The following is a 57671-nucleotide window of genomic DNA, read 5'->3' on the forward strand; positions in this document are numbered from 1 at the left end:
CGCCGCGGCGAAGTAGCGGAAGTGATCGGCGGCCAGCGGGATGTCGGCGGCCAGGGTCTCCCGCACCGGCTTGCCGTTGTCCCACACCTCGGCGACCGCCAGCTCCTCGCGGTGTTGGTCGATCCGGTCGGCGATCTTGGTCAGAACGTCCGCCCGTTCGGCCGGGGACGCCTTGCCCCACGCCGGCGCGGCGGCGTGCGCGGCGTCGAGCGCCAGGTCGATGTCGGCCGCCGTGGAGCGGGGGATCTCGCAGAACGGCTGACCGGTGACCGGTGTGGTGTTCTCGAAGTAGCCACCGCCGACCGGCGCCACCCACTGCCCCCCGATGAAGTTCCCGTAGCGGGATTCGTAGTTCATCAGCGCGCCTGCAGAACCCGGACGTGCGAAAACGGTCATCGATGCTGCTCCTTAGCCGTGGGTGTTGCTCACCTCACATTACCGTCGTGGTCACAATGGCTGCTATGTCTACCCGGCCTGCTGAGGACTTTGACGACCCGTACCTGTGGCTGGAGGACGTCACCGGCGAGCAGTCACTGGACTGGGTGCGCGCCCACAGTGATCCGACCGTCGAGGAGTTCGCCGGCGACGCCTTCGAAGCGATGCGCGCCGCCGCGCGCGAGGTGCTCGACACCGACGCGCGTATCCCCTACGTGCGACGTCGTGGCGAGTACCTCTACAACTTCTGGCGCGATGCCGCCAACCCGCGCGGGTTGTGGCGACGCACCACCTTGGACAGCTACCGCACCGACAGCCCGGAATGGGATGTGGTCATCGATCTCGACGAGCTGGCCCGCGCCGACGACGAGAACTGGGTTTGGGGCGGCGCGAACGTGATCGAACCCCACCACACCCGGGCCCTGATATCGCTGTCCCGGGGCGGATCGGACGCCGTGGTGGTGCGTGAATTCGACATGGCGACAAGGGAATTCGTAGGAACGGACGGCCAGGGCTTCGAGCTTCCCGAGGCTAAGACGCGAATCGGATGGGAGGACGACGACACCGTCCTGGTGGGCACCGATTTCGGCGCCGACTCGCTGACCGACTCCGGCTACCCGCGGATGGTGAAGCGATGGCGCCGTGGCCAGGAGCTGGCGCAGGCCGAGACGGTGTTCACCGGGTCGGCCACCGATGTGGTGGTCGCCGCGGGCCGCGACCGCACACCGGGATTCGAACGAACCCTGGTGTCGCGGGCGATCGACTTCTTCAACGACGAGGTCTATGAACTGCGCGAGGGCGAGCTGATCCGCATCGACGCGCCTACCGACGCCTCGGTGTCGGTACATCGGCAGTGGCTGCTGATCGATCTGCGCACCGACTGGGATACCGGCACGGCGTCGTATCGGGCCGGTTCGTTGCTGGCCGCGGACTACGACGAATTCCTCGCCGGCACAGCGCAGTGCAGCGTCGTCTTCGAACCCGATGCCCACACCGCGCTGCATCACTACGCGTGGACCCGCGATCGCCTGATCCTGGTCACCTTGCACGACGTGGCCAGCCGAGTGGAAGTGGTCACGCCTCCCAACTGTGACGACCCGCTGCGCCCGGCTTCGCCGCGCTTGCGATCGTCACGCGGAGACTGGCAGCGGCGACCGGTTGCCGAGGTCCCGGCCAACACCAACACCGTGATCGCGGCCGCCGACGATACCGGCGACGAGATCTTCTTGGACTCAAGCGGGTTCGACCGCCCGTCGCGACTGTTGCACGGCCCCGTGGACGGAACGCTGACCGAGATCAAGTCTGCTCCGGCGTTTTTCGATGCCGACGGGCTCGACGTCAGCCAGTACTTCGCCACCTCGAAAGACGGCACCGCGATTCCGTACTTCGTGGTGCGCCCGGCGAATGCGACCGGCGCGACGCTGCTGGGCGGCTATGGCGGTTTCGAGGTGGCACGCACTCCGGGTTATGACGGCGTGCTGGGCCGGCTGTGGCTGGAGCGCGGCGGTACCTACGTGCTGGCCAACATCCGGGGCGGCGGTGAGTACGGGCCGGGCTGGCACACCCAGGCGATGCGTGCCGGACGGCACCTGGTGGCCGAGGATTTCGCCGCGGTGGCAACGGATCTGGTGGACCGCGGTATCACCCGTGTCGAGCAGCTCGGCGCCGTGGGCGGCAGCAATGGTGGGCTGCTGATGGGCATCATGCTCACCGCCTACCCGCACCTGTTCGGCGCGCTGGTATGTCAGGTCCCGCTGCTGGACATGCGCCGCTACCACCTGCTGCTCGCCGGTGCGTCCTGGGTTGCCGAGTACGGCGACCCTGACGACCCCGCCGAGTGGGAGTTCATCGGTGAATACTCGCCCTACCAGAACATTTCAGCCGATGCCGACTACCCGCCGGTGTTGATCACCACCTCCACCCGCGACGACCGGGTGCATCCCGGGCATGCCCGCAAGATGGCAGCGGCATTGCGGGACGCCGGGCATCGGGTCTGGTACTACGAGAACATCGAGGGCGGGCACGGCGGTGCGGCCGACAACGCCCAGGCGGCGTTCAAGTCGGCGCTGAGCTTTTCGTTCCTGTGGCGGATGCTGGGCGAGCAGAGCTGACCTACCCGTTGGCCAGCCCTTCCCGGCCCATGTTGCGGACCCAGTCAGTGCGCAACTCCTGCGCGTAGCCGTCCTGGCGCATGCGCAGGTCGGCGTAGGCCAACATCTGCGCACAACGGACCACTCCGCACACGACCGGGGAGGCGATGACGGCCACCGCCCAGCTGACCTTGCATAGCATCACCACCGGTATCAGTCCGGTGATCCACACCAGATTGATGGCGAGAATCCTGCCGACGGCGTGTTTGCCCAGCTCGATCGAACGCCGGAACGAGTCGATCACCGCTCGCTGTTCGAGAACCAGGATGACCGGCGCCAAACTCAACAGGATCGAGATGATCGCCCATGCGATGGCGCACACCACCACGATGGGTAGCAATGCGGCGTAAAAACCCGTGAAAAACGCGCTGACCTGAACCAGCAGCCCCGCCGCCCCGATCAGGCAGTAGGCGATGATCAGCCGGCCTACCGCATACTTGCGTTCCGTCGCCCCCCAGAACACTTCATCGAATCGGATCCTCTCGCCGCGCACTGCTTTGTCGGCGGCCTGTGCACCCACGCTGATCAGCAGCCCATCGCCGGGAAAGAGCACCGCGCCAAACGCCGTGAGCACCACCAGGATCAGCGCGATCGCGCCGGGCCGAAGATAACCGTCACCGGCCAGCAGCAGGTCCACGATCTGCGGCGACCCCATGACCTTTCCGACCGCATACAGGATTGCAGCGAGCGCCACCACGAACCCGGTGTGTATGACTGCCGGAACTCCGACCAGGGTCGGCCAGTTCCGCAGCACGATCTTGACCGCCCCGCGGTACAGCTCGGCAATGGTCATGGGACGAAACGGGATCGGCGGGTGGCGGTCGATGACACCGGGCCGGTTGCGCGGTAGCGCCCACCCTCGCCTCGCCAGGAATTCCTCGACGTCGGCGGGCCAGCAGGCCCGGCGCGTCCGGGTGTACCAACCCGCCCACCCGTAGCAGGCAGCCACACCCCAGCAGGGGACCCCCGGCCAGGTCAAGATCGCCAGCACGATCCACAGCCCGGCCAGCGCATGCATCGCGTGGTGGGGCCGCAGGTCGAATCGAACCCACCCAGGTTCGTTCGCCGAACCGCCACCCGTCGTTCGCACGTTGTTCACCAAAGCATGGCAACCGGCCAGACTCAAGTCGACCGACCGCTCGCGCGACCTTCAGGCCTTGCGCAGCCCGCCGGCCAACGCGATACCCACCCCCACCAGCACCAATACCGCACCAGTGGCCAGGGTCAGGTTGAGCCAGAGGTGCAGGCTCCCTTCGGCCACATCGGCAAGGGCATCGGTGATCCGGCGAATGTCGCCGGTCGCCTGGCTGAGCACCTGGTTGAGGAGGCGTCGCGCCACTTCGACACCCGACCAGCCGACTGCGCCCACCAGCAGCGCCGAAACACCCAGGCTCGCCAAGGCCCGACCGCGGTGGCGTGCCGCGACCACCGTCAGAACCGCACACAACCCGGCCATGGCACCCAGTACAACGGTGAGCAACGGGCCCCACACCGCGAGCCGGTGCAGCCCGGCCGGGCGCATCACCTCGGTAGAGGTCGATGTCAACGGCACCGTCAACGAGGCCGGCAGCGTGACGGGGTAGTCGGCCAGCAGTTGGGCGAACGCGTCGCTGCGCAGCATCGGCATCACGTCGATCTCCCACGGGCCGGGGTCGCCGACGTTGAGCAACCAGGCATGCCCGTCCCGGTTGACCTGAACGAACTGAGCCGGAAACGCCGGCCCCGCAGTGTATTCGCGAGCCGCCGCGCGGGCCTCTGCGGGATCGATGGGCAAGCCGCTCCCCCGGATCAGCTGCACTGTCTGGGCGCTGAGTTCAGCCGCAACCGCATCTTGGAGGGCGGGTACGGCCGCGGCCCGGGCCGCCAGTCGAGCGTAACCGTCGGCATCGATGAGGTTGTACTGCGCCCACGCGGTCGGTAGCGCCACCGCAAGGGTTGCGGTGGCCAGCAACCAGAACAGCGCCGCCGAGAAGAGCCGCACTATTTCGCGGTACGGCGCGGACGGGCCAACACGATCCGGGTGAGCAACCGGTTGGTACGAGCCAGCGTGGCCAGCGAGTTGTGGTAGTAGTTACCACCCGCGCCGACGTTGGTGCGCGGCACAACGACGGTCTCCTGCCGGCAGAACTTGCGGATGCCGTCTTCGCCGCCGAAGCGCGCCCCGATACCCGAGGTCTTCCACCCGCCCATCGGTGCCGTTGTGCACATCAGGTTGGAGATCACGTCGTTGACGTTGACCGCGCCGCAGTCCAGCTGCAGCGCAATGTCCTTCGCCCGTGCGACGTCTTTGGAGAACACCGACGCGCTCAGCCCGTACGGGCTGTCGTTGGCGAGCCGGATCGCCTCCTGCACGCTTTTGACCTTCATGATCGGCAGGGTCGGTCCGAAGGTCTCTTCGGTCATGCAGGCCATCGAGTGGTCGACGTCGACCAGCACGGTGGGCGGGTAGAAGCTGCCGGGTCCGGTAGCGCGTTCCCCGCCGGTCAGCGCGCGCGCCCCGGCGGCCACGGCTTCCTTGACGTGCCGCTCGGTGACGGACAGTTGCTGGTCGCTGATCAGCGCCCCGAAGTGCTTGCCCTCGCCGGTGCCCACCTGCAGCGCCTCGACGTCGCGGACCACCGCGGCGACGAACTTGTCGTAGACGGGTTCGAGCACGTACACCCGCTCGACCGATACGCAGGTCTGGCCGGCGTTGAACATCGCGCCCCAGACCGCGGCGTGCGCAGCCAGGTCGATGTCGGCGTCCTCGCAAACGATCATCGGGTCTTTTCCGCCCAGCTCGAGGCTGACCGGCACCAGCCGGCCGCCGGCCCGCTCGGCGACCTTGCGCCCGGTGGCGGTGGAGCCGGTGAACTGCACGTAGTCGGAGTTGTCGATCACCGCTTCGGCGACCTCGCGCGCACCCTGCACCACCGCGAACACATCCGGCGCCCCGGAGGCCAGCCAGCCTTTGCGAAGCAGTTCGGCGGTCAGCGGGGTCTGCTCGGACGGCTTGAGCAGCACCGCGCACCCGGCCGCCAGCGCGCCGATCGCGTCCATCAAGGCGTTGGCCACCGGGTAGTTCCACGGCGCGATGACGCCGACTACCGGCCGGGGCCGGTAGTGGATGGTGATCTTTTTGACCTTGAGCACCGGGGTCGACGCCGGCCGGGTCTCGGGGGCCACCGCCTTCTCCATCACCTTGATCACGTAGGACAGGATCATGATCAGCAGGGGGACTTCCTGGGCGGCGTCGGTGCCAGACTTGCCGGTCTCGGCGATCAGCAGCTTCTCGATCTCGTCCCGGTTGTCGCCGAGCCACAACGCGAAGCGGGCCAGCGCCTTGGCCCGGCCCTTGGCGCCGCGGCGCTCCCACTCGCGCTGTGCGGTGCGCAGCCCGGCGGCGATCGCTTCGACGTCAGCAGGGTTGGTCCACTGCACCTCGCCGGCAGCCTGCCCGGTAGCGGGGTTGGACACGGTTCCGGTGCCGGTGAAGGCGGCGACTGAGTTGGTGGCGGTCATGGCGCCATGCTAGTCCGGGTTGTGACCCGGATCGCACCGGGCCTCGACACGTGTCAAGTCTGACGAGCTTGTTCTTTTAAGCCCCGCAGGTACGCGGCCTGCCCCAGATGCTGAGCACAGTCATCGATGATGCTGACCAGCCGGACCCCCGCCGTCACCGGCGGATCCCAATGGGTGTCGACGACCCGAGCCAGCTCGTCTGCGGTGACGGTGTCGAGGTACCCCAGGGTCAACTGGTGCACCTCGCGGTAATAGCCGGCCAGCAGGTCTGCCGGGGCGTGGACCTTGGCGACCTCGGCGGGGCTGTGCCCGTAGCCACTGTCATCACGCGGCAGGTCCAGGCCGAACCGGTCCACCCAGCCGTCGCGGGTCCACACCTGCTCGACGCCGGCGACCTGGGCGATCTGAATGTCCTGCACCCGCGCGCTGTGCCAGAGCAGCCACGCGATGCTGTTGGCCTGCGCCGTGGGCCGATAGTCGGCCACCTCATCGGTGAGGCCGTCAGTGAGTTCGTCGGCGTGCTCGATCAGCCGGGTGAATGCGTCGCGGAGCAGCACTTGCAGAGCGGCGGTTGTATCGTTCTCCGTCATACCGCCCGACGCTACGCCTGGTGGCAGACCGCCTCGACGTTGTTACCGTCCGGATCGCGGACGAAGGCGCCGAAATAGCCGGGGTGGTACTCGGGCCAGAGCCGCGGCGCATGCAGGGGTTCGGCACCCAATCGCACGGCGGTGTCGTAGAACGCCTGGACTTGGTCGCGGTCGGCGGCGCTGAATGCGAGGTGGACCTCGCGGTTGGGGCCGGAAGCGTCGCCCGCGTTGGCGTCGGCAATCCAGAAGTCGGGGGCGCAGTCGCCACTGCCGTAGCCGATGGCCACGCCGACATCCATCTTCCGGCTGTAGCCGAGCACGTCGAGCACCGCGTCGTAAAACTCCTGCGATCTGGCGTAGTCGCTGCAGTTGATGCCCACATGGTCGATCACGGAATACATCCTGGCATGTGGAACCGCCGGGTCGTAGATTAACTAGATGAGCCTCGACGTCGTGGTCCGCAACGGCACGATTGTCGATGGACTGGGCGGCCACCCCTACGTCGGCGACGTTGGGATTCGTGACGGCGTCATCACCGAGATCGGCGAGGTATCCGGGGACGCGCATCGCGTGATCGATGCGACCGGACTGCTGGTCACACCGGGTTTCGTCGACCTACATACGCACTACGACGGGCAGTCCATCTGGTCGGACCGACTCAATCCTTCCTCGGCACATGGCGTGACCACCGCGCTGATGGGCAACTGCGGGGTGGGCTTCGCACCGTGCCGGACCGAAGACCACGACGTGCTGGTGGATCTGATGGCCGGCGTCGAAGACATTCCCGGTGTGGTGATGACCGATGGGCTGCCGTGGACCTGGGAGACCTTCCCGCAGTTCATGGATGCCGTCGACAGGCGCCGTCGCGATATCGATGTCGCCGCTTTTCTGCCGCATTCACCGCTGCGGGTCTACGTGATGGGCCAGCGCGGCGTCGACCGCGAACCGGCTACGCCCGAAGATCTGGCGCAGATGCGCCGGCTGGCCCAAGAGGCCGCCGAGGCTGGCGCACTGGGTTTCTCGTCCTCACGGCTGATGACCCACCGCACTACGACCGGCACCCAGATACCCAGTTACGACGCCTCCCACGCCGAGATCCTCGCGATCAGCCGCGGCCTGGCCGACGGCGGAGGCGGTTTGATCCAGTTCGTCCCGGATCTCCCCGAAGGCACCTACCAACCTGTGCTGCAACAGGTTTTCGATGCGGCTACCGAAGCGGGCCTGCCCGTCACGTTCAGTTTGCTGATCGGCAACGCCGGCGCACCGCTCTGGCGCGATGCCATGGCCATGGTGGAGAAGGCCAATAGATCCGGCGCCGCAATCACCGCGCAGATATTCCCCCGCCCGATCGGGCTGATGGTCGGACTGGACCTGAGCATCCACCCCTTCGTGCTCTACCCCAGTTACCAGAAAATCGCTGATCTACCGCTGCCGGAGCGGGTTGCTGAGATGCGCAAACCCGAAGTACGGCAACAGATTCTGTCCGACCACCCCACGATCGTCCCGACCAATCCGCTGGCCTACTTGGCCCAATCCTGGGATTGGACGTTCCCGCTCGACGATGACCCGGACTACGAGCCAGATCCGTCGAAGAGCATTGCGGCACGAGCCAGAGCGCGCGGCGTCTCCCCGGCCGAGGAGGCATATGACCGGCTGCTCGACGACGACGGGCAGGCGATCCTGCTCGACGCGCTGGCCAATTTCGAAAATAACTCGCTGGACACCGTCAACGCCCTGATGCGCCGCGACGACGTCGTGCTGGGCCTGGGAGACGGCGGCGCGCACTACGGAATGATCTGCGACTCCAGTTTTCCCACCTATGTGCTGACCCATTGGGCCCGGGACCGCGCGACGGGCCGACTGAGCGTCGAAGCGGCGATCCGCGAACTGACGTCCACACCGGCAAGGATCGCCGGACTCGAGGACCGGGGCCGCATCGCGTTGGGCTACAAGGCCGATCTCAATGTCATCGACCACCAGAACCTGCGACTGCACAAGCCGGTGGTCACCTATGACCTCCCCGCCGGGGGACGTCGATTGGATCAGACCGCCGTCGGCTACGTCGCGACGATCGTCTCCGGCGAGATCATCGCCGAGAACGGCAAGCCCACCGCGGCCCGGCCCGGCAGGCTGGTGCGCGGTCGCCAGCCCGCGCCGTCCCAACCATCCGCGGAGCTCACTGGGCGTACCGTTTGACGGTGTGACCGAGCCTCCCGAGCCCAAATACACCCACGGCCACCACGAATCGGTATTGCGTGCCCACCGCTCCCGTACCGCACAGAACTCCGCGGCTTATCTGGTGGGATCGCTGGCGCCGGGCTTGCAGTTACTCGACGTCGGCTGCGGGCCGGGAACCATCACCGTGGACCTGGCCGCCCTCGTCGCACCGGGCCGAGTGACCGCCATTGAGCCGGTCCCCGAGGCACTGGATCTGGCCCGCGACTGCGCACGCGAGCGAGATCGGCACAATATCGACTTTGTGGTGGCCGACGTGCATGCATTGCAGTTCGGCGACAACAGTTTTGACGTGGTGCACGCCCATCAGGTGCTCCAGCACGTTGCCGACCCGGTGACCGCGTTGACCGAGATGCGCCGGGTGTGTAAGCCCGGCGGGGTGGTGGCCGTGCGCGACAGTGACTACGCGGCGTTCACCTGGTATCCGGCGTCGGCAGAGTTGGACGACTGGCTGCGTCTGTACCGTGACGCCGCGCGAGCCAACGGCGGCGAGCCCGACGCGGGCCGGCATCTGCTGGCCTGGGCGCACGCGGCCGGGTTCACCGACATCACCCCGACAACCAGCGCGACGTGTTACGGCACACCCGCCGAGCGGGAGCACTGGGGCGGCATGTGGGCCGACCGGATCCTGCAGTCGGCTATCGCCGAACAGCTACTCGACAGCGGTGCCGCCAATCAGGCCAAGCTGCAGGCGATTTCGCAGGCGTGGCGGGCCTGGGCCGCTCACCCCGACGGCTGGCTGGCCCTGCTGCACAGCCAGCTCCTGTGCCGGGTATGACGGCTTAGAGCAAGCGTTTCGGCGGGGTGGATTTAGCGACCAGTTCGGCGTCACCGGTGACCGCGTCGCCCAGCACCTCATCGATGCGGGCCAACAGCTCATCGGGGATCCGCACGCCGGACGCCTTGACGTTCTCGGTGACCTGTTCCGGGCGAGACGCCCCGACCAGCGCGGCGGCGACGTTGTCGTTCTGCAGCACCCAGGCGATCGCCAACTGCGCTGTCGTCAGCTCCAGCTCCGCGGCGATCGGCGTCAACTGCTGGACCCGGGTCAACACGTCGTCGGTCATGAACCGTTTGATGAAGTTCGCGCCGCCCTTCTCGTCGGTGGCGCGCGAGCCGGCCGGCGGGGGCTGACCCGGCAGGTACTTGCCGGACAGCACGCCCTGGGCCATCGGCGACCAGACGATCTGGCTCAAGCCCAGTTCCCGGCAGGCCGGGACCACCTCGGGCTCGATGATCCGCCACAGCATCGAATACTGCGGCTGGCTGGAGATCAGCGAGATGCCCAGCTGGCGGGCGAGCCCGTGGGCCTGGCGGATCTGGTCGGCGGTCCACTCGCTGACGCCGATGTAGAGCGCCTTGCCCGCCCGCACGATGTCGGCGAAGGCCTGCATGGTCTCCTCCAGCGGGGTGAACGAGTCATACCGGTGCGCTTGGTACAGGTCGACGTAGTCGGTGCCCAGCCGGCGCAGCGACCCGTCGATGGCCTCCATCATGTGCTTGCGGGACAGGCCGGTGTCGTTTTTGCCCAGTGGAGCTTGGCCGACCGGCCAGTACACCTTGGTGAAGATCTCCAGCGATTCCCGCCGCCGCCCCTTCAGCGCCGCGCCCAGCACCTCCTCGGCGCGCCCGTTCGCGTAGACATCGGCGGTGTCGAAGGTGGTGATTCCCGCATCGAGCGCGGCGTGCACGCACGCGGTGGCGACGTCGTTCTCGACCTGCGAACCGTGGGTGAGCCAGTTGCCGTAGGTGATCTCGGAGATCTGCAGGCCGGAGTTGCCCAGGTAGCGAAATTCCATAAGGCCATCATGGCTCACGACACTGGGACGTGTCTCGTGCGGCGATCACTATCCTGGACGCCATGGCCCGCTCCGTCGACCTCGCACGCCTGGGAGAGCTGTTGGGCGGCTATCGCTTCGCCTTCTTGGTCACCGCCGGCGACGACTACCGCGTCCGCACCACGGCGATCACCCCGACCTTCGACGGCGCCCGGCTGAACATCGGACCGGTGGGATCGCACGGCCGGGCGAACCTGTCGAGCCGCACCGCAGTCAGCCTGGTCTGGCCCGCGCGCGACGTCGGCGAATACTCGTTGCTCGTCGACGGCCAGGCCGAGCTTCCCGAGGATCCGGCCGCCCCGGTGCTGGTGACGCCGACCAAAGCCCTGCTGCATCGGCCGGTGTTCGAACCCGGAACCCAGCGGGCTGTCGGCACCGCCCATGACTGCGTGCAACTCAAGGCAGATTGACAGCCTGGGGGTTTAGGCTCGAATCCATGAGCGCTACCGTGGATTTCGATCGACTCGCCGAGAAGCTCGCGGGCTACGACTACGCCTATCTGATCACCGTCGACGCCGAGAACCGTCCGCACCCGGTGCCGGTGATGCCGGTACTGCGGGGCGACACGGTGCACATCGGCGCGCTGGGCGGTCGGCGCAGCCGGGCGAACCTGGCGCGCACCGCGGATGTGACCGTGATGTGGCCACCGCCGGTTCCGGGCGGCTACACCGTCATCGTCGACGGCACCGCCCAGGTGTCCGATGCCGGTGAGCTGGCCAGCGTGACGATCTCGCCCAGCCGTGCCGTCCTGATTCGAGTCGCCACGCCCGGATCACCGGGCGAGACACCCTGTTACAGCGATTGCGTCGACCTTAAAGTCAGTCCGCGGGGAGCCTGAGCGGTCGTCCGGCCACCATCAGCACGACCTCGTCGGAGGCCGCGGCGATCCGCGCGTTGAGCACTCCGAGCAGGTCGCGGAACAGCCGACCCGACGCGGTGGCCGGCACTACCCCGCTGCCCACCTCGTTGCTGACCGCCACCACCGGCGCCGGGCAGGCCTGCCAGGCCGCCACCAACTCGTTCATATCGGCGTGCACACCGTCCAGCGCGCCGCCGTCCCACCCCTGGTGCAGGTCCATCCGCGCGGTGAGCCAGGTGCCCAGGCAGTCCAGCAGCACCGCGTTGGGGGCCGACCGCAGTTCCTCGGCGACGTCGGTGGTCTCGACGGTGCGCCAGCAGCCGGGCCGCCGCGACCGGTGTAGCCGCACCCGCTCGGCCCATTCCGGGTCACCTTCGCGCACACCGCCGGTGGCCAGGTAGGTCACCGCCGGCTCGTCGGCCAGCAGCGCCTCGGCGTGCGCCGACTTGCCGGAGCGTGCTCCGCCCAGCACCAGCGTGCGGGTGCTGCGACCGCCTGCTGCGCCCACTCGCACCACCTCACCGTCACGCCCCGGCCGGGCGCCTGAATCTGACAGTACGGCAGTCAATTCCGGCTCGGAAGGATTGTGGTGGCTCAGGTGTACCGCGACGACATCGGTGCTGTCGGTGACGGCCCCCGACCGTCGCAGCCGCGAGATGGTCGCAGCGAACGCCGGCAGGTCGTGGTGCTCGGTGCCGTGTCCGGTGTAGGTCCCGAACGTCTCCTCCAAAAACACCGCGTCGTAGCCGGCCTCGGCCACCGCAGCGTGTGTCTCCTCGGGCAGTGGCCCGGTATCGGTGGCCCAGAAGATCCGGCCGCCAACCGATTCCAGGTCATAGAGCACTGCGTCGCTGCCGATGTCGGTGCCGTGGGCGGCGGCCAGAACTCGCACGTCGTAGTCGCCGAGCCGGATCCGGTCACCGGGCTGCACGGTGATGAATCGCACCGGATCGTCGGGCCCCACCCAGTGCTCGCATTGTTGCAGGGCGCTGGGTGGGCCGACCACGTCCAGTGGTTCGACGGCCCCGGTCCAGTGCCTCATCAGCAGCGCAGCCGGGCCGACGTGGTCCGGGTGGCCGTGGGTGAAAAGGATGTGGCGGACCTTCGCCAGTGAGCGCCGCAAGCGCAGCGCGGCACGCGGCGCTTCCGGGCCGCAGTCCAGCAGCAGCACGTCATCGATCAGCGCGGCGGTCTGGCCGCGCACGTGTGCCGCCGTCGCGCAGGAGGCGCAGCGGCAGAACGGGTTGGGCCAGCCGTCGGCGCTGCCGGTGCCCAGCAGCAGGACTTCCATGGCACCTCCCGCCGTTGACTTCGCGCCCAGGGCGCCCCACTGGCGCTTTCCCGCCGTAGCAGCAGAGTCAACGTAAACGACGAAGGCCCGGCCCCCCAAAGGGAGGCCGGGCCTCTCGTGCAACCAGACTTAGAAGTCCATGCCGCCCATGCCACCGGTCGGGTCGCCCGCGGGTGCGGCCGCCTTCTCCGGCTTGTCGGCGACAACGGCCTCGGTGGTCAGGAACAGGGCCGCGATGGACGCCGCGTTCTGCAGCGCCGAGCGGGTCACCTTCACCGGGTCGGCAACGCCGGCCTTGAGCAGGTCCTCGTACTCGCCAGAGGCGGCGTTGAGGCCGGTGCCCGACGGCGAGTTGGTGACCTTCTCGGCGACAACGCCGGGCTCCAGGCCCGCGTTGAAGGCGATCTGCTTCAGCGGAGCCGACAGCGCGACACGCACGATGTTGGCACCGGTCGCCTCGTCACCGTCGAGCTTGAGCTCGTCGAGCGACGGAGCGGCCTGCAGCAGGGCCACGCCGCCACCGGCGACGATGCCCTCCTCCACGGCGGCCTTGGCGTTACGCACAGCGTCCTCGATGCGGTGCTTGCGCTCCTTGAGCTCCACCTCGGTGGCGGCCCCGGCCTTGATCACCGCAACACCGCCGGCCAACTTGGCCAGGCGCTCCTGCAGCTTCTCGCGGTCGTAGTCGGAGTCGCTGTTCTCGATCTCGGCGCGGATCTGGGCCACCCGGCCGGCGATGGCGTCGGAGTCACCCGAGCCCTCGACGATGGTGGTCTCGTCCTTGGTGATGACGACCTTGCGGGCGGTGCCCAGCAGGGCGACGTCGGCGGTCTCCAGCGACAGGCCGACCTCTTCGCTGATGACCTGGCCACCGGTGAGGATCGCCATGTCCTGCAGCATCGCCTTGCGGCGGTCACCGAAGCCCGGGGCCTTGACGGCAACGGACTTGAAGGTGCCGCGGATCTTGTTGACCACCAGGGTGGACAGGGCCTCGCCCTCGACGTCCTCGGCGATGATCAGCAACGGCTTGCCGGACTGGATGACCTTCTCCAGCAAGGGCAGCAGGTCCTTGACGGTCGAGATCTTCGAGCTGACCAGCAGGATGTAGGGGTCCTCCAGGACGGCTTCCTGACGCTCGGCGTCGGTGACGAAGTAGCCCGAGATGTAGCCCTTGTCGAAGCGCATACCCTCGGTGAGCTCCAGCTGCAGGCCGAAGGTGTTGGACTCCTCGACGGTGATGACACCCTCGTTGCCGACCTTGTCCATGGCCTCGGCGATCAGGTCACCGATGGTCTGGTCGCCCGCGGAGATGCCGGCCGTGGCCGCGATCTGCTCCTTGGTCTCGACCTCTTTGGCCGTTGCGAGCAGACCTTCGGTGATCTTCTCGACGGCCTTCTCGATGCCGCGCTTCAGACCCAGCGGGTTGGCGCCGGCGGCCACGTTGCGCAGGCCTTCCTTAACCAGGGCCTGGGCCAGCACGGTGGCGGTGGTGGTGCCGTCACCCGCGACGTCGTCGGTCTTCTTGGCGACCTCTTTGACCAGCTCGGCGCCGATCTTCTCGTAGGGGTCCTCCAGCTCGATCTCCTTGGCGATGGACACACCATCGTTGGTGATCGTGGGGGCGCCCCACTTCTTCTCCAGGACGACGTTGCGGCCCTTGGGGCCCAGCGTCACCTTGACCGCGTCGGCGAGGGCGTTCAGGCCCCGCTCGAGGCCCCGACGGGCCTCTTCGTCATACGCAATTTGCTTAGCCATTGCGAAGTGATTCCTCCGGTTAGGGGGTGCACGTCTTGTCGGTCGGGTGCAGTGCCCGCGACGGACGGCTGTGGGTGTGCTCCGCAGGTGCGGCCCCGTGCCTCACCGTCCCGACCTAGCACTCACCGGTCGCGAGTGCCAACGTCATTTTTAGCACTCGCCTATGGAGAGTGCAAGGTTGCTAGAGATCGAGCAGCTGCTCATAGAAGCCGCCGAAGCCGCGGGCCCGGTTCACCAGGTGCACCTCCAGGATCCAGTGGCAGACCCGGCCGGTGGGGTCGGTCCGGCGCATCGGCTCGTCGGATCCGGGCGCGACGTAGAACCGCGCGTCGTCACCGGAGATCTTCTTGTGCGGAAACTCCCCGAGCAGGTGCCCGGCGATGGGGGCGCCGAACTCGAAGCCCTCGTCCTGGGCCAGGCCGACGACGTGTTCGAACAGCTGCGCGCCCGTGATGTCGGCGTGCGCGTCGAAGAAGGCGCGACCCGCGCTCCACACCCGTGGCAGCGCGTCACGCAGCGCGAGCTTGTCCGGATCCTCACCGAGCACGAAGGTGCGACCGAAGTCGGCCTCCCACTCTTCGAAGATCGGCCCCAGATCCAGGTAGGCGATGTCGTCGTCGGCCATGACGCGGTCGGGCGGGTCGGCGTGAAACGGCAGCAGGCTGTTCTCCCCGGCCCGCACCACCCGCCGATGCCAGTGCCGCGTCACCCCGAACATGTCCGCGGCCAGGTCGCGGATCTCATCGGAGAGCTGCCGCTCGCCGACTCCGGGGCGGACCATGCCGCGGCGCTCGATCACGTCGAACAGTTCGACGGCCTTGTCCTGCGCGTCGCGGAGCCGCTCGACACGGACGGATTCCGGCTCGCGCGGGGTGGACACGCCAGCGATCCTATCGGCTTGCCCTAGACTGCATCTCGATCAGATAGGAGACCGGGTGCGGGCTGAAGCAGCGCCCAGCACCCGGGCTTTGCGGGGCTGGCAACGCCGGGCTCTGGTGCGCTATCTGACCGCCAAGCCGCGAGATTTCCTGATGGTGGCCACCCCCGGCGCCGGTAAGACGACGTTCGCGCTGCGGATCGTCGCCGAGCTGCTCGCCGACCGCACCGTCGAGCGGATCACCATCGTGGTGCCCACCGAACATCTCAAGGTGCAGTGGGCATCGGCCGCCGCTTCCCACGGCATCGCACTGGATCCACGGTTCTCCAACTCCGACTCGCAGACCAGCTCCGAGTACCACGGCGTGGTCGTCACCTACGCACAGGTCGCCAGCCACCCCACCCGGCACCGGGTGCGTACCGAGGCCGCGAAAACCCTGGTGATCTTCGACGAGATCCACCACGGCGGCGACGCCAAAAGCTGGGGCGACGGCATCCGCGAGGCGTTCGACGATGCCACCCGCCGGCTGGCGCTGACCGGAACGCCCTTCCGCAGCGACGACAGCCCCATTCCCTTCGTCAGCTACGAGCCCGACGGCGCCGGCCACCTGCGCTCGGTGGCCGACGACAGCTACGGCTACACCGACGCGCTGGCCGACGGCGTGGTGCGCCCGGTGGTGTTCATGGCCTATTCGGGTGAGGCCCGCTGGCGCGACAGCGCCGGTGAGGAGCACGCGGCCCGACTCGGCGAGCCGCTGACCGCCGAGCACACCGCCCGAGCGTGGCGAACCGCGCTGGACCCGGCCGGGGAATGGATGCCGGCGGTGATCACCGCCGCGCACACCCGGCTGCGCCAGCTGCGCGAGGGCGGCATGGCCGATGCCGGCGGCATGATCATCGCCACCGATCAGAAGGCCGCGCGCGCCTATGCGGTGCTGCTGAAACGGCACACCGGCGAGGAACCCACCGTGGTGCTCTCCGACGATCCCAGCGCGTCGGACAAGATCGCACAGTTCTCCGCGGCCACCAGCTCGTGGCTGGTGGCGGTGCGGATGGTCTCCGAGGGCGTCGACGTGCCGCGGCTGGCCGTCGGGGTCTACGCCACCAGTGCCGCCACCCCGTTGTTCTTCGCGCAGGCGATCGGCCGGTTCGTGCGGTCACGGCGGCCCGGCGAGACCGCCAGCATCTTCTTGCCGTCGGTGCCGACGCTGCTGGGCCTGGCCAGCGAGATGGAGCAGCAGCGCAACCACGTGTTGGGCAAGCCGCATCGGGAATCCGAACGCGACGAGTTCGAGGACGCGCAGCGCCGGCGCGACGAACCCTCCGAGATGGACAACAAGTTCGAGTCGTTGGGTGCCGACGCCGAGCTGGACCAGGTGATCTTCGACGGCGCCTCGTTCGGCACCGCGACCCCGGCCGGCAGCGAGGAGGAGGCCGACTACCTTGGCATCCCCGGGCTGCTGGACGCCAACCAGATGCGCGACCTGCTGCGGCAGCGCCAGGAAGAGCAGTTGGACCGCCGGTCGAAAGTGGCCGCCGCTGGTGGGGCTCCGGCGCCGACGACCACGCACGGCCAACTGCGGGCACTGCGTCACGAGCTCAACGCGCTGGTGTCGGCGGCCCACCATCGGCTCGGCAAGCCGCACGGCTGGATCCACAACGAGCTGCGCCGGCGCTGCGGCGGTCCCCCGGTGGCGGCCGCGACGTCGGATCAGCTGCGGGCGCGGATCGTGGCGATTCGGCAGCTCCATCGCGAGTCATAGCCCGCGACGGGTGGGGTAGCCGGCGCCGGGGATTCAGCGAGTCCAGGCGCTGTGCGCAACCCAGGGCGATGCCTGCGCGGCCACCGACCACGCCCACTCCTGCGGCACGTCGATCACCCGATAGGCCTTGACGCCCGCGGCGGTGGCCGCGATCAGGGTGGCTACTCCGGCGCGGCGCTGAAACCAGCTCTGATGCACCGTCCAGCCGACAATGCCCGCGGTTTCGATGCAGTAGCGGCGCTGCTCCCAACTGCCGGTGCGCGCCGAGAGCCAGTGCGCGTCGACGCGATGCCCCAAGGCGCGCACTCGGTCGACGGCCAGCAATGCGGCGCCCAGCGTCATCGCCCCCCAGGCCGGCCAGCACCACTGCGGCAGCGCAATGAACGCCGTCGCAATCCCCAGCCCGGCCCCGGCGGCCACCGGCAACAGCAGCGCCCGCGTCCAGCGCCGGCGAGTCGCCGCCGCGCCGTGCTTGCGCAACGGGCCGGTGACCACGAGTGGGTCGGCGACCAACCCGGTCAGGACCTCTTCGGCGGTAACCCGCGGGCAGGGCGGCAGCAGGATCGACGACTCGCCTTCCCCATTGACCCCGGTCATCGCCGCATCCAGCCGCGCGCCGCCGAACAGACGCACCAGCAGGGGGAGCCGCAGCGTTCCACCGCGCAACCGGCGCATGTCGTAGCTGTGTTCGCGCACCCGCAGCAGGCCATAGCTCAGCGCCAAGATGTCCCCGCCGGCGCCGGAACTACGGGACAACACCAGACCTCCGTAGGTCACCAGCGAGCGCAGCACCGCCAACAGCATGGAGACCACCACCAGCAGGGCGGCGATCAGCGTCAGGCTCTGCTGAACGCCGAACTGTTCAGCGGCCTGAAGCCAGGACCGGCTCACCGGCGAATCCTCCAGCGCCGCCCAGACTCCGCTCTGATAGAGCGCACCCACCGCGGCCCCGACCATCACCAGCCCAGACAGACTCAGCGGGCTGTAGCGCAACCACGACGGCCGCCACCGCGCCAGCACCGTCGCCGGGGCCCGCACCGGTGCGGTCGCCGTTTCGCCGGTTTGCCCGGTGTGGGACAGCAACGTCGCGCGCAGCCGGGGGACCTCGCTGCTCTCGACCGCGTTCAGTTCGAAGGCGCCGTCCGCGGCGGCATGCTGACCCGTACTGACCCGCAACACCGTCAGGCCCAGCATGCGGTGCAACAGCCGGGCGTCGGTCGCCACCGAGCGAATCCGGTTGCGGGGCACCGAAAGCACCTTGCGGCGCAACAGACCGGAGCGCAGCTCGACCCGGCCGGCGTCGGGGTCGGGTTCGATGCGGTAGGTGGTGGTGAACCACCGCGTCACGCCCACCACGGCGATCACCGACACCACCGCCAGCACCCAGGGGCGGTTGTCGGTCGCTGAGCCGAACACCACCACCGCGATCAGCAGGGGCAGTTCGCGCAGCACTTCGTGCAGCGGATGCACCAGCAGCATCCGCGGGCTCAGCCGTTGCCATTGTCCAGCGCGCTGTGTGCTGTTCATCTGCCTTCTCCGTGCCTGGGCAAAATGCGCCTGCGCGACGGCATCTCGCCGCGCCTTGCATGGAACCGTATCCGCACGCGTTGCCCAGTGACCGCCAGGCGGGAATACCGGGGCGGCGAATCGCTAGGAGAGCTCGCCGTCGTCGGCGGTGTCGCCTTCTGCCAAGTGGTGCAGGACTCGTTCGTTGAGGGCGGCGAGCATGTCGAGTTCCGCCGCGGTGAACAGGTCGACGAAGTTGCGGCGCACATCCTCCACGTGTCCGGGCGCCGCTTTCTCGATGGCGTCGCGGCCGGCCGGCAACAGGCAGACCATGGTGCTGCGAGCGTCGTCCGGGTTGGGTTCCCGGCTGATCAGCCCGTCTTTCTGCATGCGACGCACCTGATGGGAGAGGCGACTCTTCTCCCAGCTCAATGCTTTACACAGTGCGTGGGCAGGCATGCGGTCGTCGAGAGCCGAAAGCACCGCCAGAACTTCGTAGTCGGCCCCGGACAGGCCTGACTTCTGCAGACGCCGGTTGAGGTGGGCCTCGATCTGTTGGTGCGCGTGCACGAAGGCCCGCCAGGCGCGGTCTTCGCGCGGGTTCAGCCAGTTCGGTTCCATCGGCCTCCACACCTCCTCAATTTGTTGACGTGTCATCCAAACCAGCCTAAGGTTGAATAGTCAACCTTTTGAGCCTCAGTATAGACGGGACACCTCATGAGCAGCATCAGCATCATCGGCACCGGAAACATGGCCCGTGCCATCGGCACGCTGGCGGTAGCCGGCGGCAACACCGTCGAGATCATCGGCCGTGACCAGACCAAAGCCGCCGACCTGGCCCGGACTCTCGGCGGCGGCACTACGACGGGAGACTTCGGCGCCGTACCGGCCGGGGACATCGTCATCGTGGCCCTGTTGTACGCCCACGTCGTCCCGGTAGTCGCCCAGTACGGCGATGCCCTCGCAGGCAAGGTCATCGTCGACATCAGCAACCCCTTCAACCCCGCGGCGGACGGGTTGGCCATCCCCGAGAGCACCTCGGTCGCAGACGATGTGGCCAAAGCCGCCCCGGCCAGTGCCAGCGTGGTGAAGGCGTTCAACACCATCTTCGGTGTGGTGCTGGCCCAGGGCCGGCCGCTCGACGTCTTCCTCGCGGGCGACGACACGCGCGCCAAGGCGGCCGTGGCGGAGTTCATCGCCAGCCTCAAGCTGCGCCCGCTGGACGTCGGCGGGTTGAACATGGCGCACTGGCTGGAAGGAACGGGCCTGGTCATGATGGGCCTCGCCCGTCACGGAGTGGGCAACTTCGACTTCGCCCTCGGCGCCACCGCTGCCGCCTGAGCCCAGCGCCACTCGTCCACGCGAGGATTGCGCCGGGTGATCCGCGCCCCCGCAATGGTTGATGGATCACCGAAAGGAATCGCGATGAAACTTGGTTTTGCACTTCCCATCGTCGGGCCCGCTATCAGCAGCGCCGCTGGTCTGAGTGCGTTCTGCCGCGGACTCGAGGACCTTGGCTACGACACGCTGTGGGTCGGCGATCGCCTGGTCACCCCGGTCGCTATGCAGAGCACCTATCCCGGTAAAGAGCAGCCGTACCCACCGCAGATGACCCGCTACCTCGATCCGGTGCTGCTGTGGACCGTCGCCGCTACGGCGACCAGTCGGATCCGGCTGAACGCCAGCACGCTCAGCACGTTCTACTACGAGCCGCCACACCTGGCCCGGCTGCTGACCACGCTGGACGTGCTCAGCGAAGGCCGCCTTGACGTGGGCGTGGGCATCGGGTGGATGAAGGACGAACACGACATCGCCCGCAGTGCGAACTGGCGCCGCCGCGGGCAGATGCTCGATGACCTGCTGGCGTTCCTGCACCGGTGGTGGACCACCACCCCGGTGTCGTGGGACAGCGAGTTCTTCTCGCTGCCGCCGGTCCATGCCGACCTGCGCCCGGTGCAAGTCGGCGGTCCGCCCATCTGGATCGGAGGGGCCAGCGAGGCCGCGATGCGACGCGTCGGCCGCAGCGGGACCGGCTGGCTCGGGGTCGAAGGACTACAGGACGAGGTCACCGACCACCTGTGGTCGATTGCGCGCCGTGCGGCCAAGGAAGCCGGCCGCGATCCGGACGCGCTGAAGACGGCCATGCGGATCAACCTCGAACCGGGCACGTCGGTTGAGACTGTTGCCGGCAAGCTCGAGCGCCTCGCCGGGTCCGGCGCTGACGAGGCGATCGTGGATGCCTTCGCCATGTTCCCCACCCTTGACCAGATGCTTGAGTTCGCCGGCCAGGTGATCGCCCGATGGCGTGCTGGTCTGACCGCTTGATCGTCGTAGCTACCCCGGATGCGTAGCCGACTATTTAGGTGGCGTCCTCGGCACCCAGCGCAGCGATGTCGGTCAGTTGCGCCACGATCCGGTCGGCCACGGCGGCATCCAGCGCCACGATGTGCACCGCGCCCGCCGACGACGCGGTGGTCACCCGCACATTGGCCAGCCCCAGCAGACGGTCCAGCGGACCCCGGTAGGTGTCGACGGTCTGCACCCGCGAGATCGGCGCGATCCGGCGCTCCTGCACCAACCACCCGGTGCGGGTGTAGACCGCCTGGTCACTGACGTCCCACCGGTGCACTTGGTAGCGCCACAGCGGGGCGATCACCGCCGAGACCAGAAACCCCACGGCGGTGACCCCGATAGCGGCGCCGTGCAGCCAGGCCAGCCGCTCGTCGGCTATCGCCCAACCCACCTGCAGCAGCGCCAGAAACAGCCAGGGCACCGCGCCGACCAGCGCCCAGACCAACGGCGCTCGGGAGCTGGGCGGATTGGTGGGATCGACCAGGCTGATCTCCGGAGACCCGTCTGCGTGCTGCGCCATGTAGGAGAGGATGTCAGGACGCAGGCTGCGCCGCACCGTCGACCGTGCGACCGTGCGACCGGCGAAATTCCACCCGGCGCACGATGCGTCACCTGAGTATCGTTGTCGCATGAGTAGCCGGGACCGATGGGCTGCGGAAGATGTGCCGGATCAAAACGGCCGTGTCGCGGTAATTACCGGCTCCAACACGGGAATCGGCTATCACACCGCGGAGATACTCGCCGGGCACGGCGCGCTGGTGGTGCTGGCGGTGCGCGACCTCGAGAAGGGCAGCGCGGCGGCGAAACGGATCCGCAACGCGCACCCGCAGGCAAGCGTCGAGGTCCAAGAACTCGATCTCAGTTCGCTGGCGTCGGTCCGCGAAGCCGCCGAGGCCTTGGGCACCGCCCACCCCCGCATCGATCTGCTGATCAACAACGCCGGCGTCATGTACACGCCCAAACAGCGCACCGTCGACGGCTTCGAGCTGCAGTTCGGCGTCAACCATCTGGGGCACTTCGCCCTGACCGGCCTGTTGCTGCCGCGGATGCTGCGGGTGAAGGGGTCCCGCGTGGTGACCGTCAGCAGTATGGCGCACCGGATCATGGCCGCGATCCACTTCGACGACCTGCAGTGGGAGCACGGCTACAACCGGATCGCCGCCTACGGGCAGTCCAAGCTGGCCAATCTGATGTTCACCTACGAACTGCAGCGCCGCCTGGGCGCCAAACGCCGCTCGACCATCGCCGTCGCCGCGCACCCCGGCACCGCCAACACCGAACTGACCCGGCACCTGCCGCCGTTGCTACGTCCCGCGGACCGCTTGCTGACGCCCCTGGTCGTGCAAAGCGCCGCGATAGGCGCGCTGCCCACGCTGCGTGCCGCCACCGACCCCGGGGTGACCGGCGGACAGTACTTCGGTCCGAGCGGCATCGGTGAACAGCGCGGATATCCCAAGCTGGTGGACGCCAGCAAGCAGGCGCACGACGTCGAGTTGCAGCAGCGGTTGTGGGCGGTGTCGCAGGAGCTGACAGGAATCACCTTCCCGGTCTGAGTCAGACTGTCGGGATGCGATCCGTCGAAGAGCACCAGCGGGCCGTCACCGACCTGATCCAGGCCCGACCACCGGTCACGGTCGCACTGGCCGACGCCGAGGGACTGGTACTGGCCGCGGACGTGATCGCACCGATCCCGCTGCCGGTCTTCGACAACTCCGGGATGGACGGCTACGCCGTGCTCGCCGACGACATCGCCACGGCGACACCTGAAACGCCGGTGAGATTGCCCGTCACCGAGGACATTCCGGCCGGACGCACCGATATCCCCACGATCACCCCGGGAACCGCGCACCGCATCATGACCGGGGCACCGATCCCCTACGGCGCCGACGGGGTGATCCCGGTCGAGGCCACCGACGGCGGCACCGACGTGGTCCAGATCAACGCCGCCACCGCCAAGGGCCGCCACATCCGCCGGGCCGGCGGCGACGTCGCCGAGGGCGCCACCGTGCTCTGGGCGGGCCAACTCGTCAGTGCTCCGGCGGCCGGCCTGGCCTCGGCGCTGGGTCTGGCCGAGTTGACGGTGCGGCCCCGGCAGCGAGTGCTGGTGATCTCCACCGGTTCTGAACTGATCGAACCCGGCACGCCGCTGGAGCCCGGTCAGATCTATGAATCCAACGGGGTGATGCTGGCGGCCGCGGTACGTGACGCCGGCGCCGAGGTGGTGGCCGCCGTGACGGTCGCCGACGACACCGCAGCGTTCACCGAAGTCCTCGACCGCTACGGCGTACGTGACGGGGCGGTGGATCTGGTGATCACCAGCGGCGGGGTCAGCGCGGGAGCCTACGAGGTGGTCAAGGACGTCTTCGGGCGCGACGGCGATCAGGGCGTGCACTTCGTCAAGGTGGCGATGCAGCCCGGGATGCCGCAGGGCATCGGCCGCGTCGGCGCCGCGGCCATCATCACGCTGCCGGGCAACCCGGTCAGCGCCCAAGTGTCCTTCGAGGTCTTCGTCCGGCCCGCGCTGCGCCGGGCGATGGACCTGCCCAAGCCGGATCGCCCGCGCCGCACCGCGGTACTGAGCGAGAAGCTGGTCTCGCCAGCCGGCAAGCGGCAGTTCCGGCGCGGGCTGCTCGACTACGAAACCGGGACCGTCACCAACTACGGGCCGCCGGCCTCGCACCATCTGCGCTACCTGGCGTCGGCCAACTGCCTCCTGGACATCGCTGACGAGGTGACCGAGCTGCCGGTGGGCACCGAGGTGGAAGTCTGGGACCTGACCGGCTGATGCCCGGCAGGAGAGCCGAAGCTGGGACCGCCGCATAGATCCCGGCGGTTCAGCGAGGCTCGACGAAGGAGAGCCGAAGCTGGGACCGCCGCATAGATCCCGCAGCTTCTAAGATGTCCCAATGGCCAGACGCCCCCGCGCAGCAGATGATCCCGGCGGTCTTCGGCACCTGATCGAGCTGGTGCGCTCGACGGTGCCGCCGATGCACAGCGCCGGGCTGCCGTTCATCGGCAGTGCGCTGGGTGTGGCGCTGCTGGGACGCAACCAGCGGTGGCTGCGCGGCGCCGGGTTGCTGGCCGCAGGAGCCTGCGCCGGGTTCTTCCGGCATCCGCACCGGGTGCCACCGACTCGCCCCGGTGTGGTGGTGGCCCCGGCCGACGGCATGGTCTGCCTGGTCGACTCGGCACCCCCGCCACCGGAGCTGGATCTGCCGGACACCCCGCTGCCGCGGGTCAGCATCTTCATGTCGGTCTTCGACGCCCACGTGCAACGGGCTCCGATCGGCGGTGAGGTCATCGAGGTGGTGCACCGGGCCGGCCGGTTCGGGTCCGCGGACCGCCCAGAAGCCGCCGAGGACAACGAGCGCAACAGCGTGCGGATCCGTACCGCCGAAGGTGCCGAGGTGATCGCCGTGCAGGTCGCCGGGCTGGTCGCCCGGCGCATTCTGTGCAACGCCCGGCCCGGTGACCATCTGGCGATCGGCGATACCTACGGCCTGATCCGCTTCGGCTCGCGACTCGACGTCTACCTGCCGGTCGGAACGCGACCGCTGGTCGGCGTCGGCCAGCGCATGGTCGCCGGCGAGACCGTCCTAGCCGACCTGTCATGACGACTCCCGCCCAGCAGGCCCGCAGCCGGGGCACGGTGGGTCTGCACATCCTGCCCAGCTCCATGACGGTGCTGGCGATTTGCGCCGGCCTGACCTCGATCAAGTACGCGCTGGACGGCCAACCGCATCTCGCGATGGCGCTGATCGCCGCCGCCGCCATCCTCGACGGTCTGGACGGCCGGGTGGCACGCATCCTGGACGCCGAGTCGCGGATGGGTGCCGAGATCGACTCCCTTGCTGACGCCGTCGATTTCGGGGTGGCGCCCGCGGTGGTGATCTATGTGACGCTGCTGTCGACACAGCCGGCGGGCTGGATCGTGGTGCTGCTGTATGCGGTGTGCGTGGTGCTGCGGCTGGCCCGGTTCAACACGCTGCTCGACGACGCCACCCTGCCGGCCTACACCCGGGAGTTCTTCGTCGGGATGCCCGCACCGGCCGGTGCCATCACCCTGATGGGCCTGCTGGCCGCCAAGCTGCAGTTCGGCGACGGCTGGTGGACGTCACAGTGGTTCACCTGCATCTGGGTGGTGGGCACCTCGATGCTGCTGGTCAGCCGAATCCCGATGCGCAAGATGCACGCCGTGTCGGTGCCGCCGCACCTGGCCGCGGTCCTGCTGGCGGTGCTGGCGCTGGTGGCCGCGGCGGCTTTCCTGTTCCCCTACGTGCTGGTGCTGGTGCTGATCGGGCTGTACCTGTGCACCATCCCATTCTCGGTCCGCAGTCAGCGCTGGGTCGCCGCACACCCGGAGGCCTGGGAGGACGCGCCCCGGGAGCGCAGGGCCGCGCGGCGGGCGATTCGCCGGGCACAGCCGGGCCGTCGCCCGGGGGTGCGGCGCGGCATCCGTCGACCCAGTGGGCAGTCGATGGCCCGGTTGCGGCTACGCAAGCCTGGCCGGTAGCGCCGGCGACTAGCGGGCGCAGTAGCCCTGTGTCGCCGAGGACAACGCCCGCCGGTAGAACTCGTCGAGCTGTCGTGCGTCGCTGACGGTTCGGGTTGCCTCGTCGAGTTGGCCGGCGCAATCGGGTGAGTGCAGCAGCTCCCATCGGCGGCCGATCTGGGCCAGCATGATCTGGTTGAAGCCGTCGATGCGTGCCCGTGAGGCCGCCAGCTCGGGAGCGGTGGACGGGGCCTCCGCCGGGTCCAGCTTCCACTGGGCGAACCGGTAGTGCTCGGCGGCCTCGGTCGCGGCGATCTGGTCGGCGAAGATCCGCCGCACATAGTCGGGGTCGAGGTCTTTCCCGGCGGCCTCGGTCGCCAGCTTCACCAGTTGCTGGTCGACCCGGGCCGGGTCCTCGATGGCACCGCCGGTCTGCCATTTGATCGCCGCCACGTCGTCGGCGACCTGGAGCCGCTGGGCCGCCGCATCCACCAGGTCGGACAACGGGGTGGCACCCTCGGCCCGGGCCGGAGGGGCCAGCAGCAGGACCGCGCAGAGCACCACCGTCAGAGTCTGTGACCGCATGGGCTCTATTTAAGCGCGTGGCAAAACCACACTGCGGCTGTCGAGCGTTTGACGGCACCACCTAGTTAGGTTCCGGTGGTGCTTGGGGTTGGAAGGGTTGGTACCACCACCATTGGGCGCGTTCACCGGTGGGCCCGGGGCACGGCGCCACCGTGGGCGGGGGCCGCTTGGGTGGGCGGGCCAGCAATGCGGCACTCAGTGGTCGGTCGGTGTCATCGGTGACGGTGAGGCTGGCGGCGTCTCCGGTGATGGTGATCAGACCGCGGTGATGTAACCGGTGGTGATAAGGGCAGACCAGCACCAGGTTGTTCAGTTCGGTTTCGCCGCCGTCTTCCCAATGCCGGATGTGATGGGCGTGCAACCCTCGGGTGGCCCCACAACCGGGAACCACGCAGCAGCGGTCACGGTGCTCAAGGGCCCGGCGCAGCCGGCGGCTGATTCCGCGGGTGGTGCGGCCGGCGCCGATGACCTCACCGGCGCGCTCGAACCACACCTCAAAGCTGGCGTCGCACAGCAGGTATCGGCGTTCCTCTTCCGACAGCAGTGGCCCCAGGTGCAGTGCCGCGACCCGGTCCTTGACGTCGAGGTGCGCTACCACCGTGGTGTGGAGTCCGTGCGGCCGGCGTGCGGACTCGACGTCCCATCCGGTCTCGACCAGACGCATGAACGCATCCGCAGTAGTCGGCAACGGAGGCGCCTGATCTGTTGTGCGGCCCTCGTGGTCGTGTTTCCACTCGGCCATCAGGGCGTCCAGATGAGACTGCAGTGCCGCATCGAACTTGGCCGCGTCGAGGTGATCGAGTTTGATCCGCCAGCAGCTGCCCTGCTCGTCGGTGACTTTCGTGATCGATCGCGCCGGCTCGGGCCGGTGATCGGGTTCGGGGCGCGGCTCCAGCTTGACCGCGGTGCGTAGTTGGCTGACGGTGGCCACGGCGGCTAGCTGGGCGTAGTGCTCGTCGGAACCGTCGGCGGCCCGCCCGGCGATGACCCCGACCTGATCGAGGGAGACGCGACCGTCCCGCAGGCCCTGGACGCAGCGGGGAAACTCTTCGGCTCGATGGGCCACCGTGGCGATGGTGTGGGCATTGCCCGGTGACACCCCGGTCTTCCAGGCCAGCAGCGCAGCGACAGACCGCGCTCCGGTGGCGCCCCACAGCTGCTCGCGGTCGATCTCTGCAGTGATGTCCACGATGCGTCCATCGATCGCGTTGCGCTGACCGGTCAACTCGGCCAGCTCCTCGAAGAGCACCTCAAGACGCGCGCCCGGATGCACTTCGGCACTGGCTGACGGCGCGATCGAGGACATGCCATCAGCATCGCAGAGGGGTACGACACGGCCGGGCACGTCGATTGCCACGCACGAGGAAGTCCGCGTAATTTGACCGGGTGAGTTCCTCCGAAGAGTACGGAGAAGACCGCTGGGTCGATACCTCCCGGCACCTGACCCTGATCGCCCGGCTCAACACCTCCGCCGTCGACGCCCGCCGTGGCGTGGTACGGCTGCATCCCGAAGCCGTTGCTGCCCTGGGTATCCGGGAGTGGGACGCGGTCTCGCTGACCGGTTCTCGCACGACGTCGGCGGTGGCGGGGCTGACGGGTCCGGATGCGCCGGCCGGTGTGGCGCTGCTCGACGATGTGACGCTGTCCAACGCCGGCTTGCGCGATGGCACACAGGTGGTCGTGGCCGCGGCCACCGTCCACGGTGCCCGCTCGGTGACGCTGAGCGGGTCCACCCTGACCTCCCAGACGTTGTCGCCCACGACCCTGCGCCAAGCTCTGCTGGGCAAGGTGATGACGGTCGGCGACGCGGTCTCCCTGCTGCCGCGCGACCTCGGGCCCGGCACCTCCACGTCGGCGGCCACCGCCGCGCTGGCATCGGCAGTCGGTATCAGCTGGACCTCGGAGTTGTTGACGGTCACCGGCGTGGACCCGGCCGGGCCGGTCAGCGTTCAGCCCAACTCGCTGGTCACCTTCGGCAACGGCCCCGCCGCCGCGGTCACCACCGTCGCCAAACCGGCTGCCCCGGCCCGCATCGCCATCGACGAACTCAAGGGCTGCGAGGCGCAGGCCGCCAAACTCGCCGAATGGCTCAAGCTCGCGCTCGACGAACCGCAGCTGTTGAAAACCCTGCGGGCGGGAACGAATCTCGGTGTGCTGGTGTCCGGTCCCGCCGGGGTGGGCAAGACGACCCTGGTGCGGGCGGTGTGCGAGGGCCGCCGGCTGATCGAGCTGGACGGGCCCGAGATCGGGGCGCTGGCCGCCGACGAGCGGCTGGCCGCGGTGCGTTCCGCGGCGACGCAGGTGTGCGACGGCGGCGGAGTGCTGCTCATCGCTGACGTCGACACGCTGTTGCCCGAACCGTCGGAGCCGGTGGCAACGCTGATCCTTGCCGAACTGCGCAACGTCGTGGCCACCGAAGGGGTGGCGTTCATCGCTACCTCGGCGCTGCCGGACCATGTGGATCCCCGACTGCGGGCGCCGGAATTGTGCGATCGCGAGATCCGGCTAAGTCTTCCCGACGGCGCGACCCGGGCTGCGCTGCTGGCCACCTTGCTCATCTCGGTTCCCACCGCAGACCTGGCGTTGGGTGAGATCGCGGAACGCACACCGGGTTTCGTGGCCGCAGACCTTTCCGCACTGGTTCGGGAGGGGGCGCTGCGGGCGGCGTCGCGAGCCAGCGACAACGATGAGGAACCCAAGCTCACCCAGGAGGATCTGGTCGGAGCACTCAGCGTGATCCGGCCACTGTCGCGCTCGGCGGCCGCAGACGTGGTGGTCGGCTTACAAGTGGGAAACGTCACCCTCGACGACGTCGGCGACATGGTCGCCACCAAGCAGGCACTGACCGAAGCGGTGTTGTGGCCGCTGCAGCACCCGGATACGTTCACCCGCCTCGGCGTCGACCCGCCGCACGGGGTGCTGCTCTACGGCCCACCGGGGTGCGGCAAGACCTTCGTGGTGCGCGCCCTGGCGGGCTCTGGTCGCGTCAGCGTGCACTCCGTCAAAGGCGCGGAGCTGATGGACAAGTGGGTGGGCAGCAGTGAGCGGGCGGTGCGGGATCTGTTTCAGCGCGCCCGCGATTCGGCTCCGTCACTGGTCTTCCTCGACGAGATCGACGCCCTGGCACCGCGACGCGGCCAGAGCTTCGATTCGGGGGTCACCGACCGGGTGGTGGCCGCGCTGCTCACCGAACTCGACGGCGTCACCCCGCTGCGCGACGTGGTGGTGGTCGGTGCCACCAACCGCCCCGATCTGATCGACCCGGCCCTGACCCGGCCGGGCCGGCTGGAGAAGCTGGTGTTCGTCGAGCCGCCGGATGCCGACGCTCGCCGGCAGATCCTGCGGGTGTCCGGGAAATCCGTTCCGCTGCATGACGACGTCGACCTCGACGCGCTGGCTGCGGACCTGGAGGGCTACAGTGCCGCGGACTGCGTGGCACTGCTACGCGAAGCCGCCCTGACCGCAATGCGGCGCAGCATCGACGCTGCCGATGTCACCGTGGCCGACGTCACCGCGGCACGCGAGAACGTCCGGCCCTCACTGGATCCCGTTCAGGTCGACGCGCTGCGCTCCTTCGCTGACAACCGCTGAGTTCGGAGTATCGGCAATCAAGAGACCTCGACCAGCGCGGCGAGCCGGGACAGTGAGGCGGCGAGCTTGTCCGCGGTAGTGTCCCGGGCGCGGGCGAGACGGTTCGGGTCGGACAGCTCCGACCAGTCGTAGGTGTGGGTTACTCGCGTGCGCGCCGGCCCGAGCGGCTCGAGCTCCCATCGCCACAGGTGTCCCGGCGGCGCACACCCGGGGGCCGCCGGGCGCCAGGCGATGCGGCGCCCTTCCTCGAACTCCACCACGTGGTTCTCCCGGACCTTTCCCATGGTCAGCGTCATGGTGAAAACGTCTCCGACGGCATGAACCCGTTGGCCGGGTGCGGCTTCGGCCAGATTCGCGTTGCCATCCCAGCGCGGCTGCCGGGCCGGGTCGGCGATGAAGTCGAAGATCAGCTTCGCCGGCGCCGCGATCACCCTGCTGGCGCTGACCACCTTCGCCGGCAGTGGCGAGCCGACTCGATGCAAGGTGCCTTCGGGGTCGATATAGGCGAATTCCCTGATTTGGTAGTCGGTGTCGACCGGTTCGACAAACCGTCCCGGTACGCCTGACGCCGTCCATTGCGCATAGAGCCCGTCGGCGTCGTCGACATAGAAGTACACGCTGGCGGCGGTGCGCAGTGGATCGTGTTCGGCCCATTCGGAAAGGTGCAACGAAACCGGACCGCGGTCGGCGAATCCGTAGCGGGCCGGGCCGCCATAGTGGTTGACGGTGAACCCGAGCCGACGGTAGCGGTCCAGTGCAGCGTCGAGGTCTCGCACGGAAATGATCGGTGCGACCGAGGTGAACTCGATGTCGGCCATAGCGTGAGCGTACGTCGAGGCAAGCTCGCTGGCCCTGCGCCACGGATTCAGCCCAGCGGGCTAGCCCACCGGGTCGAACTCGATGTGCAGCTCGGTCAGCCCGCGCAGCAGGAACGTGGGCTCGTAGGAGTAGCGCCGCTGGCCGGCGGGCCCGTGGTGGGCTTCGCTGACCCGGAGGTCACGCATCCGGTCCAGCATGCGGTGGATCGTGATGCGCCCTTCGACCCGGGCCAGTGGCGCACCGGCGCAGGTGTGGATGCCGCGGCCGAAGGCGATGTGTTCGCGCACGTTCTTGCGGTCCAGCCGGAACTCGTCGGGGCTGGCGAATTTGCGCGGATCCCGGTTCGCCGCACCCAGACACAGCATCAGCACGGTGCCGGCTTTGATCGGCACCCCGCCCAGCGTGGTGGTCTTACGGGCGAGACGGAAGTCGATCTTGGTGGGGCTCTGAATTCGCAGCGCCTCCTCGATGAAGGCCGGGATCAGCGCGGGGTTGTCTCGCAGCGTCTGCTGGAGCTCGGGTCGATCGCCCAGGGTTTGCACCGCCGCCCCCAGCAACTTGGTGACAGTTTCCTGACCGGCAGCGAATAGGAAGGTGGCTGGGCGAACCACCTCCAGCAGTTCCGGTGTGGAACCGTCGGGGTAGGTCGCGGCGGCCAGCGCGCTGAGAACGTCCCCACGAGGCTCCCGCCGCCGCTCGGAGAGGTAGCCGCTGAACTTCCCGTCGAGGTACTGCAGAGGATTGAGACCCACCGGTGTCCCATCAAGGGAGCCGACATGCTGCCCCTCCTGATGCCCGGCACCCAGCGCACTGCGGAACTCCGCGCGATCCTCCTCCGGGACCCCGAGCAGATCGGTGATGGCCAGGGTTGCATACGGTTTGGCGTAGTCGAACAGGAACTCACAGCGGCCGGTACCGATGAATTCGTCGAGCTGCGTATCGGTCAGCTGCCAGATGAACTCCTCGTTCTCCTTGAGCCGCTTGGGAGTCAGCAGCCCGCTCAACAGCGAGCGGGCTCGGGTATGCGCCGGCGGATCCATCACCACGACGTGCTCGAAGATCGGGAACTCGTGCCGGTGCGCCTCGATCTGCTCGGTGATGTCGTCGCCCTCAGGCTCGAACGGCAGCGGTGGAAACGGCCCGCCGATGGCGTTCACCGCCGAGAATGAGTCGTGGTCTTTGAACGCGGCGAGCACCTCGTCGTAGCCGGTGACAGCCACGACACCGTGATGTGGCTCGGTGAACACCGGGCCCTTGGCACGCAGGTACTCGTAGTAGTCGTAGGGATCTTGGGTGACGGCCTGGTCGGAGAAGTAGTCCACCGCCGCGAGATCCACCATCTCCCGATACCCCTTTCGCGCGCGCGGCAACCTCGTCACACTGGTCGATCGATCAAATTGCTAGAATGCGTCATGCCTACCACGCGCGGCGCCGGACGGTCAAGCAACCGCAACCCCGGGCCGGCCTGAATGGCGGCTCCACGCAAGGCCAAAACGACCGACAACGCCACCCGACGCCGCCTGATCGAGGCGACGGCGCGATTGATGCGCGACGAGGGCTATGCCGCGGCGACGTCGCGGCGGGTCGCCGCCGAGGCCGGCGTGCGCCAAGCCCTGGTCTATTACTACTTCCCCACCATGGATGACCTGTTCGTCGAGGTGTTGAGGGCTGGCGCCGATGTCGCGCTGGAGCGGATGCGCGCCGCCCTGACCGACGACGACCCGCTGCGGACACTGTGGGAGATCAATAGCGATACCCGTATGACCAGCTTAAACACCGAGTTCATGGCACTGGCCAACCACCGCAAGGCGATCCGGACCGAACTCAAGGCCTATGCCGAGCGAGTACGCGACATCGAGACCGCGGCCGTCACGGTGGCACTGCGCGCCAACGGCGTCGATCTGGAGGAATATCCGCCGGTCGTGATCTCGATCCTGATCGCCCAAACCGCCCGCAACCTATGCAACGAGAGCGCGGTCGGCGTCACCCGGGGGCACGACGAAGTGCGCGCCCTGATCGAGCGCCAGTTGAGCCGGCTGGCGCCGCCGCCCGCCGCCCCCCGCTAGCAACCGATGGTTGACAGGCTGGCCCTTTGGTGCCAGCCTTGCTGATCTATCGACCAACAACGAGACGAGGTGCGGACATGAGTGGACGAGTAGCGGGAAAGGTCGCGCTCATCACCGGCGCGGCCCGCGGCCAGGGGCGCAGTCACGCGGTGCGACTCGCGCAGGAAGGTGCCGACATCATCGCCGTCGATGTCTGCGCTCGGATCAGCAGCAACGAGGACATCCCCGCGGCGACGCCCGACGACCTCGCCGAGACCGCCGACCTGGTCAAGGGATTGGACCGCCGCATCGTGACGGCGCAAGTCGATGTGCGTGACTTCGACGCGCTCAAGGCTGCGGTCGACGGCGGTGTCGAGCAGCTCGGGCGCCTCGATGTCATAGTGGCCAACGCCGGAATCGGCAACGGTGGCGAGACCCTGGACAAAACCTCCGAGGCCGACTGGCAGGACATGATCGACGTCAACCTGTCCGGCGTCTGGAAGACCGTCAAAGCCGCTGTCCCGCATCTTATCTCTGGCGGCAACGGCGGTTCTATCGTGCTGACCAGCTCGGTGGGCGGCCTCAAGGCCTACCCGCACACCGGTCACTACATCGCGGCAAAACACGGCGTGGTGGGGCTGATGCGCACCTTCGCCGTCGAACTCGGCCAGCACTTCATCCGGGTCAACTCGGTGCACCCCACCAACGTGAACACGCCGCTGTTCATGAACGAGGGCACGATGAAGCTGTTCCGCCCGGACCTGGAGAACCCCGGACCGGATGACATGGCCGTCGTGGCGCAGCTCATGCACGTGCTGCCGATCGGATGGGTGGAGCCGGTGGACATCAGCAACGCCGTGCTGTTTCTGGCCTCCGACGAGGCCCGGTATGTCACCGGACTCACGCTCACCGTCGACGCCGGCAGCTGCCTGAAGTAGGCCCGCAAAATATCCGTCGACCCTGCGTCCCGGGCGCAGCGCACTCGCACTTTCACGCCCTGGACGCAGGGTCAACGAGGGATGTCGAATTCGACTCGCGCGGAAACGGTTTCGATCGCCTCGTACAGCGCCGACAAGCGGTCCGACAGCGACGGCGCCGCCAGCACCGCGTAGCGGTCGGCCTCCCCCATCGGGACGCGGCAAGCCAGCGAGTACAGTCGCTGCACCGGGTCCAGCGAGCGCAGCCGGCGACCGCCCAGCAAACTGTTGCGACCCGGCATCACCCACCGTCGCTGGGCTTGGGCCATCCGCTTGTGCAGCGTGACGATGCGATCTTCGAGCGCACCGAACTGCTTGTCCGTCAACGGTTCTGACGGCTCGTCAGGCCATACCTCGGTGATCGCCCGCGGGTACGGATCGTCGGCGAGCCATTCACGCACCCGGATCCGCTCCCCGGTCAGGCAACGCAACGCGTACCGGCCCGCCCCGAGTTCCGTGCACTGGGTGATGTTGGCCATCGCGCCGACATCGTTGCGCTGCTCACCGCCGCCCACCTCTCGGCCCCGAGCGATCAGCACCACCCCGAACCGGGGATCACCGCTGCGCATCAAGTCGCCGACCAACACGGTGTAACGCAACTCGAAGATCCGCAGCGACAGTTCCTCGCCGGGCAGCAACACCCATTCCAGCGGGAACATCGGCAGTTCCATCACGAGATATCGAGCTCGCCCACCAGTGCATCGACCACGGCACGCAGATCACCGTCGTGTTCCTCGGCGACCCGGCGCTGACGCTGGTACGAAGCGCCAGTTCGGTAGATGTCCGCGACAGCCGCCAACTCGTCGGAGCAGTGCAGGCGCGCGGCGACCGGTGCCAGCCGGTTCAGCAGCTCGTCGAGGTCCTCGGTGACCAGCCGCTCGTTGCTGTCGGCATCAAGGATGATCTCGGCGTCCAGCCCGTAGCGGGCCGCGCGCCATTTGTTCTCCTGCACGTGCCAGGGCGGCATGGTGGGCAGGGACTCATCGGCCTCCAGCCGCCGGTCCAGATCGACGATCAGGCAGTGCGTCAACGCCACCAAGGCGCCCAGCTCGCGCAGGTTGGACACTCCGTCGCAGACCCGCACCTCAATGGTGCCCAGATGTGGTGACGGCCGGATGTCCCAACGGATCTCGTTGGTGTGGTCGATGATTCCGGTCTTCTTCTGGTCGTAGACGAAACCCTCGAACTCTGCCCAAGTCTGGAACTGGAACGGCAGACCCGCCGTGGGCAACTGCTGGAACATCATCGCGCGGTTGCTGGCGTAACCCGTGTCGTGACCGTCCCACCACGGCGATGACGCGGACAACGCCAGCAGGTGCGGATAATGCTGCAGCAGCGACGAGATGATCGGCATCACCTTGTAGGACGAGGAAATGCCGACGTGGACGTGCACGCCCCAGATCAACATCTGCCGGCCCCACCACTGGGTGCGTTTGATCAACTCGGCGTAGCGGGGCGCGTCGGTCAGCTTCTGCGCCGACCACTGTGCGAACGGGTGCGCGCCGGCGCCGAAGAGCTCCATCCCCCGGGCGTGCACGATCGGCCGGGTCGTCTTCAGCGTCTGGCGCAGATCCTCGATGGCCTCGCCCGTGTTGTCGCAGATACCCGTGACGAGCTCGACGGTGTTGCGCAGCAACTCCTTGTGCACGCGCGGGTTTTCGCCAAGCTCGGACAGGACCGCGCTGGCTTCGTTGCTCAGATCACGCGTCTGGGCATCGACGAGAGCCAGCTCCCATTCCACGCCGAGGGTGGGACGGGCGCTGCGAGCGAACTCGATTCGGGCTTCAGATCTCGGCGAAGCCCCGACCGGCGGGCTATCCGGCGCCGATGACACCACACGCAATCCGCTTTCCGGCATCTCCGGTGGTCAGCGTGGTCTGGTCCGGGCCGGGCGTGCCATTGACCTGGGTGTAGCGGTCCGCCGGGATGTTGGCGAAGTTGTCATCGTCGGCGTGGATGATGATCGAGGTTCCCTCGCCAGCCAGCAGTTCAGCTTTGGTGAACGAGTCGGTGGTGGTGACCAGCAGCCCACTGCCGTCGGAGCGCACCTGCAGCGACGTCAGGTCACCGCTCTGCGGGTGCTCGCTGTGGCCGGGCGCCTGGAAGTGGCCGCCGGCCGACAGGAAGCTGCCGGGCGCGCCGCCGGTGGGGGCCACCGACTCTGCTTCACACTTCCCGACTGCGTGGACGTGCAGGCCGTGGAAACCAGGCGACAGCACACCGCTGCTGGTGGTCCGCACGGTCACGGTGGCGAACTCCTTACCGCCGGACTTGCTGAATTCGAACGTCGCGGTGGCGACCTGGCCGCCATCGGCGGTCGTCAGATGCGCGACGAGATTGTCCGCGCCGGCCGAACCACCCGACTCGGACTCCGTGGCCGACGGCGCCGCCGACCCGGTCCAGATGGCCGGCGTGGTGCCGGGCACGTCTGAGGGCACCTCGTTGGGGGGACTGCACGCCGCCAACAGCACGGCCGGGGTGGCGAAGACGACGGCGGCAAGAGCTCTGCGGTGACCTGTGACCATGCGAGGAGCTTAACCCGCGACCACCACGATGACGCCCGGTGGTTGCTCGGCCACGTCGGGGATGCGCGGCTCGACGACCGCTCCCAGCACCTGGGCGATCGAATGGGCCGCGTCCTGCTCACCCTCGGCGTCGCTGAAATAGACGGTGGTCTGGGTGACCTCGGGCAGTTCGAGGTTGCCGATCTCGGTCACGTTCCAGCCGGCTTCGCGCAGCCGGTCGGCGGTGTTCCCCGCCAGGCCCGCCTGTTCGGAGATGTTGAAGACCCGCACGTCGGACTTACGCGCGGGGCGTTCGGGTTTGGCCGGCGCCGAGGACGTGGTGACGGGTTGCGCCGTCGTCGAACGGTCGGCGTCGTCGTCGGTGCTCGAGGAGCCGAGGGCTTGAAACCCGACCAGCAGGAAGACGGTGCCCAAGAACAGCAGCACCATCACCATTGCCCGGAGTGGGAGTCGAGAGGAGTCAGGAACGTGGTCGTTCATTGCGCCCACTGTATCGAGGAGCGGGCCATGACCTATAAACGCCCGGCGATCAACGTGTCAGGCAATCAGGTGATGTCGAACCCGAGCCGGCGCGCGGCACGCGCCTTCTGGCGGCTGGAGCGCAGCCGACGCAGCCGTTTGACCAGCATCGGGTCGGCGGCCAGCGCTTCGGGCCGGTCGACTAGCGCGTTGAGGACCTGGTAGTACCGAGTCGCCGACAGCGCAAAGCGTTCCTTGATGGCCTCTTCCTTGGCGCCGGCGTACTTCCACCAATCCCGTTCGAAAGACAGGATGTCGTGTTCGCGACGGCTCAGACCGTCGGTGGGTTCCGAATCGTCCCCTGAGCGATTCGCCTGCGCCATGGCGCCGTCCATATCGATTCCTGGACCCTTCCGGAAAGTTCTCTCGCTGCAAACGTTCGGTTGTTTTCGGCGGAGTGTTCTGAGCGAATATTCAATCACGGCATGCTGTGTTGAACCGGGAGCCCGCCCCGCGCGTCGCCGTGGCCGCTGCACTCGGCCGGAGGCGGTCCCAGCTTCGCCTCTCCTCCGTCGAGCCTCGCTGAACCGCCCACCTAAGATTTGCGGTCATGGCCGTCCTACCCATCCGCATTGTGGGCGATCCCGTCCTGCACACTCCGACCAGCCCGGTGCCCGTCGCCGATGACGGCTCGTTGCCGGCCGACCTCGGCGAGCTCATCACGACGATGTACGAGACCATGGACGCCGCCAACGGCGTCGGCTTGGCCGCCAATCAGATCGGCGTGGGACTGCGGGTCTTCGTCTACGACTGCGCCGACGACCGTCGCTCCACGACACGGCGCCGCGGCGTGGTGGTCAACCCGGTGCTGGAGACCTCCGAACGGCCCGAAACCATGCCCGACCCCGATGAGGACGACGAAGGCTGCCTGTCGGTGCCCGGCGAATCGTTTCCGACCGGCCGGGCGGAGTGGGCGCGGGTCACCGGCCTGGACGCCGACGGCAACCCGGTCACGCTGGAGGGCACGGGGCTGTTCGCCCGGATGCTGCAGCACGAGACCGGCCACCTCGACGGGTTGCTCTACCTGGACATGCTGGTGGGCCGGAACGCCCGCGCCGCGAAGCGGACGGTGAAGTCCAACGGCTGGGGCGTGCCCGGCCTGTCGTGGATGCCGGGCGACGAGCCCGATCCGTTCGGTCACTGACGAGCACTCGTGTCCCAACCGCCCGCACTCCCTGAGATCGGCGTCCGGGTGAGTCTGCGCTACCTGCGTGCCCCTGGTTCGGAGCCTCCGATGGGCGATGTGATCGGGCACCTGGTGGCAACCAGCCCGCTGGTGCAGGTCCGTTCGGCCGATGGCGTGACCCACGAATGCCGGCATGCCGATGTGCTCTACGTGCGCCGGCTGACCGACCGGCCGGTGAAGAACTCCACGATCCGTTCCGTCGAGCATGCCGCCGCGCTGGCCTGGCCGGGCAGTGACCATCGGTGGCTGGACGGCTGGTTCCTGCGGGCGGGCCGCGGCGCCGACCTCACCACCAATTCCGCTGTGCCCCTCGACATGTTTGCCCACGCGAACACCATCCCGGCGATCATCGACTGGTACACGCGGCGTGGTCTACCACCGACGCTGGCGGTCCCCGAGCGGCTGTTGCGGCTGCCCGAGGACATCCCGACGCGGCACGAGACCCGCACCCTGGTGTGCGAGCTGAGCGCCGAGACGGCCGGGGACCAGGTGGCGCTGATCAGCGAACCCGACGCAGACTGGCTGGCGGTATTCGGCCATGACGTACCGGTGGAGGTGTTGACCGCGGTGGTCGAGGGTGAGGTGATCTTCGCGTCGATTCCCGGGATGGCGGTGGGGCGTGGTGCGGTCACCGAGGGCCCGGACGGGACGCGGTGGCTGGGGCTGACGGCGGTTCGGGTGGCCACCGACCGGATCCGGCAGGGCTACGGACGGGCGATCTGGGGCGCATTGCAGGCCTGGGGGGTGGGTCGCGGCGCCACCCGCGGTTACGCGCAGGTGCCGAGCAACGACCCGCAGGTGTTCGGGTTCTTCGAAGCGATCGGATTCACAGGCCAGCACCGCAGCCGCTATATCGATGCCCGGCTGCAGGGCAGCGGGTCGGCGCTCTAGTTCTAGCGGCGATCGCAAGCGCGACGAAGTCACGCGCAGCGGGTCACCGCCATCGAACTAGGGTGGCTTCGTGACTGCTCTGCGACTGGCCACCTGGAACGTCAACTCCATCCGCTCTCGGGTGGACCGAGTGACTGACTGGCTGGCCCGTGCCGAGGTCGACGTACTGGCCATGCAGGAGACCAAGTGCACCGACGCGCAGTTTCCGGCGCTGCCGTTTCACGAGTTGGGCTACGAGGTTGCCCATGTCGGACTGAACCAGTGGAACGGGGTGGCGATCGCGTCGCGCGTCGGCCTGGACAACATCGAGGTCGGGTTTCCCGGCCAACCGGCATGGGCCAAGGCCGACGCCGATCCCGCCGTGGAGGCGCGCGCGCTGGGCGCCACCTGCGGTGGGGTGCGGGTCTGGAGTCTCTACGTGCCCAACGGACGCGCACTCAACGACCCGCACTACACCTACAAGCTGGATTGGCTTGCGGCGCTGCGCGATACTGCCGAAGGGTGGTTGCGTGACGATCCGTCGGCGCCCATCGCGCTGGTGGGCGACTGGAACATCGCTCCCCAGGACGACGACGTATGGAGCATGGAGTTCTTCGAGGGCGCGACACACGTCTCACCACCGGAGCGTCTGGCCTTCCAGGCGATGGCCGACGCGCAGTTCCTCGATCTGGTGCGGCCCTTCACGCCCGGCCCGGGCGTCTACACCTATTGGGACTACACCCAGCTGCGGTTCCCCAAGAAGCAGGGCATGCGCATCGACTTCATCCTGGGCTCCCCCGCACTGGCGACTCGCGTCGCGCACGCTGAGATCGTCCGCGAAGAACGCAAGGGCAAGTCACCGAGTGACCACGCGCCGGTGTTGGTCGAGATCCGGCGGGACTGATAAGCCGCAGTTCTATGAATTCGGTGTGGATTTCGGACCGATCGCGAAATCGCGCATAGGATAGGCGGATTATCCAATTTGCTCATTTGAAGGGCAGGGAATTCCCATGAACGCCGTCGCAGGGACGGTAAGAAAGGTGGCCGGAGCGGCGAGCCGCGCGGTCACCATGACCACTGAGGCAGCCGGGGCGATCGGCGGGGCCGCAGTCAACGGGGTAATCGGCGGTGTCACGGGGGCGGCCGGCGGCGTGCAGCGCGGGCTGCGCACCGGCAGCCACTCGACTCCCGCGGCCGCGCTGACCTTGGGCGCCCTCGGCGTGACCGGGCTGGTCGAGTGGCCGGTGTTGGTCGCGGTGGGCGGCACCGCACTGGTGCTCAAACAACTGACCAACCGGTCGGATCACAACAAGGCGTCGGCCCAGGCCTCGACTGCGTCGGTACGGCCGCTCAGGGCGGCGCCGCCGGCGAAGGCGACAAAGCCGACGAAGGCGACGAAGCCGGTGAAATCGGCGAACTCGTCGACGTCAGCGCGTCGCGCCCCACAGCCGAAGAAGACAGCGGCACGGCAGCCACGCAGCGGCGCCAGCAGCAACCGCACTCGCACCCGCCACTAGTCGGGTACCGAGTGAATTCAGACTCTTCCCTGCGTGCCGTCCGCCGCTTCTGGCCGCTGCGCGCAGCGAATTTCGGTGTCCAACTGACCTCAGCGCTGATCGAAGCCTCGGTCCAGACCGCTGCCGGAGTTGCCGCGGCTGTCCTGCCGAACGGTGACGGGGGCCCGGTGCTGTCCCGGCGCTGTTTCCGCGGCGAAGGGCGGGCCTGGGTCGAGATCCGTGGCCTCGACGGCCCCGCCGGTGACGAGCTGGCGACCGCCGTCGTGGAAGCCGCGCGCGCACTGCCCGGCGTGATCTCGGTCCGCTTGAACCACCCGTTGTCGCGTCTGGTGGTCGGGCTCGACTCAACCGCCGATGACGTCGTCTCGGTGCGTGAACTGTGCCACGTGGTGGCCGACGTCGAAAGCCGGCACAGCTTCGACTCTCCTGCGTCGAGCCTCGCTAACCGCACGGCGGAATCCCGCGGTCAAGCCCCGGTGAGTCTGCCCGGCGATGGAATGACCGAGACGCTGCGCGCCTTGACCGTCGGCGCCAACATCGCCGGCTTGGGCGCCGCGACGGTGGGCCGGTTGCTGCGCCTGCCGGGCCTGCCGCTCGGTTTGGAGGCCGGCGTCGTCCTCGTCGACTACCAGCCTCGGGTGCGCCGACTGCTGGAGGACCGCCTCGGCAAGCAGGCAACCGATGCGCTGTTGGCACTGGCCAGCGCCGGCGTGCACACCCTCAACACCGCGCCGACCACGCTGGCGGTGGACTTGTCGGTGGAGGCGATGCGCGCCGGGGAGGAACGCGCCGCGGCCCGCGCCTGGCGCCGCCACGAGCCGGAGCTCGCCCACCACGCCGATCATCCGCCGGTGACCGTTCCGCAGCGGCCGGCGCCGCGGCCGCCGGGTCCGGTCGAGCGCCACCTGACCCGCAGCGCCTGGGCACAACTCCTGGGCGCTGGGGTGATCGGCGCCGCGACCCGCAATCCCGACCTGGCCGGCACGGCCGCCGCGGTGACCGCGCCGAAGGCCACCCGCACCGCACGCGAGTCCTTCGCCGCCACCCTGGGCCGGGGCCTGGCCGATCACCACGGCACGGTGGTGCTGCGGCCGGGCAGCCTGCGTGAACTCGACCGCGTCGACACCGTGGTCATCGATCCTCGGGTGCTATGCGGCGAGACGTTGCGGGTGATGCAGGTGCGCGGCGCCGACGACGACGACTTGCGCGCCGCATGGGCGCAGGCCCAGGCACGCCTGACCGACGCCGACCTCAAACCGGGTTGGCACCGCATCGGACCACGCCCCGGGGTGCAGGCGTCATTCCAGCCCGCGCTATTGCCGCTGGCCGCCGCGGTGGTGACCGAGGCGCGCCGCGCCGACGTCGAGGTGTTCTCGGTGGAGGCCGACGCGCTCGGGGAGCTGCGGCCGGTCTTCGACGAGATCCGGCCCCTGGACGGCGCCTCGGTAGACCAGGCGCTGGCCGCCGCGGTAACCGCCTACCAGGCCGACGGCCATGACGTCGCGGTGCTGTCCGCGGTAGCCGTGGAGGCGCTGGCTGCGGCCGACGTGGCGCTGGGCGTGCTGCCGGGACAAGGTGTCCCGCCGTGGTGCGCCGATGTGTTGCTGACCGACCTGGCTGCGGCCTGGCGGGTGTTGCACGCGCTGCCCGCGGCCCGCTCCGCCAGTCACCGTGGCGTGGAGATCTCCACCGGTGCCACGGCGTTGGGCTCGCTGCTACTGCTGCCCGGGGTGCGCGGTAGCGGGCCCGGGCCGGTGACCACGGGTGCGGCGGCCGGCGCGCTCTCGGGGTACTGGCTGGCGCGCCGTGCCGTGGATGCCGCGGTGCCGCGGCCGGCGGCGGTGCACGAGTGGCACGCGATGTCGGTCGACCAGGTCCGGGCGGTGTTGCCGCCGCCGGAGCTGGATGAGCCCGGCACCACCCACCATGCGCCGGCCGCCGCCGCTGCGCTGGCGGCGGTGGATCTGGCCCGCCGCGGGGCGCAGGCAACCGCGCCGCCGCGGCTGCTGCGGCAGTTTGCCCAGGCCGTGCGCAGTGAACTGTCCGACCCGATCACGCCCGTGCTGGCGCTGGGGGCCGCGGCCAGCGCGGTGCTGGGTTCACCCGTCGACGCGGTCCTGGTCGGTTCGGTGTTGGGCGGCAACGCGATGCTCGCGGCCGCGCAGCGCCTGGTCGCGGAGCGCCGGCTCAACGTGCTGCTGAACGAGCAGGTTCCGCCGGCGCGCAGGGTCCTGCCCGACGGAAGCCACGTTGAGATTCCGGCCGAGGAACTGCGGCCCGGCGATGTGATCGAGGTGCACTCCCATGAGGTGGTGCCCGCCGACGGCCGGTTGATCGACGCGACCGACCTGGAGGTCGACGAGTCGTCGCTGACCGGTGAGTCGCTCACGGTGGTTAAGCAGGTCGAGGCCACGCCGGGTGCCGATCTGGCCGAGCGGGAATGCATGGTCTACGCCGGTACCACCGTCGTCACCGGAACCGCGGTGGCTTTGGTGACCGCGGTGGGCGGCGACACCCACGGGAGGCGGGCCGCCGAACTGGTCGCCGGCGATCAGTCCGCGATCGGGCTGCAGCATCAGCTGAGCCTGCTGACCAGCAAGGCCTGGCGGATCAGCCTGGCCGGCGGCGCGCTGGTGACCGGGCTGGGGATGGCCCGCCGGATCGGGTTGCGGCAGGCGGTGGCCAGCGGCATCGCGGTCAGCGTCGCAGCTATTCCCGAAGGGCTTCCGCTGGTGGCCACCTTGTCACAGCAGGCGTCGGCCCGACGACTGACCAAGGCCGGTGTGCTGGTGCGGGTGCCGCGTTCGGTGGAGGCGCTCGGCCGTGTCGACGTGGTCTGCTTCGACAAGACCGGCACGCTGAGCCGCAACCGGCTGCGGGTGTCGCAGGTGCACCCTGCCACGGGTTTCACCGAGCACGACGTGCTGCGCTTTGCTGCCGCCGCGGCGCCGGTCCCCAACGGCACCCGGCAGGTGCACGCCACCGACACCGCCATCGTGGAGGGCGCGGCGCTGGCCGGAGTCGCCGGCGCACCGACAGGGCCGGTCGCGCACCTGCCGTTCCGCTCCGGGCGTCAGTTCTCGGCCTCGATACGGGGAACCGAGTTGACCCTCAAGGGTGCCCCAGAAGTGGTGCTGGCGTGCGCCGGGGCGGGCCCGGCGATCAAGAAGTCGGTGGCCACCTTGGCCGCCGAGGGGCTGCGCGTGATTGCGGTTGCCCGCCGCCAATTGACCCCGGCAGAACGCGCCGCCCTGAGCATCGATCCCGAACCCGAGGAGATCGCAGAGTACTGCCGCGACGGTCTGACCTTCGTGGGCCTGCTCGGTCTGTCGGACACGCCGCGCGACGAGGCCACCGAACTGCTCGCCGACCTCAAGCGCCGGCGAATCCCGGTGCGGCTCATCACCGGCGACCACCCGCTGACCGCCACCGCGATCGCCCGGGAGCTGGGACTGGACGTCGACGACGATCAGGTGATCACAGGCGCGCAGTGGGATGCGTTGTCCCGCAAGGGCCAAGAGGTTGCGGTCGCCGAGCGCGTGGTGTTCGCCCGGATGTCTCCGGAGAACAAGGTGCAGATCGTCCAGACGCTGGAGCGCACCGGCAAGGTGTCGGCGATGGTCGGCGACGGAGCCAACGACGCCGCGGCGATCCGGGCCGCCACCGTGGGGATCGCGGTGGTCGCGCACGGCAGCGAAGCGGCCAGCACCGCCGCAGACGTAGTGCTGCTCGACGAGCGGATCGACACCCTTCTGGATGCGTTGGACGAAGGCCGCGAGCTGTGGCAGCGGGTACAGGCCGCGGTGGCGGTGCTGCTGGGCGGCAATGCCGGTGAGGTGGCCTTCGCGATCATCGGGAGCGCGCTGACCGGTCGCTCGCCGCTGAACGCACGCCAGCTGTTGCTGGTCAACATGCTGACCGACGCGCTGCCGGCCACCGCGCTGGCGGTCAGTTCGCTCAATGAGCAGGCCGCCGCCGGCGGGCACGGTCCCGACGAACGCGCGCTGTGGCGCACGGTGGGCGTGCGCGGCGTGACGACGGCGTCGGCCGCGGTGACCGCCTGGGGTCTGGCTTCGGTCACCGGGCGCCCGCAGCGGGCCTCCACGGTGGCGTTGGTGTCGCTGGTCGCCACGCAACTGGGGCAGACTCTGCTGGATTCGCGTGATCCGCTGGTGGTGGCGACCGCTGTCGGCTCGCTGGGCATGATGGGGACGCTGATCACCATCCCCGGTATCAGCCAGCTGCTGGGCTGCACTCCGATCGGGCCTCTGGGCTGGGCCCAGGCTCTGGGTACGGCGACGGTGGCCACCGTCGGCGCAGCCGTGGTGCCCAAACTGCTGTCGGGGGCGCGGGACGACATGGCCAAGCCGAAGGAGTTCATCGTGCCCGGGCCGCGTCAACCGGACCGCCCGCAGGAATCATCCGACGGTCACCCGGCGCCGCGGCTGCGGCTTGTGCACAATGGGGACACTGGCTCCCGCCGCGGAACGGTCGCGGCTCGATCATCCGGCGACCCGTCGCCACCAGGAGGTTCATGATGGCGGACAAGCCGCGGCGCAGCGCTTCCCAGCGCGAGGCAGTGGCCCACATTCGCGAGGCAGAGGGGTTCGCCGTTGAATTGCCGCTGTTCGGCAAGGTGACGGTGCCGCGGCCTGAGCAATTGGCCTACTACGGCGGGCTGGCGTTGCTGGCGGCTTTCGAGATCATCGACTGGCCGGTGGCCGTGGCGGTGGCTGCCGGCCACATTCTGGCCAGCAACCACCGCAGTGAGGTGCTCGAACAGCTCGGCGAGGCCCTAGAAGACGTCTAGCCGAGGTTCAGCCTCGGTTGACCTCAGTTGTTGACGGTCAGCACTCCGACGCGCCACAGGAGTGCGTACATCTGGTGCAGCGGGCCACTGAGCAGCCGAGTGGTCATGTCGACCACCGGGTCTGAGGTAGGCGCGGCAGGACGGCGGTCCAGCTTCTTCGGCGCGCTGGTGGCGCGCGGGGCCGGAGCCGTGATGTCGGTGTAGGCGATTGCAACCATGATGGCCTCCTAGTCGCGTAACGGTGCTACGCGCTCAGCTGAAGGCCGGAGTCGTGGCTCAGCGGGAGGCGGTATGCGACCGTTCGGATGGGGACGGAACTGATGTCAGATATCGGCTCGGACTATCACCGGAACTCATTCGTCCCTCACCTCCTCTCGGTCGCGGGCGCGCCGTGGTGCGCCGGTTTCACCGCATGCTCAGGAGGGCAGCTCCGACGACTGTCGGAAGACCGCACCCCTCTCGTCAGAGTTTTGACACTGCACGGCGTGTCCCAATCCGGGAAGCCACTTGGGCTCAACCCTTAAGCCGGGAGGAGCTGTCCTGACCCGGGGCGTCTTTCGACGTTCGGGGTCAGTGGCCTATGTCCGTGCAGACGCCTCACCTAACGAGGTGCTTGCACGGTCCATAGTGCACCACCGACGGGGTGCGGTCAACTCCACCCCATTCGGGCGTGTCGATGGCCTCTGACGTGCAGCGATGGCGTCCAACCCCGTGCGCCCAAGGTGTCACACCCGTCACTTTGGTACCAGAACGAGACCCTAACGGCCCAGTTCCGCGACCGACGTTTCGCGACGGTTTGGGGGCTTAGTCCTTCAGATTCAGCGGCTCGACGGCATAGCGCCCCGGCGTCCGCCACGACGCGAGCGCACCGAGCAGCATCATGACCGCCGCGGCGGCAAAGACCACTGCGAGACCCGTATGGAACGGCCCGGAGATCAGCTGCGGGAAGAAGCTGTGGCCGGTCAACGTCTCGGCATCAACGCCGGGTGCGGCCAGCGCGCCCGACGGCGCCAAGAGTTCGGCAATCGGGTTGTAGCCCAGAAACGCCGCGAAGAGGCTGCCCACCGGCGGGGTGTTGGCTATCTGATCGGCGACACCGGCCGAGACGCCCTCCTGCCGCAACCCAGCAGCCAGCGCCGCCGGCAACGTCTCGGCCAGCCCGATCACCATCAGCGAGAAGAAGATTCCGATCGACAACGAGGTGCCGGCGTTGAAGAACGTGGCCCGCACACCGGAGGCCGCCCCTCGCTGGTCGGCCGGGACACTGGACATGACCACGGCACTGTTGGGCGCGGTGAAGATTCCGCCACCCAGTCCGTTGAGGAAGACCAGCGCCGCGAACACCCGGTAGTCGAAGTTCACCGGCAGCAACACCAGACCCACGAACGTCGCCGCCATCAGCACCATGCCGCCGACCGTGAACGGACGGGCACCGCGGCGGTCCGACAACGATCCGGCCACCGGACCGGCCAACAGGAACCCGGCCGTCATGGGCAGCAGATAGATACCGGCCCACAACGGCGTCGATTCGTAGCTATAGCCGTGCAGCGGTAGCCAGATGCCCTGCAGCCAGATGATCAGCATGAACTGCATGCCGCCGCGCCCGATCGCCGACAGCAAGCCTGCCGCGTTGGCCATACCGAACGCCGGAATCGCGAAGAGCCGAACGTCCAGCAGCGGAGCGGCAACCCGTAGCTCGATGAAACAGAACAGCACCAACAGCGCCACTCCGAGCCCGAGCGCACCCAGCACAACCGGGTTGGCCCAGCTGGTGGGCGAAGACCCATGCGGCTGAATGCTGTAGGTGATGGCGGTCAGCACCACGGTCAGGCCCAACCCAAGCGTCGCGGTGCCCGCCCAGTCCAGCTTCGCCGGCGCCCGCTCCCCGAGTTCGTGCAGTGAACGTACCGACCAGATGGTGCCCAGCACTCCGATCGGGACCCCGACCCAGAACACCGCCCGCCAGTCCCATTCCGACAGCACGCCGCCGATCAACAGGCCAACAAAGGACCCGGCGACTGCGGCCACCTGGTTGACACCCAGCGCCATGCCACGCTGATTGGCCGGGAACGCGTCGGTGAGGATCGCTGAGGACGACGCCATCAGCATCGCCCCGCCGACGCCCTGCACCACCCGCCACGCGATCAGCCACTGGGCACCGCGGCCCATGTCGAACGGGTCGATCGACAGCGCGATCGCCGCGACGGTGAACACCACGAAGCCCAAGTTGTAGATGCGCACCCGGCCGAACATGTCGCCGAGCCGGCCGAAGAACACCACCAGCACAGCCGACACCAGCAGATAGCCCATCAACATCCACAGCAGGTAACTGACGTTCGCCGGCTCCAGCGGATTGAGGCCGATACCCCGAAAGATCGCCGGCATCGAGATCAACACGATCGAGCCGTTGATGGTGGCGAGCAGAACACCCAGTGTGGTGTTGGACAGCGCGACCCATTTGTAGCGCGGGTGGCCACGGTCGTAGCGCAGCTGGCGGCGGGCGGTGGCAGGTCCCTCCGCGGCGCCCGGGTCCGGGACACCGGTGTTCACCTGCTCAATCTGCGCCGTCATAACTCTCCCAGCTACTTCCACCCCAAAGCGCATATGTTAGCTAAGCAAATGATCGGTTGCCTAATTCTGGTCCGGAACCCTCAGCGCCTTACGCCGGCTGCTGAGCTGCGATAGCGTGGCAGTGCACGAATCGCCAGTGCAGAAATCGCAAAAACCGCGGGAGCGCAACCAGTGCGCTGAGAGGACGGCCGGGGCCGTCGACCGTACGAACCTGACCGGGTCATGCCGGCAAGGGAGAGGAAGAACTATGACTGACGTTGCAGTGGAGCCGCAGGTCACCACCGGGCCCATCCCCTACAGCGAGAAGGCCTACCGCGAGTTCGAAGCTCCCGGCGGCGTGACGATGAAGGTGCCGTTCCGGCGCATCAACCTCACCACCGGTGAGCACTTCGACGTCTATGACACCTCCGGTCCCTACACCGACGCCAATGCCGACATCGACCTGCACCGCGGATTGCCACCGCGGCCCGGGGTGGTGACCGATCGCGGCACCCAGCTGCAGCGCGCCCAGGCCGGTGAGATCACCGCCGAGATGGCCTTCATCGCCGCCCGCGAGGGAGTTCCCGCGGAGCTGGTCCGCGACGAGGTCGCCCGCGGACGAGCGGTGATCCCGGCCAACCACAACCACCCCGAGCTGGAGCCGATGATCATCGGCAAAGCGTTCAAGGTGAAGATCAACGCCAACATCGGCAACTCCGCGGTGACCAGTTCGATCGCCGAAGAGGTGGACAAGCTGGTGTGGGCCACGCGCTGGGGCGCCGACAACGTCATGGATCTGTCCACCGGCAAGGACATTCACGAGACGCGGGAGTGGATTCTGCGCAACTCGCCGGTGCCGATCGGTACCGTACCGATCTACCAGGCGCTAGAGAAGGTCAACGGCGACCCGACCAAACTGACCTGGGAGCTTTACCGCGACACCGTGATCGAGCAGTGCGAGCAGGGCGTGGATTACATGACCGTGCACGCCGGAGTGCTGTTGCGGTATGTGCCGTTGACGGCCAAGCGGGTCACCGGCATCGTGTCGCGCGGCGGTTCGATCATGGCGGCATGGTGCCTGTCACGGCACCAGGAGTCGTTCCTGTACACCAACTTTGAAGAACTGGCCGACATTCTGGCCAGCTACGACGTCACCTTCTCCCTCGGCGACGGGCTGCGGCCCGGCTCCATTGCCGACGCCAACGACGAAGCCCAGTTCGCCGAGCTGCGCACCCTGGGCGAGCTGACCAAGATCGCCAAATCCCGTGGCGCGCAGGTGATGATCGAGGGACCGGGCCACGTCCCGATGCACAAGATCGTCGAGAACGTGCGACTGGAAGAGGAATGGTGCGACGAGGCGCCGTTCTACACGCTAGGACCGCTGGCCACCGACATCGCACCGGCCTACGACCACATCACCTCGGCGATCGGCGCAGCGATCATCGCCCAGGCCGGCACCGCGATGCTGTGCTACGTCACCCCCAAAGAGCACCTGGGGCTGCCGGACCGCAAGGACGTCAAGGACGGGGTGATCGCCTACAAGATCGCCGCACACGCCGCCGACCTGGCCAAGGGGCACCCCGGAGCACAGGATCGCGACAACGCATTGTCGAAGGCACGCTTCGAGTTCCGTTGGTATGACCAGTTCGCGTTGTCCCTGGACCCGGATACCGCGCGCGAGTACCACGACGAGACGCTGCCTGCCGAGCCGGCGAAGTCCGCGCACTTCTGCTCGATGTGCGGCCCGAAGTTCTGCTCGATGCGGATCAGCCACGACGTGCGCGACTACGCCAACGAGCACGGCCTGCAGACCGAGGACGACATCGACGCCGCCATCCAGCAGGGCATGGCCGAGAAGTCAGCCGAGTTCGCCGACCACGGCAACCGGGTGTACCTGCCCATCTCCACCTAGTGGTGATCGCAAGCGCGGCGGAGCCGGGCGAAGCGGGTCGCCAGTCATCCAGCACAGTGGGTTTCCTGCCACTGGCCCCGCCGGGGGCGACGCCGGTACGGGTACTCACCGTTGCCGGTTCGGACTCCGGGGGCGGCGCGGGCATTCAGGCCGACATGCGCACGTGCGCGCTGCTGGGGGTGCACGCCTGCGTCGCGGTTACTGCTGTGACGGTGCAGAACACCGTGGGAGTCAAGAGCTTTCACGAGGTTCCCGCCGACACCGTCGCTGCCCAGATTACGGCGGTGGTGCCCGACATCGGGATTCAGGCCGCCAAGACGGGGATGCTGGCGTCGGCGCAGATCATCACCGCGGTGGCTGCGACATGGCAAGAACTCGGCCTCACGGTCCCCTTGGTGGTCGATCCGGTGTCGGCGTCCATGCACGGTGATGCACTGCTGGCGTCGTCGGCACTGGATGCCCTGCGCGACAGCTTGTTTCCGCTCGCAACGCTGGTGACCCCGAACCTGCACGAGGTGCGACTGCTGGTCGGTATCGACGTTGTCGACGCCGCGTCCCAGCGTGCGGCCGCGCGTGCGCTGCATGCGCTGGGTCCGCGGTGGGCACTGGTCAAGGGCGGACACCTGCCCTCGGCGGAGCACAGTCCGGACCTGCTCTATGACGGCAAGGATTTTCTGGAGTTCCCCGGTCCGCGGGTGGCCACCGGCGACGACCACGGCGCCGGCGACACCCTCGCCGCGGCCTCGGCGGCCGCGCTCGCGCACGGGTTCAGCGTTCCGGACGCGGTGGCCTTCGCCAAGCGTTGGGTGACCGAGTGCCTGCGTGCCGCTTACCCGCTGGGCCAGGGGCACGGACCGGTCTCGCCGTTGTTCCGGTTGGGCCTGGGTACCTCGTGAGCCCGCACGAAATAGCGGATTTGGACGGGCTAGCGCACCGACCAGATGACACCCCCGCCGGCGTGGTGTTGCTCACGCACGGCGCCGGCGGCGACCGCGATTCCCCGATGCTGCAACGACTTTGCGACGAATGGGCACGTCGCGGTTTCCTCGCGATCCGCTACAACCTCCCGTTCCGGCGGCGTCGCCCCAAGGGCCCTCCATCAGGGTCGGGCACCGGCGACCGGGAAGGCATCACCGAGGCGATCGAGTACGCCCGCGGCCTGGCCGACGGTCCGCTGATCGTCGGCGGGCACTCCTACGGCGGCCGGCAGACCTCGATGGTGGTGGCAGCCGGCGACGTTGCGGTCGACCTGCTGACCTTGTTTTCCTATCCGCTGCACCCGCCGGGGAAACCCGAGCGCACCCGCACCGAGCACCTGCCCCAGATCGGCGTGCCGACGGTGTTCACGCACGGCAGTTCGGACAGCTTCGGCACCGGTGCCGAGATTCGCGCCGCGGCCGCGCTGATTCCTGCGCCGCATGAGGTCGTCGAGATCACCGGGGCCCGCCACGATCTGGCGTCCAAGACGTTGGATGTACCGGTGCTGGCAGTCGATGCCGCGCTGCGCCTGCTGGACTGAAACCGTGGATCAGGGCAGGGCGACGACGCTGGCCGCGTAACTCAGACCTGACCCGTAGCCCAGCAGCAGGGCCAGCTGACCGGACTTGGCCGCCCCCGCCGACAACAACTGCTCCATCGCCAGCGGGATAGACGCCGCGGAGGTGTTTCCGCTGTTCTCGATGTCATTGGCGATGACGACGTCGGAGCGCAGCTCAAGGCTCTTGGCGATCAGCGCGTTGATCCGGCTGTTGGCCTGGTGCGGAATGAACACGTCGATGTCATGGGCGTCCAACCCGGCCGCCGCGATGGCGCGTTTCCCTATGCCGCTCATTTCGTAAGCCGCCCAACGGAATACCGCACTACCGTCCATGCGCAGGAAGGGACGCTGGCCGTCCGGATGTTCGGTGTAGCTGATCCAGTCGATGTCTTGGCGGATCGCGTCACTGTTCGAACCGTCACTGCCCCAGACCGTCGAGCCTATGCCGTGCGTGGGCGTCTCACCGACCACCACGGCACCGGCCCCGTCTCCGAAGATGAAGCAGTTCGAGCGGTCGGTCATGTCGATCGTCGGGGAGAGCACCTCTGAACCGATCACCAACGCGGTGTTGACTGTTCTGCCACGGAGCAGATCGGCCGCCACCGATAGGGCATAACCGAATCCCGCGCACCCGGTGGCCACATCGAACGCCGGCACCCCCGCCGCCCCGAGCCCCACCGCGACGGTGGGCGCACACGACGGCGTCTGACGGAAGTTGGTACTGGTCGCCACGATGACCGCATCGACGTCGGCCCCGTCGATCCCGGCCTGCTCCAACGCGTTGCGACCAGCCTCGACGGCCAGACCCGCCACGGTGTCGGTAGCGTCGGCGAATCGGCGGGTCTTGATCCCGGTGCGCGAATAGATCCATTCGTCCGAGGAGTCGATACGCCGGCAGATCTCGTCGTTGGTGACCACGCGCGCCGGGCGCGCGGCGCCGACGCCGAGCAGCCCCACGGGACGAGTTGTGCCGGAATGGCGGATCTCGCTCAAGTAGACGTCTCTCCCTGGTTGGTCAACGGCTGGCCGAAGCGTCTAACCCTAGCGGTGTCCCGGCGCCCCCACGCCGCCTCGGGCCGCCACTCAGCGGTCGTAGCCATCCTCGTCTGCGGGCACTCCCTGGTGCTGCTCGAGGACATCAGCGATGTTGGCGTTGTCGATAGTGGAGATTTCGGGGCCCGGGGTCTCGTTGTCGGTTTCCCCGACCGGGACCGCCTGCTCGGCCAGGTCCGCGTCGTTGGCTTCGACATCACGGCTGGTCATGACGGTCCTCCCGAGGTCGTGAACGGTCTTGACCTCTCATTGTCTCCCATCCTCAGGGCCGTGCGGGAGCTTCGCTGGTTACCGGTGGGTCAGGTACCTTAATTTTCATGAGTATGGAGCAGTTCGACGTCGTCATCGTGGGTGCGGGCTTCGGTGGCATGGGCGCAGCCATCGAGCTGAAGAAGCTCGGCTACGACGACATCGTGCTGCTCGAGCGGGAGGACGATCTAGGCGGAACGTGGCACGTCAATCACTACCCCGGTCTGGCCGTCGACATCCCGTCGACCACTTACGCGTACTGGTTCGAGCCGAATCCGTACTGGTCGCGGATGTTCGCACCCGGCGAGGAGATCAAACGCTACGCCGAGCACGTCGCCGACAAGTACGACGTGCGCCGCCACATGCGGTTCAACACCACGGTCGCCGGTGCCCACTGGGATGAGGACGCCGAGCGCTGGCTGGTGGCCCTGGCAGATGGGACGACGCTGAGCGCCCGATTCCTGATTACCGCGACCGGTTTCCTGTCCCAGCCGCGCAACCCGGACATCGCCGGGATCGACAGCTTCGCCGGCAAGGTGGTGCACACCGCCGCCTGGGACCACGACTACGACTTCACCGGTCGTCGGGTCGGGCAGATCGGCACCGGCGCAACCGCGGTGCAGCTGATTCCGGAGTTGGCCAAGACCGTCGCCGACCTGACCGTGTTTCAGCGCACCGCGATCTGGGTGGCGCCCAAGATCGACTTCCGGATCCCGGCCTTGCTGCGGAAACTGTTCGCCCGGGTTCCGTTCACCCAGCGGGTGATGCGCTTCATCAGCGACTACCTGCTGGAGTTCATGACGGTGACCGCGATATTGAATTACCCCGCATTCCGGCGGCTGTCGATCGCCGGGATGGACGCATGCAAAATGCTCCGGTTCGCCCAGATCCGCGACAAGGAACTGCGGGCCAAGCTGACCCCGACCTACGACATCGGATGTAAGCGGCCCAGCTGGTCGAATGACTACTACCGCAGCTTCACCAAGCCGCATGTGCACCTGGAGACCACCGGCATCGAGCGGATCGAACCGGATGGCATCGTCACCGTCGACGGCCGTAAGACCGTCATCGACACCCTGGTGCTGGCTACCGGGTATGACCTGTGGGAGGCCAACTTCCCGGCGATCGAGATCGTCGGGCGGGACGGGCGCAACCTGGGTAAGTGGTGGCGGGAGACCCGGTTCCAGGCCTACCAGGGCCTGTCGATCCCGCATTTCCCGAATTTCCTGAGCCTGGCCAGCCCGTACGGGTTCTCCGGCCTGTCGTTCTTCAACACCATGGAATACCAGATGCGGCACATGGGCCGGCTGTTCGGCGAGATGCGGCGGCGCAACGCGACGACGTTCGAGGTCACCGAGGCCGCTAACACCCGGTTCCTGGGCGCCATGACCAAACGGCTGGACCACACGGTGTTCTACGCCGGGGACTGCGCTACGTCGCGGTCTTACTACTACGACCCCAGCGGCGAAGCGACGCTGCTGCGGCCCACCACGGTGCGCAATGCGGTTCGCGACGGCTCGCATTTCCCGCTGGACGACTACGAAATCGCCTGATAACCCAGCGGTTCAGCGAGCCTCGACGCAGGAGAGGCGAAGCTGGAACCGCCTGACAACCCAGCGGTTCAGCAAGCCTCCTCAGTTCTCGTCCACGCCGGCGAAGACGATGGACTCCATCAGCCGGCGTATGCAGGCCTGGGCGTAGCCCGGGCCTCCGGCCAGGAACCCCTGGCCGGGAATCTCGCCGCCTCGGGCAACCCGCCCCAGGTCGTCGACCAGCGCCGCCAAGGCGTGCACCAAGAACTTCGCGTGCATCACGTCCAGATCCGGCCTGATCGCCATCAGCGGACGGGCCCAGGTTTCGATGAACGCGCGTTCGGAATCGCGCAGCAGCTCACGCTCCGCCGGCGCCAGGTTCACCCGCTCGGTGTCATAGACCGACGCCAACTCGGGATTGGCGAACACCGTAGCCACGTACGCCTCGATCAACCGGCGCAGCGCCTCTTCCGGCTCGGCGAAGACACCGGCGATAGCCGCCATCTCCCCGGCTATCCGGTCCACGGCACGCTGCAGCCCGGTCGTCAGGATGTCGCTCTTGCTGGAGAAGTAGCGGTAGACGCCGGAGGCTGGGACGCCGACGGCATCCGCGATCTCGGTGACGCCGGTCTCGGCATACCCCTGCTTGCCGAACAACAGGACCGCCGCGTTCAACAGTGCCTCGTAAGGCCCGGCGTCCGGGGTGAAGATCCGCCACACCGAGGGTCGATTGACGCCGATGTCGTCGGCTCCGGGCAGCTGCGCAGCGACCACTGATCGTGACGCCGCGATGAGCAACGGCTTGATCTCGTCATCCGGCAGCTGCAGCCGGTGTCCGTTAATGCTGCCGGCGACACTGACCAATGCCACCGTCAGAGTCCACTGCTCCAGCGAGTTCAGTTCCGGGCGCATGACACTGATCGGCCGTTTCAGGCGTGCACCCACGGTGTGCATCTGCATCATGAGCTTGGCCTGGTCCTCAGACTGCAGATAGCGAGCCTGCCACCGGAACAGCCCGCTGCCTTCGCGGTTGAGGATCGAGGACGTGATGAGCCCGTCGACAGCCTGGTCCAGCACAGCCGGCGCGTTGTCCTGCATGTCGGCGTCGGAGAACTCGTCGACGAACGCTGTGCAGTCCACCAACTGCTGGCCGAGCGAGCCGACGACAACCGAGAACATCTCGTACTTGCTGGGATAGTGCCGGTACAGCGCCGGCGCGGAAATCCCGACCTTGGAAGCGATCGCCTCCATGCTGGTCGCGTGGTAGCCCTGTGCACTGAAGGTTTCCGCGGCAGCGCGTGTTATCTGCGCCTTGCGGTCCTTGGGGCGCCGCTTTATGCGGGCACCAACAGTGCGTCCAACAGGGTCGTTCGTGGCACCAAGCGAGGTCACCACCCCCGATCAACTCAGGCCAGCTCTGTCACGTGCACAGCATTACTAACACAGCTGGGTAAACGGGCCGTTGCGGATTCAATATAGAGCCCGCCCGTACTTGTACGGATGTCCGCCTAATGCGGAACTATGGCCCCAGCGGAGCCCGGTGTCGCTTGTCGCGCGCTGGGACTCCATTGGGACCGCCGATGGACTGCGCATAGTTTGCCACTGCGAACGCCACCGCCGCACCGGTTAGCGCCAAAGCGCGCTGATTGATTTTCTCGACCGTGTCACCGGGGCCGCGGTAGTTGGGGTCGAACGCCGCGCCGGGCTTGCCGCCCCACAGTCGGGCCTGAGCGGTGGTCTTGAGCTGGGAAGCACCGCTAGTGATGCCCCCGATAGGCACCCCTGCCACCACGAACGGGCTGTAGTCGGTGTCGCTGCTGAGCGGCATATCGGCGGGCCGCACGCCCACCAGGTTGAGGTAACCGGCCAGGGTGCGCTCGATACCGCCTGATCCGACCGGCACGTCAGCGGGGGTGATGTCGCGGCTCGGCAGCGCGGACTGATCTCCGTCATAGGTGAAGAAGCCGGGGTTGGGAGAGGCGAGCATGTCGAAGTTCAGGTACAGGGCGATGTCGTTGAGCTGCTCGCGGTCTAGCCCGAAGACGTAGTCGCTGGAACCGCCGAGTTGTTGCTCCTCGGCACCCCAGAAAGCGAACCGGACCGCGTTGGTCACCGCCGGCTCCGGACCGAGCTGCAGTGCGGTCTCCAACACCGCCGCCACCCCCGAGCCGTTGTCGTTGATCCCCGGGCTGCCGAGTGCACTGTCGAGGTGCGCGCCCACCATCACGACGTCATGCGGCGAACCGCTTTTCGTCTGCGCCAAAACATTCCGAGACGTGACCTTCTCGGTGTGGCCGTCCAGGACCAGCCGCACCGTTCCGGTCGCGCGACGCAACGCGTGGTCGCCGTCGCGTCCGGCCACCGCTACCGGCATGGTGAGTTGGTCGTAGTACTCCGGAGGGAACAGTCCGGCCGGCGCTCCGGTGCGGCTCGGCAGGCTCACCACGACCAGCGCGGCGGCGCCACGCTGGGCGGCCACGTTCTGCTTGACCACCACCGAGCACCCGGCGTCGCTGACCACCGCGATCCCCCCACGGGGCACCTTCGGCGGGTAGTCGGCCGCCGCGCAACCCGACGACCGCGTCGGGCGGACCACCGGACCACTGATCCCGCCGGCCGGTGTGCGCACCAGCAGCGAGGCCTGATCGACCGGGTAACCAACCCCGGCGACGGTCAGCGTGGGTTTACCGGCCGAGATGGTGTCCAACCGGATGAGTTCGGGCGTCACCACCTCGAAACCCTTGTCGCGCAGGGCATTGGCCACATAATCGGCACTGGCGTCGTACCCCGGCGTGCCGTCAGCCCGATTCCGTTGGTGTGTGTCGGCGATCTCCTGCAGTCGTTGCAGATGCGTCAGCATCCCCGCGACGGTGACCTGGCCCGCCAGCCGATTCGACAGCGGCGGCTGCACGGGCTCCGGCGAGCAGCCCGCCAGTACGCCGACAGCGACCAGCAGGGCTCCCGCCGGACGGATCATGGCTGGGTGAGGATGTGGCGGGTGCGATCGTCGCGCACCGGGACCCCGTTGCGGCCGCTGAGATCCTGGGCGTACAGCCCGACGGAATAGGGCACTCCGCCGCCGTTGATGGCCAGTTCGTCGCGGTCGATGTTCTCGATGGTGTCGCCCTTTTGGTGATAGTTCGGGTCGAAGGGCTCATCGGCGGCGCCGCCCCACAGCTTGGCCTCCTCGGGCGACTTCTTCACCTCCGCACCGGAGAACAACCCGCCGGAGGGGATACCGGCCTGGGTGAATCCGTCGTAGTCGGAGCGGCCGTCGAACGAGGTGTCGCGCGGCTCCTTGCCGGCCGACTTGAGGTAGGCGACCATGGTCCGCTCGATGCCGGCCGAACCTTCCGGCACCACCGGCTGGCCGCGCTTGTCCGCCGGCAGCGACTGGTCGCCGTCGTAGGTGAAATAGCCGGGATTCGGCGAACCCAGCATGTCGAAGTTCAGATACAGCGCGATGTTCTTGAGTTGCTCCTCGTCCAGCGACTCGACGTACTTCCGCGAGCCGATCAGGCCGAGCTCTTCGGCGCCCCAGAAACCGAACCGCACTGCATTGCGCACCTCGGGCGAATCTCCCAACTGCAAAGCGGTTTCCAGCACCGCGGCGACGCCGGAGCCGTTGTCGTTGATGCCGGGGCCCTCCGGAACGCTGTCCAGGTGGGCTCCGAGCATGACCACGTTCTCCGTTGACCCGCTCTTGGTCTGCGCAATCACATTGCGGGACGGGATGTCGTCGGTGTGCGCT

At 68.1% G+C, this 57671-nt stretch carries 54 protein-coding genes, 1 pseudogene and 2 riboswitches (1 of these 57 running past the window's edge); of the genes and pseudogenes, 25 read left to right on the forward strand and 30 right to left on the reverse strand.

The window, feature by feature from the left end; genetic code table 11:
* Positions 1–396: aldehyde dehydrogenase family protein (locus N416_RS21135; RefSeq protein ID WP_155943293.1), on the reverse strand; the 396-nt coding region annotated here is incomplete at its 3' end.
* A 65-nt stretch (positions 397–461) separates the two neighbouring features.
* On the opposite strand from N416_RS21135, the gene N416_RS0100010 reads away from it, so the two are divergent.
* Positions 462–2546 carry a prolyl oligopeptidase family protein gene (locus tag N416_RS0100010; protein ID WP_024440083.1) on the forward strand — a complete coding sequence of 695 codons (2085 nt, stop codon included), beginning with the start codon at positions 462–464 and terminating at the stop codon, positions 2544–2546.
* A gap of 1 nt (position 2547) precedes the next feature.
* Here the strand turns inward: N416_RS0100010 and N416_RS0100015 are convergent, their stop codons facing one another.
* From N416_RS0100015 to N416_RS0100035, 5 genes are read right to left on the reverse strand one after another with little or no spacing between them, the layout of a single operon-like run.
* Positions 2548–3684 carry a hypothetical protein gene (locus N416_RS0100015; protein WP_024440084.1) on the reverse strand — a complete coding sequence of 379 codons (1137 nt, stop codon included), beginning with the start codon at positions 3682–3684 and terminating at the stop codon, positions 2548–2550.
* A gap of 51 nt (positions 3685–3735) precedes the next feature.
* Positions 3736–4566 (reverse strand): hypothetical protein, encoded by an 831-nt coding sequence (locus N416_RS0100020; protein ID WP_024440085.1) that lies wholly within the window; start codon positions 4564–4566, stop codon positions 3736–3738.
* Entirely contained in the window at positions 4566–6086 is a 1521-nt protein-coding gene (locus N416_RS0100025) for an aldehyde dehydrogenase family protein (RefSeq protein ID WP_024440086.1), read from the reverse strand. The genes N416_RS0100020 and N416_RS0100025 overlap by 1 nt, the downstream gene beginning before the upstream one ends.
* A gap of 53 nt (positions 6087–6139) precedes the next feature.
* Positions 6140–6676 (reverse strand): mycothiol transferase, encoded by a 537-nt coding sequence (locus tag N416_RS0100030; RefSeq protein WP_024440087.1) that lies wholly within the window; start codon positions 6674–6676, stop codon positions 6140–6142.
* A gap of 11 nt (positions 6677–6687) precedes the next feature.
* Positions 6688–7068 carry a VOC family protein gene (locus N416_RS0100035; RefSeq protein WP_024440088.1) on the reverse strand — a complete coding sequence of 127 codons (381 nt, stop codon included), beginning with the start codon at positions 7066–7068 and terminating at the stop codon, positions 6688–6690.
* Between the two features lie 46 nt (positions 7069–7114).
* Between N416_RS0100035 and N416_RS0100040 the strand changes: the two genes are divergently transcribed.
* Complete coding sequence (locus N416_RS0100040; protein ID WP_024440089.1) at positions 7115–8872, forward strand: amidohydrolase family protein; 1758 nt, start codon at positions 7115–7117, stop codon at positions 8870–8872.
* Between the two features lie 4 nt (positions 8873–8876).
* A complete protein-coding gene (locus N416_RS0100045) occupies positions 8877–9689 on the forward strand; it encodes a class I SAM-dependent methyltransferase (RefSeq protein ID WP_024440090.1) in 813 nt (270 codons plus the stop codon).
* Between the two features lie 4 nt (positions 9690–9693).
* On the opposite strand, the gene N416_RS0100050 is transcribed toward N416_RS0100045, so the two are convergent.
* A complete protein-coding gene (locus tag N416_RS0100050; RefSeq protein WP_024440091.1) occupies positions 9694–10710 on the reverse strand; it encodes an aldo/keto reductase family protein in 1017 nt (338 codons plus the stop codon).
* 62 nt (positions 10711–10772) lie between these two features.
* Here N416_RS0100050 and N416_RS0100055 point away from each other — a divergent pair, with 62 nt between their 5' ends.
* Both N416_RS0100055 and N416_RS0100060 read left to right on the forward strand, forming a co-directional pair.
* A complete protein-coding gene (locus N416_RS0100055; RefSeq protein WP_024440092.1) occupies positions 10773–11159 on the forward strand; it encodes a hypothetical protein in 387 nt (128 codons plus the stop codon).
* A 26-nt stretch (positions 11160–11185) separates the two neighbouring features.
* A complete protein-coding gene (locus N416_RS0100060) occupies positions 11186–11587 on the forward strand; it encodes a pyridoxamine 5'-phosphate oxidase family protein (RefSeq protein ID WP_024440093.1) in 402 nt (133 codons plus the stop codon).
* Here the strand turns inward: N416_RS0100060 and cobU are convergent.
* The 3 genes from cobU to N416_RS0100075 form a co-directional block, all read right to left on the reverse strand.
* Positions 11568–12899 (reverse strand): bifunctional adenosylcobinamide kinase/adenosylcobinamide-phosphate guanylyltransferase, encoded by a 1332-nt coding sequence (cobU, locus tag N416_RS0100065; protein ID WP_024440094.1) that lies wholly within the window; start codon positions 12897–12899, stop codon positions 11568–11570. The genes N416_RS0100060 and cobU overlap by 20 nt on opposite strands.
* A gap of 129 nt (positions 12900–13028) precedes the next feature.
* Complete coding sequence (gene groL, locus N416_RS0100070; protein ID WP_024440095.1) at positions 13029–14654, reverse strand: chaperonin GroEL; 1626 nt, start codon at positions 14652–14654, stop codon at positions 13029–13031.
* A gap of 181 nt (positions 14655–14835) precedes the next feature.
* The gene (locus N416_RS0100075; RefSeq protein ID WP_024440096.1) at positions 14836–15534 is read right to left on the reverse strand and encodes a M24 family metallopeptidase; all 699 of its coding nucleotides are present in this window, start codon (positions 15532–15534) and stop codon (positions 14836–14838) included.
* A gap of 55 nt (positions 15535–15589) precedes the next feature.
* On the opposite strand from N416_RS0100075, the gene N416_RS0100080 reads away from it, so the two are divergent.
* A complete protein-coding gene (locus tag N416_RS0100080) occupies positions 15590–17293 on the forward strand; it encodes a DEAD/DEAH box helicase (RefSeq protein ID WP_024440097.1) in 1704 nt (567 codons plus the stop codon).
* A 33-nt stretch (positions 17294–17326) separates the two neighbouring features.
* Here the strand turns inward: N416_RS0100080 and N416_RS0100085 are convergent, their stop codons facing one another.
* On the reverse strand, positions 17327–18820 hold the full coding sequence (locus tag N416_RS0100085; protein WP_024440098.1) for a PH domain-containing protein: 1494 nt from the start codon (positions 18818–18820) through the stop codon (positions 17327–17329).
* Between the two features lie 123 nt (positions 18821–18943).
* Positions 18944–19420: a MarR family winged helix-turn-helix transcriptional regulator gene (locus N416_RS0100090; RefSeq protein WP_024440099.1), complete on the reverse strand. Its 477-nt coding sequence runs from the start codon at positions 19418–19420 to the stop codon at positions 18944–18946.
* A 96-nt stretch (positions 19421–19516) separates the two neighbouring features.
* On the opposite strand from N416_RS0100090, the gene N416_RS0100095 reads away from it, so the two are divergent.
* The gene (locus N416_RS0100095) at positions 19517–20140 is read left to right on the forward strand and encodes an NADPH-dependent F420 reductase (protein ID WP_024440100.1); all 624 of its coding nucleotides are present in this window, start codon (positions 19517–19519) and stop codon (positions 20138–20140) included.
* A gap of 84 nt (positions 20141–20224) precedes the next feature.
* On the forward strand, positions 20225–21124 hold the full coding sequence (locus tag N416_RS0100100; RefSeq protein ID WP_024440101.1) for a TIGR03619 family F420-dependent LLM class oxidoreductase: 900 nt from the start codon (positions 20225–20227) through the stop codon (positions 21122–21124).
* 34 nt (positions 21125–21158) lie between these two features.
* Here the strand turns inward: N416_RS0100100 and N416_RS0100105 are convergent, their stop codons facing one another.
* Complete coding sequence (locus tag N416_RS0100105; protein WP_125079243.1) at positions 21159–21671, reverse strand: PH domain-containing protein; 513 nt, start codon at positions 21669–21671, stop codon at positions 21159–21161.
* A gap of 109 nt (positions 21672–21780) precedes the next feature.
* Between N416_RS0100105 and N416_RS0100110 the strand changes: the two genes are divergently transcribed.
* From N416_RS0100110 to pssA, 4 genes are all read left to right on the forward strand, one after another.
* Positions 21781–22704, forward strand: coding sequence for an SDR family NAD(P)-dependent oxidoreductase (locus N416_RS0100110; protein WP_024440103.1), 924 nt, complete (start codon positions 21781–21783; stop codon positions 22702–22704).
* 14 nt (positions 22705–22718) lie between these two features.
* Positions 22719–23936, forward strand: coding sequence for a gephyrin-like molybdotransferase Glp (gene glp, locus N416_RS0100115; RefSeq protein WP_024440104.1), 1218 nt, complete (start codon positions 22719–22721; stop codon positions 23934–23936).
* A gap of 121 nt (positions 23937–24057) precedes the next feature.
* Entirely contained in the window at positions 24058–24765 is a 708-nt protein-coding gene (locus N416_RS0100120) for a phosphatidylserine decarboxylase (protein WP_024440105.1), read from the forward strand.
* Positions 24762–25664: a CDP-diacylglycerol--serine O-phosphatidyltransferase gene (gene pssA / locus N416_RS0100125; RefSeq protein WP_024440106.1), complete on the forward strand. Its 903-nt coding sequence runs from the start codon at positions 24762–24764 to the stop codon at positions 25662–25664. The genes N416_RS0100120 and pssA overlap by 4 nt, the downstream gene beginning before the upstream one ends.
* 9 nt (positions 25665–25673) lie before the next feature.
* On the opposite strand, the gene N416_RS0100130 is transcribed toward pssA, so the two are convergent.
* Both N416_RS0100130 and N416_RS0100135 read right to left on the reverse strand, forming a co-directional pair.
* Entirely contained in the window at positions 25674–26228 is a 555-nt protein-coding gene (locus N416_RS0100130) for a chorismate mutase (RefSeq protein ID WP_036456802.1), read from the reverse strand.
* 61 nt (positions 26229–26289) lie between these two features.
* Positions 26290–27534 (reverse strand): HNH endonuclease signature motif containing protein, encoded by a 1245-nt coding sequence (locus N416_RS0100135; protein WP_024440108.1) that lies wholly within the window; start codon positions 27532–27534, stop codon positions 26290–26292.
* A gap of 80 nt (positions 27535–27614) precedes the next feature.
* On the opposite strand from N416_RS0100135, the gene N416_RS0100140 reads away from it, so the two are divergent.
* The gene (locus N416_RS0100140; protein WP_024440109.1) at positions 27615–29819 is read left to right on the forward strand and encodes an AAA family ATPase; all 2205 of its coding nucleotides are present in this window, start codon (positions 27615–27617) and stop codon (positions 29817–29819) included.
* 17 nt (positions 29820–29836) lie between these two features.
* Here the strand turns inward: N416_RS0100140 and N416_RS23425 are convergent, their stop codons facing one another.
* The 3 genes and pseudogenes from N416_RS23425 to N416_RS0100150 form a co-directional block, all read right to left on the reverse strand.
* Entirely contained in the window at positions 29837–30280 is a 444-nt protein-coding gene (locus N416_RS23425) for an SRPBCC family protein (protein ID WP_046301143.1), read from the reverse strand.
* Positions 30281–30628 (reverse strand): annotated as a pseudogene (locus N416_RS24330) (bleomycin resistance protein); the annotation flags it as partial.
* Between the two features lie 69 nt (positions 30629–30697).
* On the reverse strand, positions 30698–31978 hold the full coding sequence (locus N416_RS0100150; protein WP_024440111.1) for a cytochrome P450: 1281 nt from the start codon (positions 31976–31978) through the stop codon (positions 30698–30700).
* A gap of 129 nt (positions 31979–32107) precedes the next feature.
* On the opposite strand from N416_RS0100150, the gene N416_RS0100155 reads away from it, so the two are divergent.
* Positions 32108–32704, forward strand: a complete 597-nt coding sequence (locus N416_RS0100155; RefSeq protein WP_024440112.1) for a TetR/AcrR family transcriptional regulator — start codon at positions 32108–32110, stop codon at positions 32702–32704.
* Between the two features lie 77 nt (positions 32705–32781).
* Entirely contained in the window at positions 32782–33621 is an 840-nt protein-coding gene (locus N416_RS0100160) for a mycofactocin-coupled SDR family oxidoreductase (protein ID WP_024440113.1), read from the forward strand.
* Between the two features lie 71 nt (positions 33622–33692).
* Here N416_RS0100160 and N416_RS0100165 read toward each other — a convergent pair whose 3' ends face one another.
* The 5 genes from N416_RS0100165 to N416_RS0100185 all read right to left on the reverse strand — a co-directional run bounded on the left by N416_RS0100165 (position 33693) and on the right by N416_RS0100185 (position 37039).
* On the reverse strand, positions 33693–34331 hold the full coding sequence (locus tag N416_RS0100165) for an LON peptidase substrate-binding domain-containing protein (RefSeq protein ID WP_024440114.1): 639 nt from the start codon (positions 34329–34331) through the stop codon (positions 33693–33695).
* Entirely contained in the window at positions 34331–35494 is a 1164-nt protein-coding gene (locus N416_RS0100170; protein WP_155943294.1) for a glutamate--cysteine ligase, read from the reverse strand. The genes N416_RS0100165 and N416_RS0100170 overlap by 1 nt, the downstream gene beginning before the upstream one ends.
* Positions 35475–36185 (reverse strand): superoxide dismutase family protein, encoded by a 711-nt coding sequence (locus N416_RS0100175; RefSeq protein WP_036456804.1) that lies wholly within the window; start codon positions 36183–36185, stop codon positions 35475–35477. Before N416_RS0100175 ends, N416_RS0100170 begins: the two co-directional genes overlap by 20 nt.
* Before the next feature lie 9 nt (positions 36186–36194).
* A complete protein-coding gene (locus N416_RS0100180) occupies positions 36195–36665 on the reverse strand; it encodes a LytR C-terminal domain-containing protein (RefSeq protein WP_024440117.1) in 471 nt (156 codons plus the stop codon).
* A 65-nt stretch (positions 36666–36730) separates the two neighbouring features.
* Complete coding sequence (locus N416_RS0100185) at positions 36731–37039, reverse strand: DUF3263 domain-containing protein (protein ID WP_024440118.1); 309 nt, start codon at positions 37037–37039, stop codon at positions 36731–36733.
* Positions 37040–37254: 215 nt separating this feature from the next.
* Here N416_RS0100185 and N416_RS0100190 point away from each other — a divergent pair, with 215 nt between their 5' ends.
* From N416_RS0100190 to N416_RS0100215, 6 genes are all read left to right on the forward strand, one after another.
* Positions 37255–37848: a peptide deformylase gene (locus tag N416_RS0100190; protein WP_024440119.1), complete on the forward strand. Its 594-nt coding sequence runs from the start codon at positions 37255–37257 to the stop codon at positions 37846–37848.
* 9 nt (positions 37849–37857) lie between these two features.
* Entirely contained in the window at positions 37858–38781 is a 924-nt protein-coding gene (locus N416_RS0100195) for a GNAT family N-acetyltransferase (protein ID WP_024440120.1), read from the forward strand.
* 79 nt (positions 38782–38860) lie between these two features.
* Complete coding sequence (locus tag N416_RS0100200) at positions 38861–39664, forward strand: exodeoxyribonuclease III (RefSeq protein WP_024440121.1); 804 nt, start codon at positions 38861–38863, stop codon at positions 39662–39664.
* A 106-nt stretch (positions 39665–39770) separates the two neighbouring features.
* Complete coding sequence (locus N416_RS0100205; protein WP_036456809.1) at positions 39771–40277, forward strand: hypothetical protein; 507 nt, start codon at positions 39771–39773, stop codon at positions 40275–40277.
* Between the two features lie 11 nt (positions 40278–40288).
* Positions 40289–44815 carry a cation-translocating P-type ATPase gene (locus tag N416_RS0100210; RefSeq protein WP_231383939.1) on the forward strand — a complete coding sequence of 1509 codons (4527 nt, stop codon included), beginning with the start codon at positions 40289–40291 and terminating at the stop codon, positions 44813–44815.
* Entirely contained in the window at positions 44812–45087 is a 276-nt protein-coding gene (locus tag N416_RS0100215; RefSeq protein ID WP_024440124.1) for a hypothetical protein, read from the forward strand. Before N416_RS0100210 ends, N416_RS0100215 begins: the two co-directional genes overlap by 4 nt.
* 23 nt (positions 45088–45110) lie before the next feature.
* Here the strand turns inward: N416_RS0100215 and N416_RS0100220 are convergent, their stop codons facing one another.
* Both N416_RS0100220 and N416_RS0100225 read right to left on the reverse strand, forming a co-directional pair.
* Positions 45111–45305 carry an Rv1535 family protein gene (locus N416_RS0100220; protein WP_024440125.1) on the reverse strand — a complete coding sequence of 65 codons (195 nt, stop codon included), beginning with the start codon at positions 45303–45305 and terminating at the stop codon, positions 45111–45113.
* 229 nt (positions 45306–45534) lie between these two features.
* A riboswitch (M-box (ykoK) riboswitch) is annotated at positions 45535–45703 on the reverse strand.
* 188 nt (positions 45704–45891) lie between these two features.
* On the reverse strand, positions 45892–47658 hold the full coding sequence (locus N416_RS0100225; protein ID WP_024440126.1) for an MFS transporter: 1767 nt from the start codon (positions 47656–47658) through the stop codon (positions 45892–45894).
* Positions 47659–47806: 148 nt separating this feature from the next.
* Positions 47807–47911: riboswitch (TPP riboswitch) on the forward strand.
* Between N416_RS0100225 and thiC the strand changes: the two genes are divergently transcribed.
* From thiC to N416_RS0100240, 3 genes are all read left to right on the forward strand, one after another.
* Complete coding sequence (gene thiC, locus N416_RS0100230; protein WP_024440127.1) at positions 47906–49549, forward strand: phosphomethylpyrimidine synthase ThiC; 1644 nt, start codon at positions 47906–47908, stop codon at positions 49547–49549. (Overlaps the previous riboswitch by 6 nt.)
* Positions 49550–49605: 56 nt before the next feature.
* Positions 49606–50445 (forward strand): bifunctional hydroxymethylpyrimidine kinase/phosphomethylpyrimidine kinase, encoded by an 840-nt coding sequence (gene thiD, locus N416_RS0100235; RefSeq protein ID WP_024440128.1) that lies wholly within the window; start codon positions 49606–49608, stop codon positions 50443–50445.
* Between the two features lie 11 nt (positions 50446–50456).
* Positions 50457–51068 (forward strand): alpha/beta family hydrolase, encoded by a 612-nt coding sequence (locus N416_RS0100240; RefSeq protein ID WP_024440129.1) that lies wholly within the window; start codon positions 50457–50459, stop codon positions 51066–51068.
* A 9-nt stretch (positions 51069–51077) separates the two neighbouring features.
* Here the strand turns inward: N416_RS0100240 and N416_RS0100245 are convergent, their stop codons facing one another.
* Entirely contained in the window at positions 51078–52079 is a 1002-nt protein-coding gene (locus N416_RS0100245) for a beta-ketoacyl-ACP synthase III (protein WP_024440130.1), read from the reverse strand.
* Between the two features lie 90 nt (positions 52080–52169).
* Positions 52170–52349: a hypothetical protein gene (locus N416_RS0100250; RefSeq protein WP_024440131.1), complete on the reverse strand. Its 180-nt coding sequence runs from the start codon at positions 52347–52349 to the stop codon at positions 52170–52172.
* Positions 52350–52456: 107 nt separating this feature from the next.
* On the opposite strand from N416_RS0100250, the gene N416_RS0100255 reads away from it, so the two are divergent.
* Positions 52457–53941, forward strand: a complete 1485-nt coding sequence (locus N416_RS0100255) for an NAD(P)/FAD-dependent oxidoreductase (protein WP_024440132.1) — start codon at positions 52457–52459, stop codon at positions 53939–53941.
* An 81-nt stretch (positions 53942–54022) separates the two neighbouring features.
* Here N416_RS0100255 and N416_RS0100260 read toward each other — a convergent pair whose 3' ends face one another.
* From N416_RS0100260 to N416_RS0100270, 3 genes are all read right to left on the reverse strand, one after another.
* On the reverse strand, positions 54023–55315 hold the full coding sequence (locus N416_RS0100260; protein ID WP_343252086.1) for a TetR/AcrR family transcriptional regulator: 1293 nt from the start codon (positions 55313–55315) through the stop codon (positions 54023–54025).
* Positions 55316–55439: 124 nt separating this feature from the next.
* Entirely contained in the window at positions 55440–56897 is a 1458-nt protein-coding gene (locus tag N416_RS0100265; RefSeq protein ID WP_024440134.1) for a M28 family peptidase, read from the reverse strand.
* Positions 56894–57671, reverse strand: partial view of a M28 family metallopeptidase gene (locus N416_RS0100270; protein WP_369797552.1) — the 3' portion only. It continues 668 nt past the right edge of the window; the window shows 778 of its 1446 coding nt (coding positions 669–1446); its start codon lies beyond the right edge, outside the window — the gene reads right to left on this strand; the stop codon is at positions 56894–56896. Before N416_RS0100270 ends, N416_RS0100265 begins: the two co-directional genes overlap by 4 nt.

The sequence above is a fragment of the Mycobacterium sp. UM_WGJ genome (assembly GCF_000455125.1).
In the GTDB taxonomy this organism is placed as follows: Bacteria; Actinomycetota; Actinomycetes; order Mycobacteriales; family Mycobacteriaceae; genus Mycobacterium.

Excerpts from the sequence above, each read along its gene's own strand:
- N416_RS0100010 (WP_024440083.1), top strand. The coding sequence starts at position 462 with ATGTCTACCCGGCCTGCTGAGGACTTTGACGACCCGTACCTGTGGCTG.
- N416_RS0100025 (WP_024440086.1), bottom strand. The coding sequence starts at position 6,086 with ATGACCGCCACCAACTCAGTCGCCGCCTTCACCGGCACCGGAACCGTG.
- N416_RS0100030 (WP_024440087.1), bottom strand. The coding sequence starts at position 6,676 with ATGACGGAGAACGATACAACCGCCGCTCTGCAAGTGCTGCTCCGCGAC.
- N416_RS0100040 (WP_024440089.1), top strand. The coding sequence starts at position 7,115 with ATGAGCCTCGACGTCGTGGTCCGCAACGGCACGATTGTCGATGGACTG.
- N416_RS0100050 (WP_024440091.1), bottom strand. The coding sequence starts at position 10,710 with ATGGAATTTCGCTACCTGGGCAACTCCGGCCTGCAGATCTCCGAGATC.
- N416_RS0100055 (WP_024440092.1), top strand. The coding sequence starts at position 10,773 with ATGGCCCGCTCCGTCGACCTCGCACGCCTGGGAGAGCTGTTGGGCGGC.
- N416_RS0100060 (WP_024440093.1), top strand. The coding sequence starts at position 11,186 with ATGAGCGCTACCGTGGATTTCGATCGACTCGCCGAGAAGCTCGCGGGC.
- cobU (WP_024440094.1), bottom strand. The coding sequence starts at position 12,899 with ATGGAAGTCCTGCTGCTGGGCACCGGCAGCGCCGACGGCTGGCCCAAC.
- groL (WP_024440095.1), bottom strand. The coding sequence starts at position 14,654 with ATGGCTAAGCAAATTGCGTATGACGAAGAGGCCCGTCGGGGCCTCGAG.
- N416_RS0100085 (WP_024440098.1), bottom strand. The coding sequence starts at position 18,820 with ATGAACAGCACACAGCGCGCTGGACAATGGCAACGGCTGAGCCCGCGG.
- N416_RS0100090 (WP_024440099.1), bottom strand. The coding sequence starts at position 19,420 with ATGGAACCGAACTGGCTGAACCCGCGCGAAGACCGCGCCTGGCGGGCC.
- N416_RS0100095 (WP_024440100.1), top strand. The coding sequence starts at position 19,517 with ATGAGCAGCATCAGCATCATCGGCACCGGAAACATGGCCCGTGCCATC.
- N416_RS0100100 (WP_024440101.1), top strand. The coding sequence starts at position 20,225 with ATGAAACTTGGTTTTGCACTTCCCATCGTCGGGCCCGCTATCAGCAGC.
- N416_RS0100105 (WP_125079243.1), bottom strand. The coding sequence starts at position 21,671 with ATGGCGCAGCACGCAGACGGGTCTCCGGAGATCAGCCTGGTCGATCCC.
- N416_RS0100110 (WP_024440103.1), top strand. The coding sequence starts at position 21,781 with ATGAGTAGCCGGGACCGATGGGCTGCGGAAGATGTGCCGGATCAAAAC.
- glp (WP_024440104.1), top strand. The coding sequence starts at position 22,719 with ATGCGATCCGTCGAAGAGCACCAGCGGGCCGTCACCGACCTGATCCAG.
- N416_RS0100120 (WP_024440105.1), top strand. The coding sequence starts at position 24,058 with ATGGCCAGACGCCCCCGCGCAGCAGATGATCCCGGCGGTCTTCGGCAC.
- pssA (WP_024440106.1), top strand. The coding sequence starts at position 24,762 with ATGACGACTCCCGCCCAGCAGGCCCGCAGCCGGGGCACGGTGGGTCTG.
- N416_RS0100130 (WP_036456802.1), bottom strand. The coding sequence starts at position 26,228 with ATGCGGTCACAGACTCTGACGGTGGTGCTCTGCGCGGTCCTGCTGCTG.
- N416_RS0100135 (WP_024440108.1), bottom strand. The coding sequence starts at position 27,534 with ATGTCCTCGATCGCGCCGTCAGCCAGTGCCGAAGTGCATCCGGGCGCG.
- N416_RS0100150 (WP_024440111.1), bottom strand. The coding sequence starts at position 31,978 with ATGGTGGATCTCGCGGCGGTGGACTACTTCTCCGACCAGGCCGTCACC.
- N416_RS0100155 (WP_024440112.1), top strand. The coding sequence starts at position 32,108 with ATGGCGGCTCCACGCAAGGCCAAAACGACCGACAACGCCACCCGACGC.
- N416_RS0100160 (WP_024440113.1), top strand. The coding sequence starts at position 32,782 with ATGAGTGGACGAGTAGCGGGAAAGGTCGCGCTCATCACCGGCGCGGCC.
- N416_RS0100165 (WP_024440114.1), bottom strand. The coding sequence starts at position 34,331 with ATGGAACTGCCGATGTTCCCGCTGGAATGGGTGTTGCTGCCCGGCGAG.
- N416_RS0100175 (WP_036456804.1), bottom strand. The coding sequence starts at position 36,185 with ATGGTCACAGGTCACCGCAGAGCTCTTGCCGCCGTCGTCTTCGCCACC.
- N416_RS0100180 (WP_024440117.1), bottom strand. The coding sequence starts at position 36,665 with ATGAACGACCACGTTCCTGACTCCTCTCGACTCCCACTCCGGGCAATG.
- N416_RS0100185 (WP_024440118.1), bottom strand. The coding sequence starts at position 37,039 with ATGGACGGCGCCATGGCGCAGGCGAATCGCTCAGGGGACGATTCGGAA.
- N416_RS0100190 (WP_024440119.1), top strand. The coding sequence starts at position 37,255 with ATGGCCGTCCTACCCATCCGCATTGTGGGCGATCCCGTCCTGCACACT.
- N416_RS0100205 (WP_036456809.1), top strand. The coding sequence starts at position 39,771 with ATGAACGCCGTCGCAGGGACGGTAAGAAAGGTGGCCGGAGCGGCGAGC.
- N416_RS0100215 (WP_024440124.1), top strand. The coding sequence starts at position 44,812 with ATGATGGCGGACAAGCCGCGGCGCAGCGCTTCCCAGCGCGAGGCAGTG.
- N416_RS0100220 (WP_024440125.1), bottom strand. The coding sequence starts at position 45,305 with ATGGTTGCAATCGCCTACACCGACATCACGGCTCCGGCCCCGCGCGCC.
- N416_RS0100225 (WP_024440126.1), bottom strand. The coding sequence starts at position 47,658 with ATGACGGCGCAGATTGAGCAGGTGAACACCGGTGTCCCGGACCCGGGC.
- thiC (WP_024440127.1), top strand. The coding sequence starts at position 47,906 with ATGACTGACGTTGCAGTGGAGCCGCAGGTCACCACCGGGCCCATCCCC.
- N416_RS0100250 (WP_024440131.1), bottom strand. The coding sequence starts at position 52,349 with ATGACCAGCCGTGATGTCGAAGCCAACGACGCGGACCTGGCCGAGCAG.
- N416_RS0100255 (WP_024440132.1), top strand. The coding sequence starts at position 52,457 with ATGAGTATGGAGCAGTTCGACGTCGTCATCGTGGGTGCGGGCTTCGGT.
- N416_RS0100265 (WP_024440134.1), bottom strand. The coding sequence starts at position 56,897 with ATGATCCGTCCGGCGGGAGCCCTGCTGGTCGCTGTCGGCGTACTGGCG.